56 protein-coding genes and 1 riboswitch (1 of these 57 only partly in view) are annotated in these 52505 nt (G+C 68.4%); of the genes, 30 read left to right on the forward strand and 26 right to left on the reverse strand.

Translation table 11 applies throughout. The features are described 5' to 3' along the window. The 5 genes in view from AU188_RS07910 to nhaA are tightly spaced (at most 15 nt apart) and all read left to right on the forward strand, a layout consistent with a single transcriptional unit that may run on beyond the window. Positions 1 to 365 carry the 3' portion of an SDR family NAD(P)-dependent oxidoreductase gene (locus AU188_RS07910; RefSeq protein ID WP_059163187.1) on the forward strand. Its footprint begins 412 nt before the window's first position, so only the last 365 of its 777 coding nucleotides appear in the window; the start codon falls outside the window, past its left edge; it ends in the stop codon at positions 363 to 365. A 12-nt stretch (positions 366 to 377) separates the two neighbouring features. Beyond that, complete coding sequence (locus AU188_RS07915) at positions 378 to 1277, forward strand: hypothetical protein (RefSeq protein WP_059163188.1); 900 nt, start codon at positions 378 to 380, stop codon at positions 1275 to 1277. Then, positions 1270 to 1944: a TrmH family RNA methyltransferase gene (locus tag AU188_RS07920; protein WP_059163189.1), complete on the forward strand. Its 675-nt coding sequence runs from the start codon at positions 1270 to 1272 to the stop codon at positions 1942 to 1944. Before AU188_RS07915 ends, AU188_RS07920 begins: the two co-directional genes overlap by 8 nt. Before the next feature lie 15 nt (positions 1945 to 1959). Next, complete coding sequence (locus AU188_RS07925; protein ID WP_059163237.1) at positions 1960 to 3063, forward strand: glycoside hydrolase family 76 protein; 1104 nt, start codon at positions 1960 to 1962, stop codon at positions 3061 to 3063. Beyond that, positions 3021 to 4916 carry a Na+/H+ antiporter NhaA gene (nhaA, locus tag AU188_RS07930; protein ID WP_059163190.1) on the forward strand — a complete coding sequence of 632 codons (1896 nt, stop codon included), beginning with the start codon at positions 3021 to 3023 and terminating at the stop codon, positions 4914 to 4916. Before AU188_RS07925 ends, nhaA begins: the two co-directional genes overlap by 43 nt. Here the strand turns inward: nhaA and AU188_RS07935 are convergent. After that, positions 4913 to 5596: a DedA family protein gene (locus AU188_RS07935; protein ID WP_059163238.1), complete on the reverse strand. Its 684-nt coding sequence runs from the start codon at positions 5594 to 5596 to the stop codon at positions 4913 to 4915. The two genes, nhaA and AU188_RS07935, sit on opposite strands and share 4 nt — an antisense overlap. Positions 5597 to 5704: 108 nt before the next feature. On the opposite strand from AU188_RS07935, the gene fbaA reads away from it, so the two are divergent. After that, complete coding sequence (gene fbaA, locus AU188_RS07940; RefSeq protein ID WP_059163191.1) at positions 5705 to 6745, forward strand: class II fructose-bisphosphate aldolase; 1041 nt, start codon at positions 5705 to 5707, stop codon at positions 6743 to 6745. 26 nt (positions 6746 to 6771) lie between these two features. Here the strand turns inward: fbaA and AU188_RS07945 are convergent, their stop codons facing one another. Beyond that, entirely contained in the window at positions 6772 to 7674 is a 903-nt protein-coding gene (locus tag AU188_RS07945; RefSeq protein ID WP_059163192.1) for an Rv0361 family membrane protein, read from the reverse strand. Between the two features lie 115 nt (positions 7675 to 7789). Between AU188_RS07945 and AU188_RS07950 the strand changes: the two genes are divergently transcribed. Further along, complete coding sequence (locus tag AU188_RS07950) at positions 7790 to 8206, forward strand: DUF3151 domain-containing protein (RefSeq protein WP_059163193.1); 417 nt, start codon at positions 7790 to 7792, stop codon at positions 8204 to 8206. Here AU188_RS07950 and AU188_RS07955 read toward each other — a convergent pair whose 3' ends face one another. From AU188_RS07955 to AU188_RS07965, 3 genes are all read right to left on the reverse strand, one after another. Next, positions 8207 to 9097 (reverse strand): cation diffusion facilitator family transporter, encoded by an 891-nt coding sequence (locus AU188_RS07955; RefSeq protein WP_059163194.1) that lies wholly within the window; start codon positions 9095 to 9097, stop codon positions 8207 to 8209. It abuts the gene before it with no gap. Positions 9098 to 9140: 43 nt separating this feature from the next. Next, on the reverse strand, positions 9141 to 9920 hold the full coding sequence (locus AU188_RS07960) for a site-2 protease family protein (protein ID WP_059163195.1): 780 nt from the start codon (positions 9918 to 9920) through the stop codon (positions 9141 to 9143). Between the two features lie 114 nt (positions 9921 to 10034). Beyond that, on the reverse strand, positions 10035 to 10613 hold the full coding sequence (locus tag AU188_RS07965) for a hypothetical protein (RefSeq protein WP_059163239.1): 579 nt from the start codon (positions 10611 to 10613) through the stop codon (positions 10035 to 10037). Positions 10614 to 10709: 96 nt separating this feature from the next. Between AU188_RS07965 and AU188_RS07970 the strand changes: the two genes are divergently transcribed. The 3 genes from AU188_RS07970 (at position 10710) to AU188_RS07980 (ending at position 13400) form a co-directional block, all read left to right on the forward strand. Next, positions 10710 to 12005, forward strand: a complete 1296-nt coding sequence (locus AU188_RS07970; protein ID WP_059163196.1) for an adenylosuccinate synthase — start codon at positions 10710 to 10712, stop codon at positions 12003 to 12005. Then, positions 12002 to 12637 carry a PaaI family thioesterase gene (locus AU188_RS07975; RefSeq protein WP_059163197.1) on the forward strand — a complete coding sequence of 212 codons (636 nt, stop codon included), beginning with the start codon at positions 12002 to 12004 and terminating at the stop codon, positions 12635 to 12637. The genes AU188_RS07970 and AU188_RS07975 overlap by 4 nt, the downstream gene beginning before the upstream one ends. A 91-nt stretch (positions 12638 to 12728) precedes the next feature. Then, complete coding sequence (locus tag AU188_RS07980) at positions 12729 to 13400, forward strand: hypothetical protein (RefSeq protein WP_082686541.1); 672 nt, start codon at positions 12729 to 12731, stop codon at positions 13398 to 13400. Here AU188_RS07980 and AU188_RS07985 read toward each other — a convergent pair. The 3 genes from AU188_RS07985 to AU188_RS07995 form a co-directional block, all read right to left on the reverse strand. Continuing rightward, positions 13397 to 13588, reverse strand: coding sequence for a ferredoxin (locus tag AU188_RS07985; RefSeq protein ID WP_059099305.1), 192 nt, complete (start codon positions 13586 to 13588; stop codon positions 13397 to 13399). The genes AU188_RS07980 and AU188_RS07985 overlap by 4 nt on opposite strands. Before the next feature lie 4 nt (positions 13589 to 13592). Next, complete coding sequence (locus tag AU188_RS07990) at positions 13593 to 14801, reverse strand: cytochrome P450 (protein ID WP_059163198.1); 1209 nt, start codon at positions 14799 to 14801, stop codon at positions 13593 to 13595. Between the two features lie 62 nt (positions 14802 to 14863). Next, positions 14864 to 16873 (reverse strand): MMPL family transporter, encoded by a 2010-nt coding sequence (locus AU188_RS07995; protein ID WP_059163199.1) that lies wholly within the window; start codon positions 16871 to 16873, stop codon positions 14864 to 14866. Positions 16874 to 16928: 55 nt separating this feature from the next. Between AU188_RS07995 and AU188_RS08000 the strand changes: the two genes are divergently transcribed. From AU188_RS08000 to AU188_RS08025, 6 genes are all read left to right on the forward strand, one after another. Continuing rightward, positions 16929 to 17414 carry a MarR family winged helix-turn-helix transcriptional regulator gene (locus tag AU188_RS08000; RefSeq protein WP_286137353.1) on the forward strand — a complete coding sequence of 162 codons (486 nt, stop codon included), beginning with the start codon at positions 16929 to 16931 and terminating at the stop codon, positions 17412 to 17414. A gap of 102 nt (positions 17415 to 17516) precedes the next feature. Further along, the gene (gene purT / locus AU188_RS08005) at positions 17517 to 18701 is read left to right on the forward strand and encodes a formate-dependent phosphoribosylglycinamide formyltransferase (RefSeq protein WP_502687594.1); all 1185 of its coding nucleotides are present in this window, start codon (positions 17517 to 17519) and stop codon (positions 18699 to 18701) included. 3 nt (positions 18702 to 18704) lie between these two features. After that, positions 18705 to 19163: an Rv0361 family membrane protein gene (locus AU188_RS08010; RefSeq protein ID WP_059163202.1), complete on the forward strand. Its 459-nt coding sequence runs from the start codon at positions 18705 to 18707 to the stop codon at positions 19161 to 19163. 20 nt (positions 19164 to 19183) lie between these two features. Next, the gene (locus AU188_RS08015) at positions 19184 to 19597 is read left to right on the forward strand and encodes a rhodanese-like domain-containing protein (protein WP_059163241.1); all 414 of its coding nucleotides are present in this window, start codon (positions 19184 to 19186) and stop codon (positions 19595 to 19597) included. Beyond that, positions 19594 to 20820, forward strand: coding sequence for an O-succinylhomoserine sulfhydrylase (locus AU188_RS08020; RefSeq protein WP_059163203.1), 1227 nt, complete (start codon positions 19594 to 19596; stop codon positions 20818 to 20820). Before AU188_RS08015 ends, AU188_RS08020 begins: the two co-directional genes overlap by 4 nt. Beyond that, entirely contained in the window at positions 20821 to 21240 is a 420-nt protein-coding gene (locus tag AU188_RS08025) for a hypothetical protein (protein ID WP_059163204.1), read from the forward strand. A gap of 85 nt (positions 21241 to 21325) precedes the next feature. Here AU188_RS08025 and AU188_RS08030 read toward each other — a convergent pair whose 3' ends face one another. Together AU188_RS08030 and AU188_RS25710 are read right to left on the reverse strand one after the other, a co-directional pair. Further along, positions 21326 to 22192: an SDR family oxidoreductase gene (locus tag AU188_RS08030; RefSeq protein WP_059163205.1), complete on the reverse strand. Its 867-nt coding sequence runs from the start codon at positions 22190 to 22192 to the stop codon at positions 21326 to 21328. Between the two features lie 20 nt (positions 22193 to 22212). Further along, the gene (locus tag AU188_RS25710; RefSeq protein ID WP_059163206.1) at positions 22213 to 22581 is read right to left on the reverse strand and encodes an SDR family oxidoreductase; all 369 of its coding nucleotides are present in this window, start codon (positions 22579 to 22581) and stop codon (positions 22213 to 22215) included. Between AU188_RS25710 and AU188_RS08040 the strand changes: the two genes are divergently transcribed. Further along, positions 22568 to 23074, forward strand: a complete 507-nt coding sequence (locus tag AU188_RS08040; protein ID WP_059163207.1) for a GNAT family N-acetyltransferase — start codon at positions 22568 to 22570, stop codon at positions 23072 to 23074. The two genes, AU188_RS25710 and AU188_RS08040, sit on opposite strands and share 14 nt — an antisense overlap. Positions 23075 to 23127: 53 nt before the next feature. Continuing rightward, the gene (locus AU188_RS08045; RefSeq protein ID WP_059099330.1) at positions 23128 to 23406 is read left to right on the forward strand and encodes a hypothetical protein; all 279 of its coding nucleotides are present in this window, start codon (positions 23128 to 23130) and stop codon (positions 23404 to 23406) included. On the opposite strand, the gene AU188_RS08050 is transcribed toward AU188_RS08045, so the two are convergent. Beyond that, a complete protein-coding gene (locus AU188_RS08050; protein ID WP_059163208.1) occupies positions 23403 to 24140 on the reverse strand; it encodes an MBL fold metallo-hydrolase in 738 nt (245 codons plus the stop codon). The two genes, AU188_RS08045 and AU188_RS08050, sit on opposite strands and share 4 nt — an antisense overlap. 35 nt (positions 24141 to 24175) lie before the next feature. Between AU188_RS08050 and fgd the strand changes: the two genes are divergently transcribed. From fgd to AU188_RS08070, 4 genes are read left to right on the forward strand one after another with little or no spacing between them, the layout of a single operon-like run. Then, positions 24176 to 25183, forward strand: coding sequence for a glucose-6-phosphate dehydrogenase (coenzyme-F420) (gene fgd, locus AU188_RS08055; RefSeq protein ID WP_059163209.1), 1008 nt, complete (start codon positions 24176 to 24178; stop codon positions 25181 to 25183). A 28-nt stretch (positions 25184 to 25211) separates the two neighbouring features. After that, positions 25212 to 26183, forward strand: coding sequence for an endonuclease/exonuclease/phosphatase family protein (locus tag AU188_RS08060; protein WP_059163210.1), 972 nt, complete (start codon positions 25212 to 25214; stop codon positions 26181 to 26183). Between the two features lie 21 nt (positions 26184 to 26204). Continuing rightward, on the forward strand, positions 26205 to 28307 hold the full coding sequence (gene pta / locus AU188_RS08065) for a phosphate acetyltransferase (RefSeq protein WP_286137354.1): 2103 nt from the start codon (positions 26205 to 26207) through the stop codon (positions 28305 to 28307). After that, positions 28307 to 29449, forward strand: a complete 1143-nt coding sequence (locus AU188_RS08070) for an acetate kinase (RefSeq protein ID WP_059163211.1) — start codon at positions 28307 to 28309, stop codon at positions 29447 to 29449. The genes pta and AU188_RS08070 overlap by 1 nt, the downstream gene beginning before the upstream one ends. On the opposite strand, the gene AU188_RS08075 is transcribed toward AU188_RS08070, so the two are convergent. The 4 genes from AU188_RS08075 to glnX form a co-directional block, all read right to left on the reverse strand. Beyond that, entirely contained in the window at positions 29384 to 29830 is a 447-nt protein-coding gene (locus AU188_RS08075; protein WP_059099289.1) for an STAS domain-containing protein, read from the reverse strand. The genes AU188_RS08070 and AU188_RS08075 overlap by 66 nt on opposite strands. Positions 29831 to 30155: 325 nt before the next feature. Then, positions 30156 to 32426, reverse strand: a complete 2271-nt coding sequence (locus AU188_RS08080) for a serine/threonine-protein kinase PknG (protein WP_059163212.1) — start codon at positions 32424 to 32426, stop codon at positions 30156 to 30158. Beyond that, entirely contained in the window at positions 32426 to 33391 is a 966-nt protein-coding gene (locus AU188_RS08085) for a glutamate ABC transporter substrate-binding protein (RefSeq protein WP_059163213.1), read from the reverse strand. The genes AU188_RS08080 and AU188_RS08085 overlap by 1 nt, the downstream gene beginning before the upstream one ends. Then, positions 33388 to 34707 (reverse strand): protein kinase G-activating protein GlnX, encoded by a 1320-nt coding sequence (gene glnX / locus AU188_RS08090; protein ID WP_059163214.1) that lies wholly within the window; start codon positions 34705 to 34707, stop codon positions 33388 to 33390. Before glnX ends, AU188_RS08085 begins: the two co-directional genes overlap by 4 nt. Before the next feature lie 112 nt (positions 34708 to 34819). Here glnX and AU188_RS08095 point away from each other — a divergent pair, with 112 nt between their 5' ends. Continuing rightward, positions 34820 to 35320: an NUDIX hydrolase gene (locus AU188_RS08095; RefSeq protein WP_059163215.1), complete on the forward strand. Its 501-nt coding sequence runs from the start codon at positions 34820 to 34822 to the stop codon at positions 35318 to 35320. Here AU188_RS08095 and thiE read toward each other — a convergent pair. Beyond that, positions 35304 to 35975 (reverse strand): thiamine phosphate synthase, encoded by a 672-nt coding sequence (gene thiE, locus AU188_RS08100; RefSeq protein WP_059163216.1) that lies wholly within the window; start codon positions 35973 to 35975, stop codon positions 35304 to 35306. The two genes, AU188_RS08095 and thiE, sit on opposite strands and share 17 nt — an antisense overlap. Before the next feature lie 164 nt (positions 35976 to 36139). Between thiE and thiO the strand changes: the two genes are divergently transcribed. Genes thiO through AU188_RS08130 form a run of 6 tightly spaced genes read left to right on the forward strand, consistent with a single transcriptional unit; the run spans position 36140 to position 41878 of the window. Beyond that, complete coding sequence (gene thiO, locus AU188_RS08105; RefSeq protein ID WP_059163217.1) at positions 36140 to 37153, forward strand: glycine oxidase ThiO; 1014 nt, start codon at positions 36140 to 36142, stop codon at positions 37151 to 37153. Positions 37154 to 37175: 22 nt separating this feature from the next. Further along, the gene (thiS, locus tag AU188_RS08110) at positions 37176 to 37373 is read left to right on the forward strand and encodes a sulfur carrier protein ThiS (protein WP_059163218.1); all 198 of its coding nucleotides are present in this window, start codon (positions 37176 to 37178) and stop codon (positions 37371 to 37373) included. After that, the gene (locus AU188_RS08115) at positions 37366 to 38124 is read left to right on the forward strand and encodes a thiazole synthase (protein ID WP_059163219.1); all 759 of its coding nucleotides are present in this window, start codon (positions 37366 to 37368) and stop codon (positions 38122 to 38124) included. Before thiS ends, AU188_RS08115 begins: the two co-directional genes overlap by 8 nt. Beyond that, a complete protein-coding gene (locus tag AU188_RS08120) occupies positions 38121 to 38909 on the forward strand; it encodes an SGNH/GDSL hydrolase family protein (protein ID WP_059163220.1) in 789 nt (262 codons plus the stop codon). The genes AU188_RS08115 and AU188_RS08120 overlap by 4 nt, the downstream gene beginning before the upstream one ends. 6 nt (positions 38910 to 38915) lie before the next feature. Continuing rightward, the gene (locus AU188_RS08125; RefSeq protein ID WP_059163221.1) at positions 38916 to 40430 is read left to right on the forward strand and encodes a M28 family peptidase; all 1515 of its coding nucleotides are present in this window, start codon (positions 38916 to 38918) and stop codon (positions 40428 to 40430) included. Beyond that, the gene (locus tag AU188_RS08130) at positions 40427 to 41878 is read left to right on the forward strand and encodes a M20/M25/M40 family metallo-hydrolase (RefSeq protein ID WP_059163222.1); all 1452 of its coding nucleotides are present in this window, start codon (positions 40427 to 40429) and stop codon (positions 41876 to 41878) included. The genes AU188_RS08125 and AU188_RS08130 overlap by 4 nt, the downstream gene beginning before the upstream one ends. On the opposite strand, the gene AU188_RS08135 is transcribed toward AU188_RS08130, so the two are convergent. The 3 genes from AU188_RS08135 to AU188_RS08145 are packed head-to-tail and all read right to left on the reverse strand — an operon-like array spanning position 41860 to position 43688. Then, positions 41860 to 43080 (reverse strand): APC family permease, encoded by a 1221-nt coding sequence (locus tag AU188_RS08135; RefSeq protein ID WP_059163223.1) that lies wholly within the window; start codon positions 43078 to 43080, stop codon positions 41860 to 41862. The two genes, AU188_RS08130 and AU188_RS08135, sit on opposite strands and share 19 nt — an antisense overlap. Before the next feature lie 22 nt (positions 43081 to 43102). Further along, the gene (locus AU188_RS08140) at positions 43103 to 43450 is read right to left on the reverse strand and encodes a hypothetical protein (RefSeq protein WP_059163224.1); all 348 of its coding nucleotides are present in this window, start codon (positions 43448 to 43450) and stop codon (positions 43103 to 43105) included. A gap of 13 nt (positions 43451 to 43463) precedes the next feature. Then, positions 43464 to 43688, reverse strand: coding sequence for a hypothetical protein (locus tag AU188_RS08145; RefSeq protein WP_059163225.1), 225 nt, complete (start codon positions 43686 to 43688; stop codon positions 43464 to 43466). 103 nt (positions 43689 to 43791) lie between these two features. Between AU188_RS08145 and AU188_RS08150 the strand changes: the two genes are divergently transcribed. Beyond that, positions 43792 to 45033, forward strand: coding sequence for a TetR/AcrR family transcriptional regulator (locus AU188_RS08150; RefSeq protein ID WP_059163226.1), 1242 nt, complete (start codon positions 43792 to 43794; stop codon positions 45031 to 45033). On the opposite strand, the gene AU188_RS08155 is transcribed toward AU188_RS08150, so the two are convergent. From AU188_RS08155 to AU188_RS08185, 7 genes are all read right to left on the reverse strand, one after another. Next, complete coding sequence (locus AU188_RS08155) at positions 45000 to 45278, reverse strand: DoxX-related protein (protein ID WP_059163227.1); 279 nt, start codon at positions 45276 to 45278, stop codon at positions 45000 to 45002. The genes AU188_RS08150 and AU188_RS08155 overlap by 34 nt on opposite strands. Positions 45279 to 45297: 19 nt before the next feature. Continuing rightward, complete coding sequence (locus tag AU188_RS08160; RefSeq protein ID WP_059163228.1) at positions 45298 to 46785, reverse strand: flavin-containing monooxygenase; 1488 nt, start codon at positions 46783 to 46785, stop codon at positions 45298 to 45300. 74 nt (positions 46786 to 46859) lie between these two features. Then, positions 46860 to 47609, reverse strand: coding sequence for a DUF4190 domain-containing protein (locus AU188_RS25495; protein ID WP_059163229.1), 750 nt, complete (start codon positions 47607 to 47609; stop codon positions 46860 to 46862). Further along, entirely contained in the window at positions 47606 to 48223 is a 618-nt protein-coding gene (locus AU188_RS08170) for an alpha/beta hydrolase family protein (protein ID WP_059163230.1), read from the reverse strand. Before AU188_RS08170 ends, AU188_RS25495 begins: the two co-directional genes overlap by 4 nt. Then, positions 48220 to 49056, reverse strand: a complete 837-nt coding sequence (gene thiD, locus AU188_RS08175; RefSeq protein ID WP_059163231.1) for a bifunctional hydroxymethylpyrimidine kinase/phosphomethylpyrimidine kinase — start codon at positions 49054 to 49056, stop codon at positions 48220 to 48222. Before thiD ends, AU188_RS08170 begins: the two co-directional genes overlap by 4 nt. Further along, positions 49053 to 50687 carry a phosphomethylpyrimidine synthase ThiC gene (gene thiC, locus AU188_RS08180; protein ID WP_059163232.1) on the reverse strand — a complete coding sequence of 545 codons (1635 nt, stop codon included), beginning with the start codon at positions 50685 to 50687 and terminating at the stop codon, positions 49053 to 49055. Before thiC ends, thiD begins: the two co-directional genes overlap by 4 nt. Further along, positions 50680 to 50789, reverse strand: a riboswitch (TPP riboswitch). Its footprint overlaps the gene before it by 8 nt. Before the next feature lie 37 nt (positions 50790 to 50826). Then, the gene (locus tag AU188_RS08185; protein WP_059163233.1) at positions 50827 to 52410 is read right to left on the reverse strand and encodes an HNH endonuclease signature motif containing protein; all 1584 of its coding nucleotides are present in this window, start codon (positions 52408 to 52410) and stop codon (positions 50827 to 50829) included. Positions 52411 to 52505 lie beyond the last annotated feature (95 nt).

Genomic DNA, 52505 nt, shown 5'->3' on the forward strand with positions numbered 1-52505 from the left:
TCGCCGGCCTGCTGCCCGGCCGGGGGTCGACGTATTCGGCGTCCAAGGCGTGGGTGATCGCGTTCTCCGAGGGCCTGGCCAACGGCCTGGGCGGCACCGGCGTCGGCGTGCACGCGCTGTGCCCGGGGTTCGTCCGCACCGAGTTCCACCAGCGGGCCGGCATCGACATGGACGGCACGCCGTCGTGGTTCTGGCTCGAAGTCGACGACGTGGTGGGCGAGACGATGGCGGGCGTGGCCAAGGGCAAGGTGGTCATCGTGCCCGGCCTGCAGTACAAGGCATTGACCGTCGGCGGGCGGCTCGTGCCGCGAAACCTGGTGCGAGCGATGACGAAAGTCGTTGGCCGTGGCCGCAGCAGGACGTAGAGCTTGCCTCACGTGCGTGCCCTGACCGCAGCGCTGGCAGCGATCGTCGTCGTCGCGGCCTGTTCGTGTTCCACTGACGATCGGTTGGCGCGACCCTACGCCGCGCAGACTGCGACCATCGGCGAATCGCTTGCGACGCTGGGCTGGAACATGTCGGTGTCGAACCTGCGTTTCGACGGCGACTACGTCCTGTTCGACGTCGACGCGTCACCGTCGGAACCCGGCGGCGCGCACACCAAGCCCGAAGACATCCGGTTCGGCCTCTACGGGGCCCTCGCACACCCGATCGAGGCCAACGCGATCGGAGCGTGCCGCGACGTGACCAACCTTGAGGTGCAACCACTTTCGGCTCCGACGCCGGACCGCCTCACCGGCACGGTGTGCATCGGGCCGGCGCGCGACCAGGCGCAGGTGCGAGGCGTGTACGCCTACTCGCCGAGCGACCGGGTACCGGGCACCACCATCGCGCACCCGGTGGCGTTCCCCGTCGGGTTGCCCGCGGTCAGGGACAATGACACCGGGCTGTCGCTCAAGACCACGAGCCTCGACGCGTTCCGCGCCGACGGCGCCATGCTCGACGCGACGGCGCTGGGCGACCCGAACGCGTTCACCGGCAACGGCTACATGTTGATCGGCCTCGAAATCAGTGGCCTGGCCGAGCAGTACCGCGACGTCTCAGAGCAGCGTGGTGGGCCCGCGATGGTGTTGGTGTCGCCGACGCTGCCCCCGCCCGGACTCGACCACGCGTGCGACGTCTACGGCGGTTCGGTGCTGGTGCTGCCCGACGCCTCCCGTGACGCGGTCCAGGTTCGTGCGTCGCTGTGCACCCAGGGGGAGATCAACAACGCCCTGCTGTATGCGACGGTTTCGCTGGTCGGCACGCATGCCGCGCTGTGGACCGAGGATGCCTGAGCCGCCGGGGCAGGATGTCGCCGCCGCCGCGGCTCCGGGACCAACGGAGTGGGGTGAGGGCCCGGGCGTCGGTCCGTGGCCCGGTCCGCCGCCTACCGACCCGCGCTATGACCCCGTGCTGCTGCGCGACGGCGACACCCGCAATGTCGTTGACGCATACCGGTATTGGACGCGGGAGGCGATCATCGCCGACATCGATACCCGCAGGCACCCGCTGCACATTGCGATCGAGAACTTCGGCAACGACGCCAACATCGGCGCGGTGGTGCGCACCGCCAACGCGTTCGCCGTCCACACCGTGCACATCGTCGGCAGGCGGCGCTGGAACCGTCGCGGCGCGATGGTGACCGATCGCTATCAGCGACTGCGCCACCACGACACCACCGCCGCACTGCTCGCGTTCGCCGCAGATGCCGGGCTCACCGTCGTCGCCGTCGACAACATCCCGGGCGCCGCGCGCCTCGAGACCACCTCGCTGCCGCGGGACTGCCTGCTGATCTTCGGCCAGGAGGGGCCCGGCATCACCGACGAGGCGAGGGCCGGCGCCGCGCTGACCGTGTCCATCGCCCAGTTCGGCTCGACCCGCAGCATCAACGCCGGCGTCGCCGCCGGTATCGCGATGCACACCTGGATCACTCAACACGGGGACCTTTCGGCGGCCTGGTAGGGCAGGATCGACACCATGGATCAGCTCTGGGCCAACCGCGCAGCCAGCGCTGAGGCCGCGATCGCCAAGCGACACCTCAAACGGCTGTGGGGCTTGCCCGGCACACAACTGGGCGTGGTCGCCTGGCCCGCGGCGCGGCAGCACCGACTGTTCGGCACGTGGCACTACTGGTGGCAGGCGCATCTGCTGGACAACCTCGTCGACGCGCAAGTGCGCGACCCGCGACCCGAGCGGCAGAAGATGATCGTCCGTCAGATCCGCACGCACCGGTTGCGCAACAACCTTCGGTGGACCAACGACTACTACGACGACATGGCGTGGCTGGCGCTGGCGCTCGAACGCGCAGCCAGGCTGGCGGGGGTGCAGCGACCGAAGGCGCTCGAGAAACTGGCCGATCAGTTCGTCAACGCCTGGGTGCCCGAGGACGGCGGCGGCATCCCGTGGCGCAAGCAGGACCAGTTCTTCAACGCCCCGGCCAACGGTCCTGCGGCGATCTTCCTGGCCCGCTACGACGACCGGTTGCGCCGCGCCCAGCAGATGTCGGACTGGATCGACGAGACCCTGATCGACCCGGACACCCACCTGGTATTCGACGGGATCAAGGGCGGCTCGCTGGTGCGGGCCCAGTACACGTACTGCCAGGGCGTGGTGCTGGGCCTGGAAACCGAACTGGCCGCGCGCACCGATGACCCCGACCACGCCCGGCGGGTGCACCGGCTGGTCACGGCGGTCGCAGAGAACATGGCGCCCGACGGTGTCATCAAGGGCGCCGGTGGCGGCGACGGCGGCCTGTTCAACGGCATCCTGGCGCGCTATCTCGCCCTGGTTGCGACCATGCTGCCGCAGGGCGGCGACGACGACGGCGCGGCCCGCGACACCGCCCGCTCACTGGTGTTGCGCTCGGCCGAGGCGGCGTGGCAGAACCGACAGACCGTCGACGGGCTGCCCCTGTTCAGCGCGTTCTGGGAGCGCACCGCCGAAATCCCCACGGCCGCAGGCGGTCAGGCGCAGTTCGTCGAGGGTGCGGTCAACGCCTCCGAGGTGCCCGAGCGCGATCTGTCGGTGCAGCTGTCGGGATGGATGCTGATGGAAGCCGCCCACGCAGTGACCGAGGAGTGAGCGCCTCGCGCTCGGTTCCGCGGATCGTCCGCCTGCTGCCGACACGGTTCAGCCGCGACGCCAAGGCGGTAAAAACCGAAGAGAACACCGCGGCCGCCCTGCTGCTGCTCTTCACGATCGCCGCGCTCGTTTGGGCGAATTCCCCGTGGGCGCATGGTTATTGGGCGCTTCTCGACACCCACGTCGGGTTCACCTTCGCCGAGCACCGCTTCGAGCTGACCGTCAAACATCTGGTCAACGACGGGCTGATGGCGTTCTTCTTCTTCATCGTCGGGCTCGAGGTGAAGCACGAATTCGCAATCGGTGAGCTGACCGACCGGGCGAGGGCGGCGGTGCCGGTGGTGGCGGCCATCGCCGGACTGGCGGTGCCCGCCGCGATCTTCCTGATGTTCAATCCGTCCGGCGAGAACGCCGAGGCGTGGGGTGTGGTGATATCCACCGACACCGCGTTTCTGATCGGCGCGCTGGCGGTCATCAAACCGAAGTTCCCGGCACGGTTGCGGATCTTCCTGCTGACCCTGGCCGTCGTCGACGACGTCGGCGCGCTCGGCGTGATCGCGCTGTTCTACTCCGACCGCATCAGCGTTGCGCCGCTTGCGGTCTCGCTCGCAATCATCGTGGCGCTCGCGCTGGTGCAGTTCCTGCCGGCGGCGCGCGGTCCCGCCTACGCCGCGCTCGGCGTCGCGCTGTGGATCGGGCTGTTCATGGCCGGTGTGCACCCGACGCTGGCGGGCGTCGCCGTGGCGCTGCTGATTCCGGTGTTCTCGCCGGAGCGCAGCCAGGTAGAGGAGGCCGTCGCGCGCATCCGTGCGTTCCGGCAGTCGCCGAACTCGCGTTACGCCCGCGAGGTGACCCGCGGTCTGCGGGATTCGATCTCGATCAACGAACGCCTGCAGACCGGCGTGCGGCCGTATGTGTCGTTCGTGGTGCTGCCGCTGTTCGCGTTGGTCAACGCCGGGGTGGTGCTCGATGCGGCCGGCGTGACGGCGGCCCTGCGTTCGCCGCTGACGTGGGGCATCGTCGTCGGTCTGGTGGTCGGCAAGTTCGTCGGCATCACCACCTCGACGTGGGTGATGCGGCGCAGCGGTGTCGGCGAACTGGCGCCGGGACTGACGTTGCGCCGGATCGCCGGTGGCGCCGCGCTGTCGGGAATCGGTTTCACGATCTCGCTATTCATCGTCGACATCGCGATCGACGACCCGGGGCGCCAGGAACAGGCGATCATCGGGGTGCTGATCGCCTCGGTGGTCGCCTTCCTGCTCGGATGGGCGATCTTCCGCATCACCGACTGGCTCAGTCCGCCGGACCCGGTCGGGCTGAATCTGCTGCGCCCGATCGACCCGGACCGTGACCACATCAAGGGCGATCCCGACGCCCCGCTGACGCTCGTGGAGTACGGCGACTTCGAGTGCCCGTTCTGCAGCCGGGCCACCGGCGCGATCGACGAAGTGCGCGACCACTTCGGCGCCGAACTGCGCTATGTATGGCGTCATCTGCCGCTGGAACGTGCACACCCACGCGCGTTCGACGCCGCGCGGGCGAGCGAGGCGGCCGCGGCGCAAGGCAGATTCTGGGAGATGGCCCGGGAGCTGTTCGGCCACCAGGACGACCTGGAGTGGTCGGACATGTACCGCTACGCGGTGGCGGCGGGCTGCGACATCGAGCGGTTCGACCAGGACGTACGCGCGCACCCGTCGAAGGTGCTGCACCACGTCCAGGACGACGCGCAGGACGCGGAACTGATGGACCTGAACTCGACGCCGACGTTCTTCGTCAACGGCAAGCGGCACAGGGGCCCGTTCGACGCCGCCAGCCTGATCCGCGCGCTCGAGAGCGGCCGAGTCGGCCGTTAGCCCGGCTGCTCGCCGGAGTCGATCGGCGGCGCCGCGATCCCGGCCCGCTTGGCGGCCCGGCGCCGCTTGAACCACTCGATGAACATCGGCAGCACGGAGACCACCACGATCGCGATGACGATCGGCTCGAGCAGCTTCTGGATGATCTCGAACCGGCCGAGCCAGTAGCCCAACAGCGTCAGCCCGACCCCCCAGACGACGGCGCCGATCACGTTGAACAGCGTGAAGGCCCCGTAGTTCATCCGGGCAGCGCCGGCGGTCAGCGGTGCGAGCGTGCGCACGATCGGCACGAACCGGGCGATGACGATCGCGAACGGGCCGCGCTGTTCGAAGAACACGTGCGCTTCGTCGAGGTACTTCTGCTTCAGGAACCGCGCATCCGGCTTGAACATCGCGGTGCCGACGTTGCGGCCGATCCAGTAGCCGACCTGGCCGCCCAGGATGGCGGCGATCGGGATGAACACCAGCAGCTGCCACAGCTGGAAGTTGATTACCTCGCCGCCGCCTTCGGCCAACGCGGCCGTGCCGGCGGCCAGCATGCCCGCCACGAACAGCAGCGAGTCGCCGGGCAGGATCGGGAACAGCACCCCCGACTCGACGAAGATGACCACCAGCAGCCCGACCAGCGCCCACGTGCCGAAGTAGCCGAGCAGCGTCATCGGGTCGAGGAAGTCCGGCATCAGCGCCAGCTGGTCGGTCGCCGCGAGGGCCGAGATGGTCACAGTGCCCCAAGATACCGGTCGGCCTCCCCGGTGGGATAATCACCGAAACCGCCGAGAGGACCGCTCATGGCCATCGCAACGCCCGAGGTGTACGCGGAGATGCTCGGCCGGGCCAAGGAGCACGGGTTCGCATTTCCGGCCATCAACTGCACGTCGTCGGAGTCCGTCAACGCCGCGATCAAGGGCTTCGCCGACGCCGGCAGTGACGGCATCATCCAGTTCTCCACCGGCGGAGCCGAATTCGCGTCCGGTCTGGGTGTCAAGGACATGGTCACCGGTGCGGTCGCGCTGGCCGAGTTCGCCCACGTCGTCGCCGCGAAGTATCCGATCACCGTGGCGCTGCACACCGACCACTGTCCGAAGGACAAGCTCGACACCTATGTACGCCCGCTGCTGGCGATCTCACAGCAACGCGTCTCCGAGGGCGGGCAGCCGCTGTTCCAGTCGCATATGTGGGACGGGTCAGCGGTGCCGATCGACGAAAACCTCGAGATCGCCCGCGAACTGCTCAAGGAGGCCGCCGCGGCGAAGATCATCCTGGAGATCGAGATCGGCGTGGTCGGCGGTGAGGAAGACGGCGTGGCGCACGAGATCAACGACAAGCTCTACACCACTGCAGAGGATTTCGAGAAGACCGTCGAGGTGCTCGGTGCGGGCGAACACGGCAGGTACCTGTTGGCGGCGACGTTCGGCAACGTGCACGGCGTGTACAAGCCCGGCAACGTCAAACTGCGGCCCGAGGTGCTGGCAGAGGGACAGCGGGTCGCCGCCGCCAAACTCGGGTTGCCCTCGGACGCAAAGCCTTTCGACTTCGTCTTCCACGGCGGTTCGGGTTCGCTGAAGTCCGAGATCGAGGATTCGCTCCGGTATGGAGTGGTGAAGATGAACGTCGACACCGACACCCAGTACGCGTTCACCCGGCCCGTCGCGGCGCACATGTTCACCAACTACGACGGCGTGCTGAAGATCGACGGGGAAGTCGGCGACAAGAAGGCTTACGACCCGCGCAGCTATCTGAAGAAGGCGGAGGCGTCGATGACCGAACGCGTCATCGAGGCGTGCCGTGATCTGCACAGCGCCGGCCGTTCGGTCACCGCAAACCAGTGATCGGCGATCGGTAGCGCCGAAGCCGCCTATTGGGGCGCCTGGCAGATCTTCCACTGGTCGTCGCGGAACTCCAGGTCGAAGCTGCGGGTGGACCGGGTCTGCGGAGCGTAGGCCATGAACGCGGTGACATTCGCCTCGGCGTGATCGCCGTTGATCACCACCTGGTCGATGCTGGCGACCACCGGATACTGCTTGGCCGCGGCCACCCGCTCGTGGATCTCCGCCCAGGTCTTGTCGTCGTACTTGACGTAGCTGTCGCGCTTGCTTCCGCAGGTGATACCGCGCAGCGTCGCCAGGTCGCCGTTCTGGATCGCCGTGTCGAACTCCTCGATGGCGGCGCGGACCATCTCCTCCTGCGACACCTTGGGTTGCGAGTCCCGGGTCAGCAGCACGGTGCCGAGCACCGCGATCGCGACCAGCGCGGCGATGACCAGCACCACGGCCACCACCCAACCCCAGCTGCGGCGCTGCGCCGGTGGCTTGGGCGCTTCGCCGCGCGGGGGAATGACTTGCGGCGCAACGGGTTTCTGCTGTCCGGCAGTTTCGGAAGGGGAGGCGAAAACTTCGGTGGCCGGATCGGCCGGCGTGTCGATCCGCTGCGTGGTGCCCGCGTCGAAACCCGACGGCGCGGTGAATCGGCGCTCACCCTCCTGGATGTGCGGCGCCTCCGCTGTCTGCGGTCCGGCGGCCGCCATGACCTCGGTCGCGGGTTCGTGATCACCGTGCTGCTCGATCGCCTCGGTCGCCGGTTCCGGATCGTGTGGGGCCTCTGCCTCCGATGCTGGCTCCGGGGCGTCGCCGACGGTTCCCTCGTCGCCCGGCGAATCCGCGGGCTCGGGCGCTTCGGGGTTCTCGGAGGCGTCAACGTCCGAGGCGTCCGGCTCGGCCGAGACGTCTTCCGGCTGGTCAGGCCCTGGTGGGTTCGACATGCCTGCTGCGGTCCTCCCTTACGACGCTACGGCGGGAAGCTTAGTCACTGGTCCGGCCCGTCGCTGGGACCCGTGCGCCCATCGGGACCGTTCACGTGCACGGCACAATGGGGCCATGACACGGATGGGTGATCTCCTGGGGCCGGATCCGGTGCTGCTGCCGGGCGACAGCGACGCCGAGGCCGAACTCGCCGCGGGCGAGAAGCCGGCGATCGTGGCGGCCGCACATCCGTCGGCCTCGGTCGCGTGGGCGACGCTGGCCGAGGAGGCGCTGGCCGACGACAGGGCCGTCACCGCGTATGCCTACGCACGCACCGGCTACCACCGCGGGCTGGATCAGTTGCGGCGCAACGGGTGGAAGGGTTTTGGTCCCGTGCCCTTCCGTCACGAGCCCAACCGCGGCTTCCTGCGCTGTGTGGCCGCGCTGGCGCGCGCGGCCGACGCGATCGGTGAGACCGACGAGAACCAGCGCTGCCTCGATCTGCTCGACGACTGCGACCCGTCGGCGCGGGCCGAACTCGGGCTTGCCTGACTACTCCGCTTCACACCGGCAGTCGGTGCCGCCGTCGGGCGGTTCCACCTGAACCGTCGAATGGTCCAGCCCACGCGCGGTGAGCACCGCGCGCGCGTCGTCGAGCACCGACGCCGAGTCCCGGTCGCTGGTCAGGTGCGCGGTGACCATGTCCTTACCCGGCACCAACGTCCACACGTGCAGGTCGTGCACTTCGGTCACGCCCTCGACGGCGCACAACGCGGTGCGTAGCTCCTCGACGTCGATGTGGGTGGGCGACGACTCCGACAGGATGCGCACCGCCGCGCGCGCCAGCGAGATCGCCCGCGGCAGCACCCACAGCGCCACGAACACGGCGACCACGACGTCGGCGTACGGCCAGCCCGTCGTGACCGTCACGATGCCGGCGATCAGCACGCCGACGCTGCCGACGGTGTCGGCGACGACCTCCATGTAGGCGCCGCGGACGGCCAGGCTGTTCTCCGAATGCGCCCGCAAGAGCAGTACGACGACCGCGTTGGCCACCAGACCCGCCAACGCGACGACGATCATCGGCACGCCGGGCACCTCCGGCGCGTCGCCGAGCCGCTCGAATGCCTCGGAGAGGATGAACACGGCCATCCCCAGCAACAGCACCGCGTTGGCCACGGCCGTGAAGACCTCGGCGCGATGCCAGCCGTACGTGCGGGCGGGCGAGGCGCTGCCGTGGCGGGCGAGCAGCACCGCGGTCAGGCCCATGAACATCGCCACCAGGTCCGTGAGCATGTGGCCCGCGTCGGCCAGCAGCGCGATGGAATTGATCAGCAGCGCGGTGACCAGCTCGAGCGCGAAGAACCCGGTCAGGATCGCCGCGGCGATGACCATCCGGCTGACGCGGGTGTCACGCTGACTGTGATCGTGGCCGGCACCCATGCCAGCAATCTATGCAAAACTTCGCATATGTCGCAAGTGGCGATCAGAACCAGGCTGACCAGAACCTTGTCAACGAATTGCCTGCCCCGACCAGTTGGCGCGGCACGTCGGAGATGTCGAAGAACCACAGCACGATGTCCCAGAACCATTGGTTGAGCCCCGGCGCCAGCAGCAGGAGCAGCAGGATGAAGAACCCCCACTGCTTTGCGGGTTGCAGCGCCCGCTGCGTGTCGGGGCTCAGGTGAGGCTCCAGCGCGCCGTAGCCGTCCAGGCCGGGGATCGGCAGCATGTTGAGCACGAAGGCCGTCACCTGAAGGAACCCGAGGAAGGCCACACCGGCCCAGAACACCGAACGCTCTGAGTCGCGCAGCAGCGCGGTCAGGGTCAACAGCAGCACCGCGAACACCAGGTTGGTGCCGGGGCCTGCGAGGCTCACCAGAGACTTCTGGCGCTTGGTCATGAACGACGTGCGCACCCAAACCGCCCCGCCGGGCAGCCCGATTCCGCCGATCGCGATGATCAGCACCGGAAGCCCGATCGACAGCAGCGGATTCGAGTACTTCAGCGGGTTCAACGTCAGATAGCCCCGGACCGGGACGTCGTGGTCACCGAACTTCCAGGCGGTGTATGCGTGCGCGAACTCGTGCAGGCACAGCGTCACCACCCAGCCGGCGATGACGAAGACGAACACGCCGACGTAGGCGAGCGGTTCGACAGTGTCCGCTGCCAGCCACGCCAGCACGCCGCCGACCACCGTTGTCGCGACGATCGCCAGGAAGATCGGGCTCGGCCGCACCGACTGATGCAGCGGATGGACGGTCACCTCACGAAACCTACCGTTTCGCCGAAACCGACGTAATGGCGGAAAAATGCGGGTGGATTCCGCCATTACGTCGGTCTCGCGAGTCGTTGAGCAACCCGCAGCCTCGGTGACTGGCTATCGGACCCGCAGCCACCCTTCGGTGTGCCGGTAGAACGTCGAACGCTTGACCGGACGGGCCGCAGGCGCACCGTCCCGGACGACGCGGGCGCCGCTGGTGCCGAGCTGGGCGGCGCGGCCGGCGACCCAGCGCCGCGGGCCGGCGCCGACGACGGTCGCGCGCAGGCCGGGCATGGTCGCCGTCGGCTCGATGCGCACCGCGGGCACCGTGCCGTCGAACAGCACGGTGTCGTCGACGACGGCCTCGCCGTGCAGTGGGTGTCCGGCGGGTTCGCCCCGCCACTCGGCGGCGCCGACGATCACCGCGCCGGCGTCGTCGCGGATGAGCGGAATCCGGGTCGCGCTGCCGCGCAGGGCCCGTCGCGCATGCCACGGGCGCCGCACGTGCGCCACCTCGACACCGAGCCGGTCGGTGCGCAGCAGCCGGGTCAGCACCGCCGCCAGGTCGGCGTCGGCGCCGACCACGATCAGGCGTCGGCAGGGCGCGTCGGGGTCCTCGGCGACGGGCAGAGCCCGCAGCGCGCGAGGTGGTCGCCGGCCGCCGAACAGCAACACCACGACGTCAGTGGCGTTCAACGCGGCTCCTCGCATACGGCTGGGATAAGGTAGCTCACCGGCTGCACAGTGTCCATGCAACTGAGCGTGGATGCAGATTAAGCGGGAGACCAAGCCATGCCGGCAATCGTGCTCATCGGCGCGCAATGGGGCGACGAGGGCAAAGGAAAAGCCACCGATCTACTCGGTGGGCGCGTCCAGTGGGTCGTGCGGTACCAGGGCGGCAACAACGCCGGCCACACCGTCGTCCTGCCGACGGGGGAGAACTTCGCGTTGCACCTGATCCCGTCGGGGATCCTCACGCCCGGCGTCACCAACGTCATCGGCAACGGTGTGGTGGTCGATCCCGGTGTGTTGCTCACCGAGCTGCAGGGGCTGGTCGATCGCGGCGTCGACACCGAGCGGCTACTGATCTCGGCGGACGCGCACCTGCTGATGCCGTATCACGTCGCGATCGACAAGGTCGTGGAGCGCTACGCCGGCAGCAAGAAGATCGGCACCACCGGCCGCGGTATCGGCCCCTGCTACCAGGACAAGATCGCCCGGATCGGGATCCGGATGGCCGACGTGCTCGACCCCGTCCTGCTGGCCGAAAAGATCGACGCCGCATTGGAATTCAAGAACCAGGTGCTGGTCAAGATCTACAACCGCAAGGCGCTCGACGCCGCGGAGGTGGTCGACAACCTGCTCGACCAGGCCGAGGGCTTCAAACACCGCATCGCCGACACCCGCTACCTGCTCAACACGGCGCTGGAAAAGGGCGAGACGGTGCTGCTGGAGGGCTCCCAGGGCACCTTGCTCGACGTCGACCACGGCACGTATCCCTTTGTGACGTCGTCGAATCCGACGGCGGGTGGCGCCGCGGTGGGGTCCGGTATCGGACCGACGCGGATCACCACGGTGCTCGGCATCCTCAAGGCCTACACGACGCGGGTCGGCTCGGGCCCGTTCCCGACCGAACTGTTCGACGCCAACGGTGAGTACCTGTCCAAGACCGGCGGCGAATTCGGCGTGACCACCGGCAGGCGGCGCCGCTGCGGATGGTTCGACGCGGTGATCGCCCGGTATGCCACCCGGGTCAACGGCATCACCGACTACTTCCTCACCAAGCTCGACGTGCTCTCCAGCCTCGAGACCGTGCCCGTCTGCGTCGGATATCGCGTGCGCGGCCAGCGTCTCGACGACATGCCCATGACCCAGTCGGACATCGCCCACGCCGAACCGATCTACGAGGAACTGCCCGGCTGGTGGGAGGACATCTCCGGCGCCCGCGAATTCGAGGACCTGCCCGCCAAGGCGCGCGACTACGTGCTTCGGGTGGAAGAGCTTGCCGGAGCGCATGTCTCGTGCATCGGCGTCGGGCCCGGCCGGGACCAGACCATCGTGCGCCGCGACATCCTGGCGCGCCCGTGACCGACGATCCCCACCTCGTCGACCCCGACTACGACAAACACGGCGGCTTCCCGAACTTTCAACGCGCCCAACCCGGTCCGGGCTTCGGCCGGTTCCTCGCGGCGATGCGCCGGGCGCAGGACCTCGCCGTGTCCGCCGATCCCGACAGCGACACCTGGGACGAGGCCGCCGATCAGGCCGAGGCGCTGGTCTCGCTGCTCAACCCGTTCGAAGCGGCCGAGGGCGTCGGCCCGGCCAACCGCGTGCCGTCGCTTCCGGGTGCGGGCAGCCTGCTGATGCCGCCGTACCGGGATGTGAAGCTCGAGCCGGACGGGGTGCAGCTGAAGGTCGAGTTCAGCCGGTACCACGTCGGCGGCAACAACGCCGTGCACGGTGGAGTGCTGCCGTTGCTGTTCGATTCGGTGTTCGGCATGGTGATCCACGCCGTCGGGCGCCCGATCAGCCGCACCGGTTTCCTGCATGTCGATTACCGCAAGGTGACGCCGATCGACACGGAGCTGTCGGCGCGCGGCTGGCTGCGTGAGGCCGACGGTCGCAAGGCCTTCGTCAACGCCGAGTTGCGGGATCCCGAAGACAACCTGCTCGCCGAGGCGAACGGGTTGATGATCCAGCTGCTCGCCGGCCAGCCGTAGACCCTTGCGCCGAGACTGCGCACAGATCTCGATCCGGCGCACATTCGCGATCTGTCCGAAGTTTCGATCGCAGAGGTGACAGCATGACGGCGTGGCGACCCATCCTGCCGATCGGCATCTGCGACGGCTGACGACCCCGCGGGCGGCGGCGCTGGCCGGCGTGTTGTTCGCGCTGCTGTTCGGCACCGCGCTGGTGTTGGTCCGCACCGCGGTGCCCGCAGGCGCCGAGCCGGGGTCGCAGTGGATTGCCGGGGCCAGCGGCCAGCTACGGCTGTCGGCGATTTTGACGCCGTTCGCGGGCATCGCGTTCCTGTGGTTCATCGGCGTGATCCGCGACGGGTTCGGGCGCTACGAGGACAAGTTCTTCTCGACGGTGTTCATCGGCAGCGGCCTGTTGTTTCTGGCGATGACGTTCGCGACGTCGGCGGTGGGCGCCGGGCTGGTCGCCAGCAGGGCCGACCAGGCCGACGTCACGTCTCGCGATCAGGTGGCGGACTTCGGTATCGCGACGCTCGAAGTTCTCAGCACCACATACGGATTGCGGATGGCGGCGGTGTTCATGATCTCGCTGGCCACGATCTGGCTGCGGACCAACCTGATGCCGCACTGGCTGGTCGCCGTCACGTATGTGACGGCGCTGGTGCTCCTCGTCGCGGCGGACGTCAGCATGTGGCTGGTGCTGGCCTTCCCCGTCTGGGTGCTGGTGGTCAGCGTGCTGCTGCTGGTACGCGCCGGCGTGCTCGGCCTCGACCACGACGATTAGTCGATCAACCGCAAAGCCTGTGAGGGGCAGAGCTTCACGGCCTCGCGGGCGTGGTCGAGTTCGTCGTCGGGCACCTCATCCACCAGCACCACCACGATTCCGTCGTCGTCCTGGTCGAACACGGCGTCGGCCGACATCACGCAGTTGCCCGCCTGGATACACACGTCACGGTCGGCCTGCACCCTCATGCCGTCACCTCCAGTCGACTGACAACGACTTCAAACCGTAGATGAAATGGAATGACCGGAACTGCACATCGGCGAAATCCTCGGCCAGCCGCAGCGCCGGGAAGCGTTGCAGCACAGCGGGAAACGCCACCCGCATCTCCATCCGGGCCAGCGGCGCGCCAAGGCAGTGGTGGACGCCGTGGCCGAACGCCAGATGCCCGGCGGCGCCGCGGCCGATGTCCAGAACGTCGGGGGCGTCGATGAAGTCGGGATCACGGTTACCGGACGGCAGCGATACGAACACCAGTTGTCCAGCCGGGATCCGGACTCCCGCGATCTCGACGTCGGTGGTGGTCATCCGCGGGATTGCGGTGTGCACGATGGACGGCCAGCGCAGCAGCTCCTCGACCGCGGGGCCGACCGCGTCGGGATTGTCGCGCACCTCGGCGAGCTGTTCGGGATGTCGCAGCAGCGCGAGGGTGCCGAGGCCCAGCATGTTCGACGTGGTCTCATGGCCCGCCAGCAGCAACAGCCCGGCGATGCCGACGAGCTCGTCGTCGGTGAGCTCGGTTCCGTGTTCGCGCACCAGCATGCCGAGGATGTCGTCGCCCGGCTCCCGGCGCGCGCGCTCGACCAGGGACCGCATGTACGCGCGGCCGGCCCGCTGCAACTCGAACCGCTCGGCGACCGGCAGAGACAGATCGAGCTGGCGGGCGCTGCGGTGCTGGAAGTCGTCGCGGTCCTCGTACGGCACCCCGAGCAGCTCGCAGATCACCAGCGACGGGACCGGCAGCGCGAAGTGCTCGACCAGATCGGCGGGCGCACCGGCACTTTCCATCAGGTCCAGCTGCGCGTCCACGATCTCGACGATGCGCGGCTCCAGCCGCTTCATCCGCCGGATCGTGAACTCGGGGGTGAGCATGCGCCGCAGCCGCTGGTGTTCGGGCGGGTCCAGCGCGAGCAGGTTGCCCGCCCGGGAGCGGGCGAGCTCGTCGTCGGAAAGCGTTGGTGCGCCGGGAAGGACGAAGCCCGGCGGGCGGCCGTTGGAGAACCGCTCGTGATCCGAGAGCACCTCTTTGACATCGTCGTGCCGCGTGATCAGGTAGATCGTCATGCCGAAGGCATTGGACACGGTGCGCACGCCGGTGGTCTCGCGGATCTCGCCCAACTCCGGCGTCGGGGCGAAGGCGTCACGACGCATGTGCAGAGGCGGCCGTTCGGGCGCTTGCGTCATGACACGACGTTACAGGCGCGCGGCCGTCGCCGAGACCGACGTTATGGTCGCTTTCACTCGCACTAATCGACCGAAACGTCGGTTTCGGCGAACCGGCCCTGCAGCGCGGGCCACCAGATGCGCGGCCCGATGAGCGTGAACAGCGCCGGGATGATCACCGTGCGCACCACGAACGTGTCGAGCAGGATGCCAAGGCCGACGATGATGCCGACCTGTGTCAGCACGATCAGCGGCAGCACGCCGAGCACGCAGAACACCGCGGCCAGCACGATGCCCGCGCTGGTGATCACCGCGCCGGTGGCCGACACCGCGCGGACGATCCCGTCGCGCGTGCCGTGTTCGGGAGTCTCCTCGCGGGCCCGGGTCACCAAGAAGATCGTGTAGTCCACGCCGAGCGCCACCAGGAACAGGAACGCGAACAGCGGCGCGGTGTTGTCCAGCGCGGGGAAGCCGAACAGGTGAACGCTGGCCCAGCCGCCCAGGCCCAGCGCGGCCAGCGCGCTCAACACGGTCACCGCCACCAGGATCAGCGGCGCCAGCGCTGTGCGGAGCAACACGTACAGCACCGCCAGCACCACGACCAGGATGGCCGGTATCACCACCAGCCGGTCGCGGGAGGCGGCGGCGCTGGCGTCGCGCGCGGTGGCATCGGAGCCGCCGACCAGGGCTTCAGGATCGACGCCGCGCACTGAATTGCGCAGTGCGTCAATGGTTTCGAAGGCACGGTCCGAAGCCGGCTCGGCGTCGAGCACCACCGACCACTGGGTGAGTCCGCCGGGACTCTGTCCGGCCGGGTGCGCCGAGACCACGCCGGCGGTTTCGGTGATCGCGCGCTGCACCGCGGCGGCGCGGTCCGCCGCCGCGATGACGCGCGTCGGGTCGGTGAGGCCGCTGGGGAAGTGGTCGGCCAGCGTCTCGTATGCGCTGACCGATTCGGCCTGCACCCGGAACTGCTCGGTCTGCGACAGCCCGACCGGGGTGGTCGAGATCCCGAGGGACAGCACCGCCAGGGCGGCCACCGTCACCGCGGCGACGCGTCCGGGCCTGCGAGCCACCGCCTCGGCGATGCGGTGCCAGACGCCGCTGTCGGTGAGGGGTTCGGCGCCGACAGCGGGGACGAACGGCCAGAACAACCGCTTGCCGAACACGCTCAGCAGTGGCGGCAAGACCAGCATCACGAACACCGCGGCAACGATCAGGCCGGCAGCGGCCTGCACGCCGAGGCTGCGCACACTCGGCGAGGACGCGAACACCAGCGTGAGCAGGGCCAGCACCACGGTGGCATTGCTGGCGACGATCGCCGGACCGGCCCGGCGCACCGCGGTGCCCAGCGCGTCGCGGTGGTTCGTCGTGCGGCCCAGTTCCTCGCGATACCGCGAGATGAGCAGCAGCGCGTAGTTGGTGCCCGCGCCGAAGACCAGCACGCTGGTGATGCCCGACGTCGAACCGTCCGGGGTCATGCCGAAGGCCTGAGCGACCGCGCTGCCCAGCACCGCTGCCACCCGGTCGGCGAAGCCGATCACCGCCAGCGGCACCAGCCACAGCACGGGGGAGCGGTAGGTGATGATCAGCAGCAGCGCCACTACGGCCGCGGTGACGGCCAACAGTGTGAAGTTGGCTCCGGAGAACGAGTCCGCGATGTCGGCGCCGAACGCCGGGCCACCGGTGATTTCGCTGCGCAGGTCTGCGGGCAGGCCGTCGGCGGCCGTCGCACGCAGCTTCTCGACCTCGTCGGTGAGGGCGAATCCCGTCAGGTCGGCGTCCAACGGCACGACCGCGAGCGCGGCCACGCCGTCGGCCGACACCTGGGCTGCGGGCCACCTCTGCTTGACGGCGGCGACGTCGTCCGGGCGCAGCGGCGCGCCGTCGCCGCGGGTGATCACGACTATCGCCGGGACGCGGTCGCCGCCCGGGAACTGCGCCCGCAGCGCGTCGACGCGCGCCGACTCGGCTGACTCGGGTACGGGTACCGGCGACCGCGCGCTCGAGTCGTCGCTGCCGACGAGCGCCATCAGGGCGCCGGAGACCAGCACGACGAGAACCGCGAGTACCCAGGAGATGCGCCGGGACATGACGACGAATATTTCAGATACTTAACGATCAGGCAAACGGCCTATGCTTTCGGTCGTGCCGGAGGACCGCGACGCGCTCGAGGCGACGATCGCCGCCGATGTGCGGGCGATCAACGCCGAATCCGACGGCATCGGCAGGCTGTTCGCGAGCCGACACGACGTCGCCGCCAACGATTTTCGCGCTCTGCTGTATGTGATGGTCGCAGAGACGCAGGGGTCGCCGTTGACGGCCGGGGACCTGCGCAAGCGGATGGGCATGTCGGCCGCGGCGATCACCTACCTCGTCGAGCGGATGATCGCGTCCGGACACTTCCGGCGGGAGTCCGACCCCCTCGACCGCCGCAAGGTGATCCTTCGGGTGGCTGATCACGGAATGGACGTCGCACGAGGGTTTTTCACGCCGCTGGCCGAACGCACGCACGACGCGCTGGCCGGGCTGTCCGATGCCGAGCTGGCCGCGGCGCACCGCACGTTCACCGCCCTCATCGACGCCATGCGCCAATTCCGCGGGCAGCTCGAGGAGTCTGCTCTCTCGAACTGAGTCGACGTCTGGCAGGCTGGACGCGCGATGAGTGACACCCCTGACAACCAGACGCCGCTCGACGCCGGCGAGGCGGTGACCGGACCGGAACCTGCCGCCGGGATGTCCGGTCCGTCCTCGGTGATGCTGCTCGGCTCGGGCGAACTGAGCCGGGAGTTGGCGCTGGCATTCCAGCGGCTCGGCGCCGAGGTCATCGCGGTCGACCGCTACGCCGACGCCCCCGCGCACGGGGTGGCCGACCGCCCGATCGTCGCCAAGATGAACGACGCCGAGGTGCTGTCCGCGCTGATCGAGAAGGAGAACCCGCGTTACCTCGTGGCCGAGGCGGGCCTGATCGCGGCCGATGCGCTGATCACGGTCGCCGAACGCGGCGAGGTCGAGGTGTTCCCCACCCCCCGCAGCACCCGGCTGTCGCTGGATCGGGAGGGACTGCGCAGGTTGGCCGCCGACGAGCTCGGGTTGCCCACCGCGCCGTTCTGGTTCGCGGGGTCGACCGAGGAACTGACCGCGATCGCGCAGCACGCCGGTTTTCCGTTGGTCGTCAAGCCGATCGCCTCGGCGCCCGGCGAAGGCGAGTCGGTGCTGGTCCGTCCCGAGGATGTCGAACCCGCCTGGCAGCGCGCCGTCGCCGCCGGCCGGATGCCGCACAACCGGGTGATGGTCGAGTCCGTGGTGGAGGTCGACTTCGAGGTCACGCTGTTGACGATCCGCACCGTCGGGCCGACGGGTCCCGCGGTGCACTTCTGCGAGCCGATCGGGCACCGCCAGGCGGACGGCGATCTGCTCGAGTCGTGGCAGCCGCAGCGGCTGGCGCCGGCCGCGCTGGACGCCGCGAAGTCCATCGGCGCGCGCATCGTGAACTCGCTCGGCGGCCGCGGCGTGTTCGGCGTCGAGCTGCTGGTCAGCGGTGACGAAGTCTATTTCGACAACGTGCGCCCGCGACCGCACGACAGCGGCCTGGTCACGCTGCGCTCGCAGCGACTCTCGGAGTTCGAGTTGCATGCCCGCGCGATCCTGGGGCTGCCCGTCGACACCATCATGATCTCGCCGGCCGCCGCGGAGGTCAGCTACGCCGGGGCGGAGGCGAACCCGGCGATCGTGGGCGACCCCCAGGCGGTGCTCGCCGACGCGCTCACCGTCGCCGAGAGCGACGCTCGGCTGTTCAACCGTCCGGACGAGACCGAGGCCAGGCGGCGACTCGCGGTGGCGCTGGCCACCGCGCCCGATCCGATCGTCGCCCGCGACCGCGCCCGGCGCGTCACCGCCGCACTGCGCCGGCTCTGGTAGCTCGTGACAGACGCCACGCCAGACCCCGAGCCGGAGCCCGGTGACCGATCGACCGCGGCACCGTTCCTGATCGCGCTCACGATCTTTGTGCTCGTGGTGATCGCAATCGGCCTGCTGAATCTGTTCAAGGACGACGAGCCGCCCGCCGATCAGCAGGTCGCCCGGGCCGCGGTCGGACAGAACGACGCGCTGCAGCGGCAGAACTACTCCGACTTCCGCGGCTACACGTGTCCGGCCCACGCCGGTACTGAAACGGAAGTGCTCGCAGCGCAACGCAATTCGGTTGACCAGCGCGGTGAGCGGTTCGTCGACGACGTCACCGATGTGAAGATCGACGGGGACAGCGCGACCGCCACCGTGACGTATCACTTCGACAAGGCCCCGGACGACAAGAAGGCGGTCGAGATGACCTTCGTGCGCGACGGCGACGCCTGGAAGGTCTGTTCCCCCGGACCCGAGTAGCTGTGGGACACTCAACGATCGTGAGTTATGCCGGAGACATCACGCCCGAGGAGGCATGGTCGCTGCTGGCCGGCACCCCCGACGCCGTGCTGGTGGACTGCCGCACCGACGCCGAGTGGCGCTTCGTCGGCGTGCCCGACCTGTCCTCGCTGCAGCGCGATGTCGTGTTCATCGAATGGAATCGCGTCGACGGCACGCACAACGAGTCGTTCGTCGAAGAGCTGAAGTCGGCAGGAATCACCCCCGGGGAAAGGCCGGTGGTGTTCCTGTGTCGGTCCGGTAACCGGTCGATCGGCGCCGCCGAGGCCGCCACCGAGGCGGGCATCGCGCCGTCGTACAACGTGCTCGACGGCTTCGAGGGCAACCTCGACGAGAATCGCCATCGCGGCCGCACCGGGTGGAAGGCCGTCGGCCTGCCCTGGAAGCAGTCATGACTTCTGGCCCGGAGAACCCCGTGCCGTCCGTCCGAACACCCGCGGAACTGCCCGAGGGCGTCAGCCAGGCCACCGTCGGCGTGCGCGGCGGGCTCTTGCGGTCGGAGTTCGAAGAGACCGCCGAGGGATTGTTCCTCACCTCGGGGTACGTCTACGCATCCGCTGCCGAGGCCGAGAGGGCGTTCACCGGGGAAAGCGACCGCTATGTGTACTCCCGCTACGGCAACCCGACGATCTCGATGTTCGAGGAGCGCTTGCGGCTGATCGAAGGCGCGCCTGCCTGTTTCGCGACCGCGTCGGGGATGGCCGCCGTGTTCACGTCGCTGGGGGCGCTGCTCGCGGCCGGTGACCGGCTGGTCGCCGCGCGCAGCCTGTTCGGGTCATGCTTCGTCGTCTGCAACGAGATCCTGCCGCGCTGGGGTGTGGAGACGGTGTTCGTCGACGGCGACGACCTGTCGCAGTGGGAAGAGGCGCTCTCGGTGCCGACGGCGGCGGTGTTCTTCGAGACGCCGTCCAACCCGATGCAGCAACTGGTGGACATCGCCGCGGTATGCGACCTCGCCCATGCCGCGGACGCAAAAGTCGTGCTGGACAACGTGTTCGCGACGCCGATCCTGCAGCAGGGTTTCCCGCTGGGGGCCGACGTCGTCGTGTACTCCGGCACCAAGCACATCGACGGGCAGGGGCGTGTGCTCGGCGGCGCGATCCTGGGCGACAAGGAATACATCGACGAGCCGGTGCAGAAGCTGATGCGCCACACCGGGCCCGCGCTGAGCCCGTTCAACGCGTGGACGCTGCTCAAAGGCCTTGAGACGATGGCGGTTCGGGTGGACTACCAGAATGCGTCGGCGCAGCGGATCGCCGAGTTCCTGGAGAAGCACCCGTCGGTCAGCTGGGTGCGTTATCCGTTCCTGGAATCCCATCCGCAGTACGACCTGGCCAAGCGCCAGATGACCGGGGGCGGAACGGTGGTCACGTTCGAGCTCAAGGGTGGCAGCAAGGAGCGGGCGTTCGAGGTGCTCGACAAACTGCGCATCATCGACATCTCGAACAATCTGGGCGACGCCAAGTCCTTGATCACCCACCCCGCGACCACCACACACCGCGCGATGGGTCCGGAGGGCCGCGCGGCCATCGGGCTCGGCGACGGTGTGGTGCGAATCTCGGTGGGGCTGGAGGGAACTGAAGATCTGCTCAACGATCTGGATCAGGCGCTCGCGTAGGTGTCCAGGCGCAGCGATGCGAAGAAGGCGCGCCGGCGCAAGCGGCAGGCCGCCCGCAACGAGCGGTGGGTTCCCGACGGCGTGATGGACGCGCTGACCGAGCAGACCGCGACGGCGGCGGTGCTGGAGGCCTTCGACGCGCGAATCACAGAGCGGGGCTGGGTGTTCGACGACGAGCTTTCCGATGAGGAGTCGGCGTTGTGGTTCTATCCGCCGTCGCACGCCGACGTGCCCGATGAGGATCTCGTCAACGTGACGACGATCGTGCTGACCGCTGAGGACGCCGCGGACGTCGCACATGTGGTGTTCGTGGGAACTGCGGACGACTACCAGTTCGACCTCGAGGAACTGTTCGACTGTGTGGAGGTCATCGAGGGCTATCGGCTGGGAGATCCGCCGCCGCGGTTTCCAGACGCTTAGCGGCGGGTCCTACGCGCGAGATTGCACTCAGGGCTGTTCGTCCCGAATCACGACCGTGTATGCAATCTCGAGCGTAGGCGGCCGGTTAGGACTTGTCGGCCTGTCCCTCGACGACGCCGTGCGCGGTGCGGGCGCGGTCCTCGTAGTTCTTGCGGGCGGTGGTGTCGAACTCGAGGAACACGTTGTCCAGCCCGAGCTTGCGGTTCATCCACCGCCGCCCGCGGGGGCCGAGCATCTGCGCGGCCTGGGCGGTGAAGCGCAGGAACGGCGGGACCGCGACATGCGTCTTCGGCTTGTCGAGGGTCTTCACGATCGCTGCGGCGATCTCCTCCGGCTCGACCGGCTTGGTGCCGATCGTCTCCTTGGTGCCCGAGATCAGCTCGGTGCGGGTGAACGGCGGCATGACCACCGACACGTCGACGCCGTGCGGTGCGACCTCGTCGGCCAGCGCAGCGGTCAACCCGACCACGCCGAACTTGGCGCCCACATAGACCACCTGACCCGGCACCGGGATCAGCCCGGACAGCGAGGCGATGTTGATGACGTGGCCGCTGCGCCGCGCGATCATCTCCGGCAGCACCAGCTGGCAGCCGGTGATCACGCCGTACAGGTTCACCTCGAGCGTCGACCGGATCGACTGCTCGGACTCCTCGAGGAACGGGCCGATCGGCATCACGCCGGCATTGTTGATCAACACGTCGATGCGACCGCCGCCGTCGACGCGGGCCTTGTCGAGGAACGTCTCGAACGACTGCCGGTCCGTGACGTCGAGCGGGTAGCCGGAGACCGAGCCGAGCTTGGTCAGCGCAGCGACGGCCGACTCCTGCAATGCCACGTCGCGATCGCCGATGACCACGCGCGCCCCGCGAGCCAGCAGCGCCTTCGCGGTGGCGTAACCGATGCCGCGGGCGGCGCCGGTGACCGCAATGGTCCTACCCCTGATGTTGTCCATGCGGCCGAACTTTACACCTGTCAAGTTTTCGTTGGAAGTGCGGTCATCTCGCGTACACGCTTGAGCTGCAGCCTCGCGAAGCGCAATGACAATGCAGGTGAGAGCCGTTCCAGATACCACCACGCCTTCCACCACCCCGGCACGATGATGACCGCGTCGTTGCGCAGCACGCGGCGAAGGGCACGTTCGGCGAACACCTCCGGCGCCATCGGCCGCGCCTGCTCCCAAGATTTCAGGATGTCGTCGTCGCTGACACCGGGCAGGTTGTTACGGCCATACACGCCGCCGGTGAGGATCGGGGTTCGGATCCGCTCCTGGACACAGCACCGAGGCCCGACACGCTCGGCTCCGTCCTCATTGCGGAAGGATAAGCGCGTGACCGAGTTCACCGCAGTCCGTCAACTCCGCTTCGTGTCGGTCGGTCAGGACGATCCGCTGGCCGAGCCGCTTCTCGCCGAACTCGCGGTCGAGTACGCCCGTCGCTACGGCGGCACCGAACAACGGGTGATGACGTGGTTGCGGAGCCATCCCGCCGACGAGTTCGAAGCCCCGCACGGCGGTCTGCTCATCGGCCTGCGCGCCGGACGACCCGTCACCGGCGGCGCGTTCCGCCGATTCGACGATGCCACCGCCGAACTCAAGCGGATCTGGACCGACAGGGACCATCGGCAGCGTGGCTTCGCCAAGGCGCTGCTGGGTGAACTGGAGCGCGAGATAGTCGCCCGCGGCTATGCCCGCGTCTACCTGACGACCGGCGACCGCCAGCCGGAAGCCGAGGCGCTGTATCTGTCCGCGGGCTACACGCGCCTCGCCGAGCCGCTCCCCGCCGACGGCGAGGTGTATCCGATCGCGTTCGCCAAGGACCTGCGCCCCGGCCGATAAGCTGAATCGAGGTGTCGCAGACACCGGGGGTGATTGTGGCGTTATCGCAGACGATGGTCGGCTGGCTGCTGGTTGCGGCCGGTCTGCTGACGTTTCTGATCGGGGTGGCGTCGCGGGTGTTCATCGGCCGGAGACGCGAGAGCAAAGCCGTCCGCACCATGGTGCACACCTTCCGCCGAACCGGGGTGGCGCGGGTCCTGTTCGGCCGCTTCGAAAGCGACGTGCTCGATGACGACGAGCTCGACGCCATGATCCTGATGCCGACGATCGTGGTCGCGTGCGGGCTGTGCCTGACCGCCGTCTTCCTGCTCGGCTACCAGAAAATCGTCTAAGGCCTGGCCGCGGCGGTCTCGGCCGCTTCTCGGATCGACCCCCGCCACACCGGGCCGTGCCCCGGCAGCAGCACCTCGGTGTCCAGCAGGCCGAGCGCGGCCAGGCTGCGCACGCAGCCGTCCTGGTCGTGATTGAACAGGCCCGGCAGCAGTTGCGGCCCGTCGTGCGACAGCAGCGGGTGACCGGTGACCAACGCGTCGCCGCTCACCAGCACACCGTCGACGAGAAACGAGCAGTGCCCGCCGGTGTGGCCCGGCGTCGGAATCGCCATCGGCTTGCCCGGCAGGCCCGCCGCGACCTCCTCGGTGACGGCCTGCGCGGTGGGTATGCCGTCGCGCACCATTCCGCCCTTGCGGGTGATCGCCACCGACCACGTGAGGTAGCGCGGCTGCCAGATGTGCTTGGCGATGTCGACCGGCGACGCCTGCTCGAGATACTCCCGCTTGGCGTGTCCGACCTCGGCGGCGTGGCAGTACACCGGCGTGCCGTGCGTCTTCGCGAACCAGATCGCCGAGCCGAAGTGGTCGATGTGCGCGTGCGTCAACAGAATTGCGCGCAGGTCGTCGACGTCGAAGCCGAGCTGCCGCACCGACCGCAGCACGTCGTCGCGGTTGCCCGGGAAGCCGGTGTCGATCAACACCACCCCGGTGTCGTCGGTGACCAGCGTCCAGTTGACCAGGTCGGTGTAGGCGAAATGGACGCTGTCGGTGATGGCGCTCAGCTCTGCTGCCATGCCGCGAGTTTAGGAGGGTGGAGTAGAAACGACGTGTGGACTTGAAACTCGGATACAAGGCGTCGGCGGAGCAGTTCGCGCCACGGGAACTGGTCGAGCTGGCCGTGGCCGCCGAAGAGCACGGCATGGACAGCGCGACCGTCAGCGACCACTTCCAGCCGTGGCGCCACGAGGGCGGGCACGCACCGTTCTCCCTGGCGTGGATGACCGCGGTCGGCGAGCGCACCAAGAACCTGATCCTCGGCACCTCGGTGCTGACCCCGACGTTCCGGTACAACCCCGCGGTGATCGCGCAGGCCTTCGCGACGATGGGCTGTCTGTATCCGAACCGGATCTTCCTCGGCGTGGGCACCGGCGAGGCGCTCAACGAGATCGCCACCGGCTACGAGGGCGACTGGCCGGAGTTCAAGGAGCGCTTCGCGCGGCTGCGGGAGTCGGTCAAGCTGATGCGCGAGTTGTGGCTGGGGGACCGCGTCGATTTCGATGGCGAGTACTACCGCACGAAGGGCGCCTCGATCTACGACGTGCCCGAGGGCGGCATCCCGGTGTACATCGCGGCGGGCGGACCGGTGGTCGCCAAGTACGCGGGCCGCGCGGGCGACGGGTTCATCTGCACCAGCGGCAAGGGCGAGGAGCTCTACAAGGACAAGCTCATCCCCGCCGTGTCCGAAGGGGCAGCGGCCGCGGGCAGGAACGTCGACGACATCGACCGGATGATCGAGATCAAGATCTCTTACGACACCGACCCCGAGCTTGCGTTGGAGAACACCCGGTTCTGGGCGCCGCTGTCGTTGACCGCGGAGCAGAAGCACTCCATCGACGACCCGATCGAGATGGAGAAGGCCGCCGACGAACTGCCAATCGAGCAGGTGGCCAAACGGTGGATCGTCGCGTCGGATCCGGACGAGGCCGTCGAGAAGGTCGGCCAGTACGTCGAGTGGGGGCTGAACCACCTGGTGTTCCACGCCCCCGGCCACGATCAGCGCCGGTTCCTCGAGCTGTTCGGCCGCGACCTCGAGCCGCGGCTGCGCCGCCTCGGCTGATTCACGTCGAGAACCCCTCCCGCACAATATGATTCGAGTACCGGCAACGGTCCTCGGCGCGCTCGCATTCGCGATGGCGCTCGCAGGGCTGCTGTCCCGCTACCTGCCGATCGATCACGAGGTCGTGCTGATCCTCGCGGCCGCGGCGCCGTACCTGACGGCGGCGGGCATCGCGGCCATGGCGCTGTTCGCCGTCGCGCGCCGGTGGGTACCGACGATCCTGGCCGCGGTGCTGTGCCTGGCGATGCTTGCCGTGCTCGCCCCGCGGTACTTCGGGCCGGAGAAGATCCCGGTGCCCTCGGTTGCGCTGCGGGTGGTGACCGCCAACCTCGGGATGGGGCGGGCTGACGCACGCGCGGTCGTCGAACTGGCGACCGGATCGGCGGATGTGCTCGTCGTACAGGAGATGACGCCGGAAGTCGCGACCGCGATGTCGGCCGCCGGACTCGACGCCGCGTTCGGCCACCGGGTGCTCGACCCGCGCCCGATGGCGGCCGGCATCGGCGTGTGGAGCCGGCATCCGATCGTGGCCTCCGCCTCCGTCGCGGGCTACCAGATGCCGATGCTGCGCGCCCGCGTCCGCGTGCCCGGGGTGCAGACCGACCTGACCGTGCTCGCCGTGCATCTGGCCGCGCCGTGGGTGCAGCCGCTGCGCTGGTTCAGCGGCGACATCGCGCGGTTGCCCGAGACGCTGCGGGCCGTCGCCCGTGACGCCGGTTCCGGCGCGGTCGTCGTCGCCGGCGACCTGAACGCCACCTACGACATGCGCCCGTTCCGGGCGCTGCTGGCCGAGGGATATCGCGATGCCGCCGAACAGGCCGGCGCGGGCATGACCCGCAGCTATCCCAGCAAGCGGTTCCGGTTGCCGGTGATCGGCATCGACCACGTGCTGACGCGTAACTGTGCGGCGACGGTGGCCTACACCGTGGCGCTTCCGGGTTCCGACCACCGCGGACTCGCGACCACCGTCGACGTGCCGATGGACCCGACCGCCAGCTGAGATTGCCCTAGGCTGGGTCGCGTGCCCGCCGACCCCGTCTCGGAGCCGTTGTCTTCGCGCGAGCGTTCATCCGCCATCTACGTGGCATCGCCAGAAGGGGACACCGGCAAGTCGACGGTGGCGCTGGGCATCCTGCACAGGCTGACGGCCACGGTGGCCAAAGTCGGTGTCTTCCGGCCGATCACCCGGCTCGGCGAAGACCGCGACTACATCCTCGAACTGCTGCTCGAACACAGCACCGCCGGGCTGTCCTACGACGACTGCGTGGGCGTCGGCTACGAGCGGCTGCACGACGACCCCGACGGCGCGCTGGCCGACATCGTCGACCGGTACCACCGGGTGGCCGACCGCTGCGATGCGGTGTTGATCGTCGGTAGCGACTACACCGACGTCGCCGCGCCCAGCGAGCTGTCGACCAACGCGCGGATCGCGGCCAACCTCGGCGCCCCGGTGGTGCTGGCGGTGAAAGCCAAGGATCGCACTCCCGAGCAGGTCGCCCACATCGTCGACATCTGCCTCGGCGAGATCGCCGCCCAGCACGCGCACACCGCGGCCGTCGTCGCCAACCGCTGCGATCCCGCTCAACTGTCCGCGGTGACCGACGCGCTGAAACGCTTCGAGCCCAAGTGCTACGCGCTGCCGGAGGAGCCGCTGCTGGTCGCGCCCTCGGTCGCCGAACTGCAGCAGGCCGTGGAAGGCACGCTGCTCAGCGGTGATCCGGCGCTGCTGTCGCGTGAGGCGATGGATCTGATGGTCGCAGGCATGACCGCCGAACGCGTACTCGAGCGACTCACCGAGGGCGTCGCCGTGATTGCGGCGGGTGACCGGTCCGACGTCGTGCTCGCCTTGGCGAGTGCCCATGCCGCCGAGGGCTTTCCGTCACTGTCCTGCATCATTCTCAACGGTGGCCTGGAACTGCATCCGGCGATCGCCGCGCTGGTGTCGGGGCTGGGGTTGCGGTTACCGATCATCGCCACCAGGTTTCGAACATTCGAGACGGCGAGCCGGGTGGCGTCGGCGCGCGGCCGGGTGACGGCGACCTCGGTGCGCAAGATCGACACGGCACTGGCGCTGATGGAGTCCCACGTCGACATCGCGGAACTGCTTGCCCAGCTGGCGATCCCGATCCCGGCGGTCGTCACTCCGCAGATGTTCACCTACCAGTTGCTGGACTGGGCCCGGTCCGACCGTAAACACATCGTGCTGCCGGAGGGGGACGACGACCGCATCCTGACCGCGGCGGGCCGACTACTGCACCGCGGCGTCGCCGAGCTGACGATCCTCGGCGACGAATCACAGATCCGGCCCCGCGCCGCCGAACTGGGCGTCGACATCTCCGGTGCCACGGTGCTCAACCCGCAGACCAGCGACTTGTGTGACAAGTTCGCCGAACAGTACGCCGAACTGCGAAAGCACAAGGGCGTCACCGTCGAACAGGCCCGCGAGACCATCCACGACGTCTCGTATTTCGGCACCATGCTGGTGTACAACGACATGGTCGACGGCATGGTCTCCGGAGCGCGGCACACCACCGCGCACACGGTGCGGCCGGCGTTCGAGATCATCAAGACGCTGCCCGACGTCGAGACCGTGTCGAGCATCTTCCTGATGTGCCTGGCCGACCGGGTACTGGCCTACGGTGACTGCGCGATCGTCCCTGACCCGACCTCGGAGCAACTGGCCGACATCGCGATCTCCTCGGCACGCACCGCGGCCAGCTTCGGAATCGAACCGCGGGTCGCGATGCTGTCCTACTCGACGGGCACCAGCGGAGCGGGCGCGGAGGTCGAGAAGGTCAGGGCGGCAACCGAACTGGTCATCGCACGCGAGCCGGATCTGCTCGTCGACGGGCCGATTCAGTACGACGCCGCGGTGGAACCCTCGGTGGCGAAGTCCAAGATGCCGGACTCGAAGGTGGCCGGCCGCGCGACGGTGCTGATCTTCCCCGACCTCAACACCGGCAACAACACCTACAAGGCGGTGCAGCGCAGCGCGGGCGCGATCGCGATCGGACCGGTGCTGCAGGGGCTGAAGAAGCCCGTCAACGACCTATCCCGCGGGGCGTTGGTGGAGGACATCGTCAACACCGTGGCGATCACGGCCATCCAGGCGCAGAAACTCTGATGCCCCGCAGCGTGCTGGTGCTCAACTCGGGTTCGTCGTCGCTCAAATATGCTGTCGTCGAACCCGATTCGGAGAGCATGGTGGTGGACGGCATCGTCGAGCGGATCGGTGAGGGACAGGTCCGTGACCATGCCGAGGCGCTGCAGACGGCGTTCCACCAGATGGCGCAGTCGGGGCAGCGGCTCGACACGCTCGGGCTCGTCGCCGTCGGCCACCGGGTCGTGCACGGTGGTCCGGACATCTATCAGCCGACGCTCATCGACGACGCGCTGGTCGCCAAGATCGACGAATTGTCCGCCCTTGCGCCCCTGCACAATCCGCCCGCGCTGTTGGGTATCGAGGAGGCGCGCAAGGCGCTGCCCGACCTGCCCCACGTCGCGGTCTTCGACACCGCGTTCTTCCACGATCTACCGCCTGCGGCCGCGACATACGCGATCGACCGTGACGTCGCCGCGCAGTGGCACGTCCGTCGATACGGCTTTCACGGCACGTCGCACCAGTACGTCAGCGAACAGGCCGCCGCGTATCTGGGGAAGCCGCTGGACTCACTGCGCCAGATCGTGTTGCACCTGGGCAACGGCGCATCGGCATCGGCCATCGTCGGTGGACGCCCGGTGGACACCTCCATGGGATTGACTCCGATGGAGGGGCTGGTGATGGGCACCCGGTCCGGAGACATCGATCCCGGGGTGCTGGTGTATCTGTGGCGCACCGCGAACATGGGCGTCGAGGACATCGAGGAGATGCTCAACCGCCGCTCCGGCGTACGTGGGCTCGGCGGCGAAATCGACTTCCGGGTCCTTCACCAGCGCATCGAATCCGGGGATGCCGCAGCACAATTGGCTTACGACGTGTATATCCACCGGCTGCGCAAGTACATCGGCGCGTATCTGGCGTTGCTGGGCTCCGCCGACGTCATCACGCTCACGGCGGGAGTCGGCGAAAACGATGCGGCGGTACGCCGCGACGCGCTGAGCGGGCTGGCGCCGTTGGGAATCGAACTCGACGAACGGCTCAACGCGAGCCCCGAAAAGACGGCCCGGCGCATCTCGGCCGACAGTTCTCCGACGACGGTGCTAGTGGTTCCCACTGATGAGGAGCTGGCGATCGCCCGCGCCTGCGCCCACCTCGTCGAGCAGTGAGCGCGGCTTGTCGAGCGGCAGCTCGCCCGCGGGATCGCAGATGGCCAGCAGCCGGCGCACCTGCCTGCCGCAGCGCACCTCCCAGTCGATCCCGGACCGCGAACAGATCACGTTGATGTAGTGCAAGGCGGCGAATCCCGCCGTGCCGAAGAAGTCAACGAGCCGAAGGTCGATCACCAGGCGTCTGGTGCCCGCGATCTGTCCTTCCACGTATCCGGCGAGGGCGCGGCTGTTGGTCGCATCGAGCTCTCCATCGACCGTCACGAGGACCGTCGAACCTTTCCGGTGAGACGCCGAGAAGCTGGCGCGGTGGTGGTGTTCGCACCGATCGAACGACCGGGGATCCGGCCGGAACACCCTGCAGGTTCCTACAGCGGACACGGTGCACTCCTGTTGTCGAGACGCATATGAAACCGCGGATGCCGTCAGGGCGCCTTACTGTTTCTCCAAGCCGCACGTCAGGAGTTCAAACCCCGATGACCTCTGCAGTTGGCTGTGACCTCAACCTGTGATGCAGATTACTACGGATTCCGCGAGTAGACCATCGAGTGTTACTACATGCGCGAACCCTGTAAGGAAGCGCAGCGCGGGAGCCGGTTTGCTGACGCCGCCTACGGATTCCGTAGGCGCCCATCGTGTCGGGCTGCCGGCGATGACGATGACTTTTGCCAAGCCCGCGAGCGGCAGGACGGCCGCGGCCCGACCGCTAGAACGTGCTCGTCGGGCGGACGCTGTTGGCGAGGTCGACCAACGCATAGCGGTGCGCCTGGGTGGGCGCCACGCGGGCGAGGGCGCGAAGCGACGCCTCCACGCCGAGCTGCAGCCCGTGCTCGGTGAACGGGAAGCCGAGGATGTGGTTGGTGCTCGCGGTGTTGTCGGCCAGCCAGTCCATCGCGGTGCCCAGCACCAGCGCCCGGATCTGCAACACCCGCGGTTCGGTGTCGGGCAGCGCCTCCACGCGGCGGGCCGCGTCGCGGATCTGCTGCTCGGTGATCTCGCTCGACGACCGACCGGAAAGCAGCGTGACCGCACTGGTCAGCCGGGCGGTGGTGAAGTGCCGGGACATCGCCGGAACCTTGTCCAGCGTCTTGACGGCGGCGTCTCGCTCACCGGCCGCAGATTGCGCGCGGGCCAGTCCGAAGCCCGCCGAGATCACCCCGTTGTCGGTGGACCACACCGTGTTGTAGAACTTGCCCGCGGGGGTCTGCTGAAGGGCGCCGCCGGCCAGTTCAGCCGTGGCCGCCAGGGCCAACTTGGGCGCCAGCTCACCGGGCATGGTGTCCAGCACCTCGGTGAAATGCTTTGTGGCCGAGACGTAGTCGGCGGTCAGCAGCTCGGACACCGCCTTGAACCAGACCAGTCGCCAGGACCAGCCCACTCGCCCGGCCAGGTCGTCGAGCTTTCGGGTGGCCTTTGTGACGTCGCCGAGATCCAGCAGCGCGCGCGCCTCCATCAGCGGCAGCTCGACCGAGTCGGACAGGTCGATGCCCTCGGACTCCAGCGCCCCGTGCCGAGCCGCCCGCAGCTGGTCGAGCGTCTGCACGGGTTGGCTCAACACGCTGGCCGACAACACCGCCGCACCGACATCGGTCGGGTCCACCAGCGGGACGGGCAGCGCCTTGACGATCTCCTGGGCCGTCAACCGTTCGGAGTGCACCTGCCCGTCCAGGTACACGTCGGTGTGCGCGACCAGCAGATCGATGCCGAACGTCGACCGGGCCGGCGAAAAGACCGTCGACAGACCGGGTCTCGGTGAGCCGGTGTCCTTGGCCACGACTTCGCGCAGCACGCCGAGCAGCTGGCCCGACATCTCGTCCGCGCTACCGAACCGGCGCCGGGGATCGGGGTCGATCGCCCGGCGCAGCGCCCGGCCGAACGAGTCGTACTCGGCGAGCACCGGATCGTCCTCGGGCAGCCCGTCGACGTAACGCCCCTTGCGGGTGCGCAGGTTGAGGGTCAGCGCTGCGAGGGTGCGCCCGACGGTGTAGATGTCGGTGGCCACCGTCGGCCCGGTGCGCACGATCTCGGGCGCCTGGTACCCCGGGGTGCCGTAGAGGTAGCCGAACGAGTTGATCGTCGACACCGCACCGAGGTCGATCAGCTTGAGCTGCTCCTCGGTGATCATGATGTTCTCGGGCTTGAGGTCGTTGTAGGTCAGCCCGATCGAGTGCAGATAGCCCAGCGCCGGCAGGATCTCGAGCATGTAGCCGATGGCCTGGGCGACGGGCAGCTTCTCGCCCTTGGCCTGTTTGAGCGAGGTGCCGCCGACGTACTCCATCACGATGTAGCCGACGGGGTTGCCGTGCTTGTCCTCGTGCTCGACGAAGTTGTAGATCTTCACGATGCCGGGATGGGTCACCTCGGCGAGGAACTGCCGTTCGGCCATCGCGATCTTCTGCGCCTCGGCGTCGCCGGAGTGCACCAGGCCCTTGAGCACGACGGGCCGCTCGTTGACGTTGTGGTCGAACGCCAGGTACACCCAACCCAGCCCGCCGTGCGCGATGCAGCCCTTGATCTCGTACTGGTCGGCGACCATGTCACCCGGATTCAGCTGGGGCAGAAAGGAGTACGGGCTACCGCAGTGCGGGCACCAGCCTTCCGACTGGGCGCGTTTGCCGCCGCCGGAGCGGCCGACGGGACGTCCGCAGTTCCAGCAGAACCGTTTGGACTCGGCGACCACCGGGTTGGACATCAGCGCTTCGAGCGGGTCCTTGGTGGGCACCCGTGGGATCTCCACCAGCCCGCCACCGAGGCGCCGCGTCCGCGACAACGCCCTCGTCGTGGTGGTGTGGTCCTGCGGCTCGGTGTCGCCGGTGCCCACCGAGGCGCCCTCGGATTCGTCGTCGAACTGCGGCCGGAACACCGCCTGCGTTGCCATCGGGCGGATGGTCGACGCCGAGTCCATGCCCATGTCGTCGAAGCTCGCCGGTTGTGTGCCCGGCCCCTCGTCGAACTCTTCGCGCTGCGTCTCGGACATCAGTCGGAGTACCTCGCAACCGGGGGCGCGGGCGCGGGGCCGAGCACCGTGAGCCACTTGCGGTACAACGTGTTCCACGTGCCGTCGCGGCGGATACGTTCGAGCGTGCCGTTGACGAAGCGGATCAAACCCGTGTTCTCCCGGTTGATCCCGATGCCGTACGGCTCCTCGTTGAGGCTCGGCCCGACGATGTGCAGGTACGGATCCTGTGACACCAGGCCGGCCAGGATCGAGTCGTCGGTGCTGACCGCGTCGACCTGCCGCTGCTGCAGCGCCACCAGACAGTCCGCCCACGTCACCACCCCGACGATGATCGGTGACGGCGTGATCTGCTGGATCCGCTGCAGCGACGTCGTGCCCTTGGCGACGCACACCCGCCGGCCCGACAGGTCCGACGCCTGCCGGATCGTCGAGTCGCGGGGCGCGAGGATGCGCTGATTGGCAGTCAGGTAGACGGTGGAGAAGCCGACCACCTTCTTTCGCTCGCAGGTGATCGTCATGGTCTTGACGACGACGTCGACCTGGTTGTTCTGCAGGGCGGCGATCCGGTCGGCCGACGACAGGATGCGGAACTCCACCTGGGACGGGGTGCCGAAGATGTCGCGCGCGATCTCACCGGCGATGTCGACGTCGAATCCGGTGACCTGACCGGTGATCGGGTCACGGAACGAGAACAGGTTGCTGCCGATGTCCAGCCCGACGACCAGCCGGCCGCGCGCGCGGATGTCAGCGACCGCCGCATCGGCCTCGGCTCGGGTGTTGAACGGTCGCAGGCTCGCCGTGCGGTTGCACTCATCCTCGGATTCGTCCGGCGGGCGCACCGGCCGGGGCGGCAGCTCCTCCATGCCGGCCGGGGTGGGCGGCGGCAGCGTGACATTGGGAGTCGAGGTCACCGATGCCGCCTGTCCGCAACCGGTGAGCACCAGCGCGGCACACAGGAGGATCCCGAAAAGCTTGGCGGTCACCGATACTCACTCAGCCTCGGCCAGAGCCCCAGCGCCACCGCGACGGCCGCGGCGACGCTGAGCACCGCGGCGCCGACGGTCGCGCCGGACAACACCCGGTGAGCATTGATGATGTCGTTGCGCAACTGGTTCCGGCTCTCTTCGATGCCCTTGCTCAGCGCCTCGTCGAGCTTGTTGAACGCCGGCGTCGAGTCGTCCTCGCCCGTGCCCAACGCCACCTGCGTCGCGGCCTGGTAGTTGCCGACGCCGATGTAGGCGTTGATCCGGTCGTCTGCTGCGCGCCACTTCTTCAACAGTTGCTCGGCCTCGGCGAGATCGGTCTTGTCGATCGCGTCGTCACGAGCCAGGTACTCCGAAAGCTGTTGCTGCATCATGTCGATGCGTTGGTAGTAGGACTGCTTGCGCACTTCCTCGTCGCCGCGCCGGATCAGCGAGAGCGTCTCATCGGCGCGGGCCTGCTGGGCGGTGATGGCGAGGTTCGTGATGGTCTTCAGGGACTCCGCGGCGGTGTCCTTGGCGCTGCGGCTGTCGGCGGTCGAGATGATCAGCGCCGTCCCCACCCAGATCAACATGATCAGCACCGCAAGGCCGCCCGCGACGAAGCCGATGTTGATCCGCCTGCGGGTGCGCCGGGCCAGCCAACGGTTGGCGAACACGCCGAACAACAGCGTCGCCAGGACCACGAGAATGACCGGGCCCGGGATCCGGGTGGACGCGCTGGTCTCGGCGTCCACCCGTGCCGAGGTCTCCTCGTAGAGCCGTTGCGCGCTGGGCAGGATCTGGGTCTGCATCAACGCCGACGCCTCGGACAGGTAGGAGGAGCCGACCGGGTTGCCCGACCGGTTGTTGGTGCGCGCGGTCTCGACCAGACCGGTGTACATCGACAGCTCGGCGTTGACCCGGCCGAGCAACTGCACCAGCTCCTCGTCGGTGAGCCCGCTCGATGCCCGGGTCACCGCGACCGACGCGTCGGTGATCGCCTGTTCGTAGCGGTGCCGGACGTCGCGGGGCTCCGCGCCGGCGATGAACGCCGTGGCCGCGGCGGCGTCGGCCACCGAGAGTGTCGTATATAGCTGTCCGGCGGCGAACGACAGTGGTTCGGTGTGGTTGAGCACCGTGGTGAGCGCCTGCTGGCGGTCGTTGATCGTCGTCGAGGTGGCGAACGCGCTGGCGATCACGAGCGCGGAGAGCACCACCCCGATGGTCAGGATGCGGCCGGGTGTGGTCCACAGGAACCACCACCGTTGGTGCGCCGGTGTTCCCGGTGACCGCGAGGCGAGCGGCTCCGTCGACGGGTGCGCCAACTCCACAGTCACGTTCGCGCGGACCTCATCAGCATCGCTTTCCGGCTCGTCGTTCCGACCGCTCTCAACTGTATAAAAGAAGTCTAAGAGTTTCCGGCAACGCGGGCGCCCCTATTGTTGAGGCGTGCGTGGCGACGGTGACGGCTGGGTGGTTTCCGAGGGCCAGGCCTACTGGGGTAGGTACGGTGCGGCCGGCCTACTGCTGCGGGCTCCCGGCCACAACGGCGCTGCGGTGGTGCTGCTCCAGCACCGGGCGCCGTGGAGTCACCAGGGCGGCACCTGGGGTCTGCCCGGCGGTGCGCGTGACAGCCACGAGACGGCCGAGCAGGCCGCCATCCGGGAGGCGCACGAAGAAGCGGGCCTGCCGCAGGATCAGCTGACGGTGCGAAAGGTGGTCCAGACGAAGACCGTCGCGGCCGACGGAGTCAGCTGGACGTACAGCACGGTCATCGCCGATGCGCCCGCGATGCTGCACACCGTTCCGAACCAGGAGAGCGCCGAGTTGCGCTGGGTCGCCGTCGACGAGGTCGCCGAGCTGCCGCTGCACCCCGGCTTCGCCGCGAGTTGGGCGCGGCTGCGCGACGAGTTCGCCTCGATTCCGCTGGTCGTCAACCCGCAGCTCTGAGCTCGGCCTTCAACTGTGCGGCGGCCGCCCCAGGGTCCTCGGCGGCCGTGATCGCCCGCACCACGACGATGCGCCGCGCGCCGGCCGCCAGCACTTCGGGCAGCCGCGCCGCGTCGATGCCGCCGATCGCGAACCACGGCTTGGCCGTATCCCGCCGGGCCGCGTGCCGGATCAGGTCCAGGCCGGGGGCGGGTCGGCCCGGTTTGGTCGGGGTGGGCCAGCAGGGGCCGACGCAGAAGTAGTCGACGGCTTCGGCGATCGCGGCGCCGACCTGATCGACGTCGTGGGTGGAACGGCCGATCACCGTCCGGTCGCCGACGATGTCGCGGGCGACCGCAAGCGGCAGATCGTCCTGGCCCAGGTGCAGCACGTCCGCGCCGGCGGCCACGGCGATGTCCGCGCGGTCGTTGACGGCCAGCAGTGCGTTGTGGCGGCGGGCGGCGTCGCCGAGCACCTCGAGCGCCTCGAGTTCCTGACGCGCCTCCAGCGGGCCGAACCGCTTTTCGCCCGCCGACCCCTTGTCCCGCAACTGGATGAGGTCGACGCCGCCGGCCAATGCCGCGTCGGCGAACTCCGCGAGATCGCCCAGTTCACGGCGGGCGTCGGTGCACAGGTACAGCGACGCGGTGGCCAGGCGCTTCCGAGGTTCGTGCACACCGCGACGCTAGCCGATCGGCGCCGCACGCCCGATCGCCGCTGACGCCGGCGGGTAGGGTGGGTTGACGAACGCGGGAGTCCCGGGACCGGGGGCTGAGAGTGGGCATGCGCACCTGCCCTTACCGTCGCACCTGATCCGGGTCATGCCGGCGAAGGGAGGGGATGTTGACCAACGCAAGTCTCGCCGTGATCGGCGGCGGCGTCATCGGGCTGGCCGTGGCGCGTCGCGCGCTGATGGGCGGCTGGAACGTGCGCGTGCACCGCACCGACGAACGGGGGGCGTCGTGGGTCGCCGGTGGCATGCTGGCCCCGCACAGCGAGGGTTGGCCCGGCGAGGAGAGGCTGCTGCAGCTGGGGCTGGAGTCGCTGCACCTGTGGCACGGCGGCTTCCTCGACGGCCTGCCCGACGACGTCGTCACCGCACGCGAGTCCCTGGTGGTCGCCGTCGACCGCGCCGACGCCGCCGACCTCAGGACCGTGGGCGAGTGGCTGGCGGCCCAGGGGCATCCGGTGACGGTGACCTCGAGCGCCCGGGACATCGAACCACTGCTGGCCCAAGGTATCCGGCACGGTTTCCGCGCCGAAACCGAACTGGCCGTCGACAATCGCGCGGTGGTGCGGGAGCTGGCGGCGCTGTGTGAGCGGCTCGGGGTGCAGTGGGCGCCGCCCGTGTCCGATCTCGCCCAGGTACAGGCCGACGCCGTGGTCATCGCGAACGGCGTTGACGCGCCGACGCTTTGGCCCGATCTGCCGATCCGCCCGGTCAAGGGCGAGGTGTTGCGACTGCGGTGGCGCCGCGGCTGCATGCCCGTACCCACGCGGGTCGTTCGCGCCCGGGTTCACGGCAGGCAGGTGTACCTGGTGCCCCGCGCCGACGGAGTCGTGGTCGGCGCGACCCAGTACGAACACGGCCGCGACACCGCACCGGCGGTGACGGGAGTACGCGAACTGCTCGACGACGCCTGTGCGGTGATGCCCGCCCTGGGCGAGTACGAATTCGCCGAATGCGCTGCGGGCCTGCGGCCGATGACCGTCGACGGACTGCCGCTCGTCGAACGCCTCGATGAGCGCACACTGGTCGCTGCAGGCCACGGGCGCAACGGATTTCTTCTCGCGCCGTGGACCGCCGAACGGATCGCGGCCGAACTCGATGTCATGGTTGGAGCAATGCGATGACGCGCACGCGAGGAGCAAACCGATGAAGGTACTTGTCAACGACGAAGCGGTTGAAGTGGATGCGCAGACGACGGTCGCCGCGCTGATGGAACGACTTGGCTTTCCGGAGAAGGGCATCGCGGTCGCGGTGGACTGGTCGGTGTTGCCCAAGTCGGAGTGGCACACCGCGCTGTCCGAGGGCGCCCGCGTCGAGGTGGTGACGGCGGTGCAGGGTGGCTGATTCGAAACTGACCATCGCCGGTCGCGAGTTCGGTTCGCGGCTCATCCTCGGCACCGGCGGCGCGGCGAACCTCGCTGTGCTGGAAGAGGCGCTCGTCGCCTCCGGTACCGAACTGACCACCGTGGCGATGCGGCGTGTCGACGCCGAGGGCGGCACCGGAGTGCTCGAGCTGCTCAACCGCCTGGGCATCACGCCGTTGCCCAACACCGCGGGTTGCCGCGGCGCGGCCGAGGCGGTGCTGACCGCGCAACTCGCCCGCGAGGCGCTGCACTCCGACTGGGTGAAGCTCGAGGTCATCGCCGACGAACGCACGCTGCTACCCGATGCCGTCGAACTGGTCAGGGCGGCAGAGCAATTGGTCGACGACGGCTTCATCGTGCTGCCGTACACCAACGATGATCCGGTGCTCGCGCGGCGGCTCGAAGACATCGGATGCGCGGCGGTGATGCCGCTGGGTTCGCCGATCGGCACCGGTCTGGGCATAGCCAACCCGCACAACATCGAAATGATCGTCGAGGCCGCTTCGGTTCCCGTGGTGCTGGACGCGGGCATCGGCACCGCCAGCGACGCCGCGTTGGCGATGGAACTCGGTTGTGACGCCGTGCTCCTGGCCTCTGCGGTCACCCGCGCCGCCGATCCGCCCGCCATGGCCGCGGCGATGGCCGCCGCCGTCACCGCGGGTCATCTGGCGCGGGGGGCGGGCCGCATTCCGAAGCGGTTCTGGGCACGGGCTTCCAGTCCGGCCCCATGAGTCGTTATGTCGCACTGGGAAGTTCGATGGCGGCGGGCCCGGGGATCGTGCCCCGTGCCGACGGTGCGCCACGGCGCGCGGGCCGGTCGGCGCGCAACTACCCGCACCTGGTCGCCGAGAAGTTGGGACTCGACCTCGTCGACGTGACGTATTCCGGTGCGACCACGGCCAATGTGCTGCGCGAGACGCAATACGGTGCGCCGCCGCAGATTTCGGCGCTGGACGGCAGCGAGGACCTGGTCACCGTGACCATCGGTGGCAACGACGTCGGCTACGTACCGATGCTGTTCGCCGCCGGCCTGCCGCGGGCCCTGCGAAAGTTGCCGCTGCTGGGCGGGATTCTGCGCGCACAACTGGACCCGCGGGCCCGCGAGGCGGCGCTGTCCGAGGTCGCCGCGTCGCTCGAGGAGGTCGGCCGGACGCTGCGCACCCGCTCGCCCCGCGCGACGGTGCTGTTCGTCGACTACCTCACCCTGCTGCCGCCTGCGGGTATCGCGGCGCCGCCGCTGTCCGATACCGATGTCGCGGCAGGCCGTCACGTCGCCGAAACGCTGGAGCGGCTGACTGCCGAGGCCGCGGCCGCCACCGGTTGCGGACTGGTACGGGTCGCCGAGCCCAGCCGCGCGCATCACGCCTGGTCGGCCGATCCCTGGACCACGAAATTCGGGCTGCTCACTTTTTTCCACCCTGGTACCCTGGCCCCCTTGCATCCCAACGCGGCGGGCATGCGCGCCGTGGCGGAGTTTGTTGTCGCTCAGGTGACGGGTCCGGCGACGCTAACGTAGTGGGCAATGAGCCACACAAGGGTTTCGAAAGCAATCGCGCTGATGTCGGCCGCCGTCGTGGTGCTCGGCGGATGCGGCCGCGACAAAGAGCAACCGACGGTACAGCCGCCCACCACTCAGGCCGGCGTCGCACCCGAGGCCGTGGAGTTCGCCAGGACGCTCGCGCAGCGAACCTCTGCCGACGCCATGTACGCGCACCTGGTCCGGTTGCAGGAGATCGCCGATGCCAGCGACGGTAACCGGGCGCTGGGCACCGCGGGTTACGACGCCAGCGTCGAGTACGTCGCTGACATACTGCGCGACAACGGTTTCGACGTGCAGACCCCCGAGTTCGAGGTGCGGCTACCGTACGCCGACGAACCTGCGCTGACCGTCGGCGGTACCGCGATCACCGCGAAGCCGTTGAACTTCACGATCGGCACGCCGCCCGATGGCGTGTCGGGTCCACTGGTGCCCGCCCGCGTCGAGGACACGCCGGGATGCACGGCCTCCGACTACGACGGCCTGCCCGTCAAGGGCGCCGTCGTGCTCGTCGACCGTGGCGTGTGCCCGTTCTCGGACAAGGAGCAGGCGGCGGCCGAACGCGGCGCGGTGGCGTTGATCGTCGCCAACAACGAGGAGAACGACGAGATGGGGGGGACCCTCGGGGAAGACACCGACGTGGAGATCCCCGTCGTCAGCATCTCCAAGGCAGAGGGCGAGCGGCTGCGGGCGTCTCCGGGCGACACCACGCTCAAACTCAATGCGGGCGTGCGCACAGAACACACCCGCAATGTCATCGCCCAGACCAAGACCGGCGACACGCACAACATCGTGATGGCCGGAGCCCACCTCGACAGCGTTCCGGAGGGACCCGGTATCAACGACAACGGCTCCGGCGTGGCAGCTGTCCTCGAGGCCGCGGTGCAGTTGGGCGGTTCCCCCGACGTGCGCAACGCGGTACGGTTCGGTTTCTGGGGTGCTGAGGAGGTCGGGCTGTTCGGGTCGAACAACTATCTGCAGTCGCTGGATGTCGAGGCGCTCAAAGACATTTCGATGTACCTGAACTATGACATGGTCGGATCGCCGAATCCGGGCTACTTCACCTACGACGGAAACCTGTCCCTGCCGCCCGACGCGGACGGCGCCCCGAGCCGGATACCCGAAGGCTCGGCGGGCATCGAACGCACCCTGGTCGCATACCTCGACGCGGCCGGAAAACCGGCCGAGGACACGACTTTCGACGGCCGCTCCGACTATGACGGATTCGCCCTGGCCGGCATTCCGTCGGGCGGCACCTTCTCGGGCGCCGAGAAGGACATGACACGCGAGCAGGCCGAGAGCTGGAGCGGCGAGGCCGGCAAGCCGTTCGACCCCAACTACCACAAGGCATCCGACACCCTGGACCACATCGACCGCACCGCGCTCGGCATCCACGGCGCAGGTGTGTCCTACGCGATCGGCATCTACGCACAAGATCAAGGTGGCCCCAACGGCTTGCCCACCCGCGATCTGCGGATCCGCCACACGCTCGCCTCATGAGACGGTGGGCGGCCAGTGTGGGGGCCGTTGTCGGCCTCGTCGCGGCACTGACGTCGTGCTCGTCGCAGGAGCCGCCGCCGACTCCGCAGGACCTGGCGGCCAAGGTCGGCGTCGACGCAATGTTCGCCCACCTGCGCAAGCTGCAGGAGATCGCCGACGCCAACGGCGGTAACCGCGCCGAGGGCACCGCCGGCTACGACGCCACCGTCGACTATGTCGCGAATTTCCTGCGCGACAAGGGTTTCGACGTCACGGCTCCGGAGTTCGAACTGCTCGAGCGTATCGAGGGCGGCAACCCCGCGATGCGGGTGGGCGGGCGCGAGTTCCCCGTCGACCAGGCGTCTTTGCTGATCACCACGCCGCCCGGCGGTCTGAACGCCGTCACGCTGCGGCCTCGCGAAGCCGAGGGCTGCCGTGCCTCCGACTACGACGGTACATCGGTGCGGGGCGCGATCGCGGTCGTCGACGACACCGGCTGCTCGGTCGTCGACAAACAGAACGCCGCGGTCTCCGAGGGCGCCGTCGGCCTTCTCGTGGTGAGCACCCCTGGACCGGGTGGCAGCCCCGCCGGCCTGTTCACGCCGGGCTACTACCAGGATCTCACCGTTCCGGTCGGGGTGATCGACCGGAACGCCGACGCCGCCCTGCGGCGCACCACGGCCCCGGTGCGGCTGACCCTCGACGGTGAGCCGGTCATGAAGAAGACCCGAAATATAGTGGCGCAGACCAGGACCGGAGACCCCCGCAATGTCGTGCTGGCGGGGGCACATCTCGACAGCTCGGCTGCCAGCCCTGGCGCGAACGACGACGCGACGGGAATCGCGGCGCTGCTGGAGACCGCGGCGGCGTTGGGCTCGCAGCCATCGGTCGCCAACGCCGTGCGCTTCGTGTTCTGGGCGTCGGAGGAGAACGGATCGGCCGGGCCGACGAAATACCTGCAGGGACTGTCGCCGGACGAACAGCGCGACATCGCGTTGTATCTGAACTTCGACATGCTCGGCTCGCCCAACGCCGGTTACTTCACCTACGACGGTGACCAGTCGGCCCAGCCCAATCCGGACATCCCCACCCGATCGGTGCCCACCGGTTCGGCCGGTATCGAACGCACGCTGGCCGCCTACCTCAACACCGCGGGCGTGCGGCCCGCCGACATGCCGCTGAGCCAGTTCACCGACTACTACCCCTTTCTCGCCGCGGGGGTGCCGATCGGCGGCCTGACGGCCGGCGCCTCACAACGCAAAACTGAAGCGCAGGCCCGTCTTTGGGGTGGCCGGGCCGGAGTACCGTTCGATCCGAACTACCGCACCAAACGGGACACCGTCGACAGCATCAACCGGGACGCGCTCTCGGTGCTCGGGCCGGCGGTCGCCTACGCCGTCGGCACCTATGCGCGGTCGCTCGACGGGGTCAACGGCGTTCCGCCAAGGGATCAGCGGCGCAGCCGGTAGGCGACGGCGCCCACGAGCACGACGACCCCGCCGACGAGCACGGACGAGAGCGGCAACAGCACGGCCAGCAGCAGGCAACCCGCCAGCCCGATCGTCGGAATTGTTCTGCGGCCCAGTGTCCAGGCCGACGCGTTGGCGATCGCGTAGTAGAGCAGCACCGCGAACGACGAGAACCCGATCGCGTCGCGGACGTCGACGGCGACGGCCAGCGCGGCGACGGCCACCCCGACGGCCACCTCGGCGCGGTGCGGGCTGCCGAACCGCGGGTGCACGGCCGACAATGCGTGCGGCAGGCGGCGGTCACGCGCCATCGCCAGCGTGGTTCGGGACACCCCGAGGATGAGCGTCAGCAGTGCGCCGAGCGCTGCCACGGCCGCGCCGGCCCGCACTACCGCGTCGAGGCCGGGGAAGCCGGCCTGGGACACCGCATCGGCCAGTGGCGCGGTCGCGGAAGCCAGTGCGTCGCTGCCCAATTCGCCCAGCACCGCGATCGCCACGAGGGTGTAGACGGCGAGCGTGATGGCCAGCGCCAGCGGTATCGCGCGAGGGATCGTCCGGGCGGGCTCGCGGACCTCCTCACCGAGAGTGGCGATCCGCGCGTAGCCCGCGAACGCGAAGAACAGCAAGCCGGCGGACTGCAACACGCCGGTGAGCGAGGCGTCGGCGCCGAGTGACAATTGGGAGGTATCCACTTCGCCGAAGCCGAGGACCGTCACCACCACGGCGCTGAGCACCGCGAGCACCAGACCGACGATGACGCGGGTCAGCACCGCCGACTTCTGAATCCCGGCATAGTTCACGGCGGTCAACGCGACGACCGCGCCGACCGCTACCCCGCGCGCCGACTCGGGCCACACGTAGTAGCCGACCGTGAGTGCCATCGCCGCGCACGACGCGGTCTTGCCGACGATGAAGCTCCACCCCGCGGTGAAACCCCAGAATTCGCCGAGGCGTTCGCGTCCGTAGACGTAGGTACCGCCCGACTGCGGATAGCGGGCCGCGAGCCGCGCCGACGACGTCGCGTTGCAGTACGCCACCACGGCGGCGATCGCGAGACCGATGAGCAGCGCCGACCCGGCAGCGGCCGCGGCGGGTCCGAGGGCGACGAAGATGCCCGCGCCGATCATCGAGCCCAGCCCGATGGTCACCGCGTCGAAGGTGCCGAGCCGCCGGTGCAGCGCTGGACCGTCCGGCGTGCTCACCGCCGGAATGCTAGTTCAGGCCTTAATGAGGTGCGGCGTCGTGGTGCGGCTGCAACGACTCGCGCGCGGAGGTCGTCGCGGCCGCGACCAGGGTCGTCAGAAGCACCGCGCCGGCGAGCACCACCATCGAAATCGTCCACATCCGGCGGCCGAGCAGCGCGTTCTCGCACTGCTCGACGTAGTTGTCCTCACCCACGGTCGCGGCCGCCTGGGTGAGATTGGTGACGTAACCCGTTCCGCACTTGATCTGCCAGCCGTACTGGTCGTAGCTGTCCAGAAACACCGGGAAGTTCATCGCCAGCAAGCCGATGATCAACACGACGGCGGCGACGATGCCGGTGTAGGCGAGACGATGATGACGTTGAGACAACGCGTTCCCCCGTTCAGGTCATACAGACGTCTGCGAACAGCAGCACCGGCCAGGATACGATCGACCCGAGATACGAGACGACCAGGTCGGCTCCCGCCATCTGCCGCAGATGTTCGGTGTGCATGGTTGACCAGAAAACGCCGACGAGCAGATACGGCGTGCCGATGACCAGCGCCACCGTGATCAGCTCGCCGACGGAGACCTGAAAGCCCAGAATCCTCCGCAACACGCCGAACACGCCCTTATGTTAATGGCCATTCTGCTTGAACGGGCAAGTTCGGCCATTATTGGCAACCGAAGTGGGCCGATATGTAGGCGTCTGGTCCGTTATCGTGTTTGCCATGTCGCGCACTCGGCCGGCGAGCGGTGACGCGGTCCGGCGCCGGCCGAAGGACCGCAAGGCGCAGATCGCCCGGGCATCCGCCGAGGCGTTCAGCACGCTGGGCTTCTACGGCGTCAGCATGGAGGCCATCGCTTCCCGGGTGGGGATCTCGGCGGCCGCGCTGTACCGGCACTACGCGAGCAAGTACGACCTGTTCCGCGATGCCGTGCTGAGCCTGGGACAACAGCTGGTAGACGCCACGGCGTTCGCCGACGAGTCCGCGACCGAGGATCCGCAAGTGCAACTGCGCCGGCTGGTCGCGGCGCTCACCGACACCGCGATGGCGAACCGGGAATCGGGTGGCCTCTACCGCTGGGAGGGCCGCTATCTGCGGGGTGACGATCAGGCGTCGCTCATCGCTCAGATGCGCACCGTCCACCACCGCATCCAACGCCCCCTTGGTGTCCTGCGGCCGGAGCTGACGTCACGGCAACGCTGGACGCTGTCCATCGCCGTGTTGTCGGTCATCGGCAGCATCGTCGACCATCGGGCGAAGCTGCCCGCCGTCCAGGTGCGGACGCTGTTGGCGGACCTCGCGGACGCGGTCATGGCGATGGAACTGCCCGACGTCGACCCTGTCACCGAGCAGCCGCCCGCACCGCTTCCCGCGAGCACCGAGCCGTCGAAATACGAAGCGCTGCTCAACGAGTCGATGCGGTTGTTCAACATCAAGGGGTACCGCGACACGAGCATGGAGGACATCGCCGCGGCGGTCGGCATGCCCGCGTCGGGCATCTACCGGTACTTCGCCGGCAAGAGCGACATTCTGGCCGCGGCGTTCCGGCGCGCGGCCGACCGGCTCTCGGAGGAGATGTCGGCCATCACGGGTTCCATCGCGGATCCCGAAGACGCGCTGAGCGCGGTCATCGACGCGTACGTGGCCAGGTCGTTCGCGCAGCCGGAACTGGACTACGTCTACTACACCGAGCGGCTCAACATGTCGCCGACCGACCAGAAGATCCTGCGCAACATGCAGCGCTCCACCGTCGAGTCCTGGATGGAGTTGGTGGTTGCCGTGCGGCCGGAGTGGACACCGGGTCAGGCCCGGTTCGCCGTGCACGCGGCCATGTCCCTGGTGATCGACATGGGCCGGTTGATGCAGTACGCGAACACCCCACAGAACCGGGCGGTCCTGCAGCGGCTGCTGGACGTGACGCTGGTGGGCAGCTACCGGTTACGCGCCACGTTGCCCGCCAAGTAGGCGAGATAGCCGACGGTCCCGACGAGCGCCAGTTTGCGGGTCTTGCGGACGGCCAGCCCGAGTCCGAGTGCGGTCTCGATGGCGCCGTTGAGGTAGATGTACTCGCGGGTGTTGCGGGGAAACGCCTGTACGGTCACCGACTCGAACAACTCCGGCTTGGCGAAGTGCGCGAGACCCGTGGCGGCGACGCCCAGGCCCGCCAACGTGGCCGCGCGCGAACCGCTGCTCGATTCCTGAACTGACACAGCTGCTCTTCCTCTCTGCTCACGCAATTCGGTAGTCGCTCAACGGATACCGCGATGCATCTCTGATGGCTTTGCGGGTGGACACCGGCTGCAGCAGCGTGGCCTCGCCGCTCGGGTTGAAGTAGTAGGACCTCGACGTCGCGCAATTACCGACCGCAAACACCGAGTCGCCGATGAGTTCCGTCATGCGGTCCAGGTAGCGGGTGTTGGCTTCCTCGGTGACCTCGAATGTCGTCGCACCCCGCCGCTTCACCTCGCCGAACAGCCGATCCATGTGGCGCATCTGGTATTCCATCGAATTGAAGAAGTTCAAGCCGAGGAACGCGTACGGGCTGGCAAGGCTCAGGTAGTTCGGGAAGTACGGCACAGAGACGCCCTGATAGGCCTGGAACCGCGTGTCGCGCCACCACTTTCCGAGGTTGCGTCCCTCCCGTCCGATGATCTCGATGGCCGGGAAGTTGGCCTCCCACAGGTCGAAGCCGGTGGCCAGCACCAGCGTGTCGATCTCGGTTCGGGTGCCGTCGTTGGCGACGATGGCGCCGGGCTCGATGCGTTCGATACCCGAACTCTGCAGGTGCACATGCGGTTTGGTGAAGACCCGGTAATAGTCGTTGGAGAACGTCGGGCGCTTGCAGCCGAAGTCGTAGTCCGGGGTCAACTGCCTGCGCAGTTCCGGATCGCGGATCGAGAAGAACCGGTGCATCTTGGCCACGTCGGATGCTGCGATGTTGAGCCGGCGGAACAGCAGCCGTCGGTGGCGCAGCCCCACGTAGATGAAGAACTCATACACCGCATCGGTGACCGCCCGGATCGCTCGCTGCGTCAACGGAACCCGGGCGAACAGCCGTTTGGCGCGTTCGGAGAAGCGGAAGTCGAGCTTGGGCACCACCCACACCGGCGTCCGTTGGTAGACGGTCAGGTCTGCCGTCCTCTTCGCCAGTTCCGGAATCAACTGAACCGCGGTCGCGCCGGTGCCGATGATCGCCACGCGGCGGCCGTCGAGGTGATAGCTGTCGTCCCAATCTGTGGTGTGGATGACCTTGCCGGCGAAGCTCGTGATGCCCGGGATGTCTGGCGTGTGCGGCTGCGACAGGAAACCGGTCGCCGTGATGAGATACCGCGTCGTCAGCGTCTCACCGCCGGCCAACCCGACCCGCCACATGCTGGCCTCGTCGTCCCAGCGGGCGCCCTCGACGGTGGTGTTGAAGCGGATGTGGCGGCGCACGTCGTATTTGTCGGCGACGTCGTCGGCGTACTGCTTGATTTCGGCGCCGGTGGAGAACAGCCGCGACCAGTTCGGATTGGGCTCGAAGAAGTAGGAGTACGTGGTGGTCGGCACGTCGACCGCGAGGCCGGGGTAGCGGTTGACGTGCCAGGTGCCCCCGAGATCGTCCTCGCGGTCCAGGATCACGAAGTTCTCGTAACCCAACCGCTTGAGCTGGATGGCCGCGCCGATACCCCCGAAACCGGCGCCCACGATGACGGCGTCGAACCGTTCCGAAGTCATGCCGAAAACGGTACCTCAGGTACTGGATAGATCCGGGATAGGTACTGGTGTGGTCGCGCCATTGACGCTGTGCGTCAGCCCTTGATGGAGCCCGCCCGCGGTGGATCCAGCGTCGCAACGCAGGTGACGGCGCGATCACCTTCCGCCCACGTCTCGGCTGTGGGATAGAGCACGTACAGCTGGACCGAGTCGTCGGTCATCGCGGCGGGTGAGTAGGCCGCCAGTTCGGGGGCGCACTTCTCGGCGTAGGCGTCGATCGCGGTTTGGCCGGGGAAATCGCCGTCGGGCATCTGCAGCACCGCGAACACCTCACCGGCGTGGGTCTCGTCGCATCCGACGGTCTGCACGGTGCGCACCCGCGTGTCGCCCGGGATCTCGGCGAGGCAGTCGCCCTGCCGGACTTCGGTCGCGGTCACGGTGTCCTCGCTGATCACGAAGTAGAACAGCAGGCCTGCGACGATCGCCAGCACCCACAGCGCCGACAGCACCAGCCCCGCGATCGCCATGCCCCGGCCGCCCTGGCCCTCCTTGGCCTTCTTCAGGCCGACGATGCCACAGACGACGCTGATCACCACGCCGCCGAGCAGCCCGAAGACCAGCGCGACGATGGCCCACCAGTTCGTCGGCCGCTGCTGGGGCGGTGGGTAGTAGCCCGGCCCCTGGTCCGAATACGGCGGCGGAGGCGGCGGCGGGTACGGCGGCGGGTACGGAGCCGCCGGAGGCGGTGGGTACGGGGATCCGGGCGGCGGGTACGGGTTGGGCTGCTCGCCGTAGGGCGACGGCGGCGGTCCGTACGGCGGGGGCGGGCCCGGCGGCGTGGTCACGCGAGCAACCGTATCGCGGCGTCGACCGCGAGCGCGGGCACATCGAGGGCCTTGGAGCCCAGGTCGTGCCGGGCGCCGGTGATCTCCACGACCTCGGTGCGCGCGTCGATCAACGCGGCGGCCGGCCGCAGTTCGTCGATCGAACCGAACGGGTCGGCGGTGCCGTGGGTGAACACCGTCGGTGTCGCGATGCGCGGGAGGTGTTCGGTGCGGGCACGTTCCGGCTTGCCGGGCGGATGCAGCGGATAGGAGAACAGCGTCAGCACGTCGATGTCGGCCAGCGCGTCGGCGATCGCCATCGACGTCATCCTGCCGCCGTACGAGTGCCCGCCGGCGATGACGGGACCGTCGGCCAGTTCGCGAGCGACACCGATGGCCTCGACCACCCCGGCCTGGTCGGCCTTGGCGGATCCCGACGGCGGCCCTTTCGGTCGGCGCCGTCGGTACGGCAGGTTGTACCGCACGGCCAGCCAACCGCGGCGCGCCCACTCATCGCAGATCTTCTTGAGCAGCGGCGCCTCTCGGCTGCCGCCCGCACCATGGGTGAGGACGACGACGCCGGCGGGAGCACCATCGGGCGCGTGGGCGACCCCCGCGATCTGCTCGAGGTTCATTCCGTCAGCCTGAAGAGTGCCGACACCGGACCGTGGCCGTGGCCCAACGGGTAAGCGGCGCGCAGACATTCGGTGACCCAGCGCTTGCCGAACGCCACGGCATCGGGCATCGGATATCCGTGGGCCAGTGCGCCGGCGACGGCGGCTGCCAACGTGTCGCCGGCGCCGTGGTCGTGTCCGGTGTCGATGCGTGTGGCCTCGAACTCGTGGAACTCGGCCCCGTCGAACAGCAGGTCCGGACTCCGCGCCGACGTGCGCAGGTGTCCGCCCTTGACCAACGCCCACTGCGGTCCGAGGGCGTGCAGCGCACGGGCGGCCTCGCGCTGCGTGGCCTCGTCGACGACATCGATCCCGACCAGCAGGCGCACCTCGTCGAGGTTCGGGGTGACCAGCGTCGCGAGCGGAAACAGTTGTGTCCGCAGAGATTCCAGGGCACTGGGATGCAACAGCGGATCGCCGTGCATCGAGGCGCACACCGGGTCCACCACCAACGGCACCGCGCCCGCGAGGCCCTGCCGGCGCCACACGTCGGCGATGGTGTCGATGATGTCCGAGGATGCCAGCATCCCCGTCTTGGCGGCTTGCACACCGATGTCGGACGCCACCGCCTCGATCTGACCGGCGATGACGTCGAGCGGGATCTCGTGGAAACCCTTGACGCCCATCGAGTTCTGCACCGTCACCGCGGTGACGGCGACGAGACTGTGCACGCCCAGTAGCGCAAACGTGCGCATGTCGGCCTGGATGCCTGCGCCGCCGCCCGAATCGGATCCGGCGATCGTCATCACTCGCACCGGTGTGGTGCCCGGTTCGGGCAACGGCAGATAGGTCATGCCAGCGGGAGGTACACGCGGTTGCCGTGTTCGGCGAACTCGCGTGACTTCTCGGCCATGCCCTTCGAAAGTGCGGCCTCGATGTCTTCTTCGGTCTCGAGGCCGTGCTTGGCGGCGTAGTCGCGGACGTCTTGCGTGATCCGCATGGAGCAGAACTTCGGCCCGCACATCGAGCAGAAGTGGGCGGTCTTCGCCGGTTCGGCGGGCAGCGTCTCGTCGTGGAACGCGCGCGCGGTGTCGGGATCCAGTGACAAGGCGAACTGGTCGTTCCACCGGAACTCGAAGCGTGCGCGGGACAGGGCGTCGTCACGTTCCTGCGCGCGTGGGTGGCCCTTGGCGAGATCGGCGGCGTGCGCGGCGATCTTGTAGGCGATCACTCCGTCCTTGACGTCCTTGCGATCGGGCAGGCCGAGGTGTTCCTTCGGCGTGACGTAACACAGCATCGCGGTGCCCGCCTGGGCGATGATCGCCGCGCCGATGGCGCTGGTGATGTGGTCGTAGGCGGGAGCGATGTCGGTGGCCAGCGGGCCCAGCGTGTAGAACGGCGCCTCCTCGCACCATTCCTCTTCCAGGCGCACGTTCTCGACGATCTTGTGCATCGGCACGTGACCCGGACCTTCGATCATCACCTGCACGCCATGCGATTTCGCGACCTTGGTGAGCTCGCCGAGGGTGCGCAGTTCGGCGAACTGGGCCGCGTCGTTGGCGTCGGCGATCGAGCCGGGTCGCAGGCCGTCGCCGAGCGAGAACGTCACGTCGTAGCGCTGCAGAATCTCGCACAGCTCGTCGAAATGGGTGTAGAGGAACGATTCCCGATGATGCGCCAGGCACCAGGCAGCCATGATGGAACCGCCGCGACTGACGATGCCGGTGACGCGCTTGGCCGTCAGCGGCACATAGCGCAGAAGCACACCGGCGTGCACGGTCATGTAGTCGACACCCTGTTCGCACTGCTCGATCACGGTGTCGCGGTACAGTTCCCAGGTCAATTCGGCGGGATCGCCGTTCACTTTCTCCAGCGCCTGGTAGATCGGCACGGTTCCGACCGGCACCGGGGAGTTGCGCAGGATCCACTCGCGAGTGGTGTGGATGTCGCGGCCGGTGGACAGGTCCATGATCGTGTCGGCACCCCATCGCGTCGCCCACACCATCTTGTCGACCTCTTCGGCGATCGAACTTGTCACGGCCGAATTACCGATATTGGCATTGACTTTCACTCCGAAGGCCTTGCCGATGATCATCGGCTCGCTCTCGGGATGGTGATGGTTGGCGGGGATCACGGCACGACCACGAGCCACCTCGTCACGCACCAACTCGGCGGCCACGCCCTCGCGTTCGGCGATGAACGCCATCTCGGCGGTGATCTCGCCGGCACGGGCCCGCTGCAGTTGGGTGCCGCGTTCGCGCGTCACGCCGGGTCTCGGCGGTAGGCCGGCGTGGAGGTCGAGGCTCGCAGCGGGGTCGGTGTACGGGCCGGAGGTGTCGTACAGGTCCAGGTGCTCGCCGTTGGACAGGTTCACCCGGCGGAACGGCACCTTCGCGCCCGGCACACCGTCGACATCGCGGTAGATCTTTGTGCTGCCCTCGATGGGGCCGGTGGTCACGGACGGATTGACGGTGACATGCGTCATCTTGAATATCTCCCTACGCCGGCATTACCCGGTCAGGTTCGTACGGTCGACGGGCCCACCCGTCCTCTCAGCGCACTGGTGTGCGCTCCCGTGTGTGGACGCCAGCCACGTTAGCGCAGCCGGTCGGGAGTAGGAAGCGTCAGAACGGCGGTTCGTCCGGACCGGGCGGCGGTGGAGGTGGTGGTTCCCAGTCGGGTGGCAGGTCTTCGGGCTCGAACGGATCGTCGATCCAGCGGCACCACGGGCTGGTGCTCGGGGCCGTGCCTTTGAAGACGATTTTCAGGAAGCGTGATCGATTGCGCCATTGACGTCCCTCGATCTCACGTCGTCGCTCCCGGAGCCTGCGGCGCTGTTCGGCGTTGATCGGCCGCTGAGTTGCCAACTGGGCCCGCAGCCGCTTGATTCGGGTGGCCCTCTCCCGCTTGTGGTTTCGCTTGCGAGGCGTCGGCTCTGCGCACGCGGGTCGCATCTGCGGGAAGAGGTCGAACCCGCCAGGGGAGGTCCGATAGGTCCTGCCCGTCGGTGACGTCCAGACGATCGTCCCGTCGGACAGTTGTTCGTCACGCCACCCGTCGGGACCGCCGTGGAATGTCTTCATGCGGTGATGTTCTCGGCAGTAGTCGGCCAAACCCCACGGAACGGTCAACCCGCCGGCGGCCGGGTCGGCGTGATTGAACGGTGTCGTGTGGTCGAGGTCGCAGATGGCGGCCTGTCGGTCGCATCCGGGAAACCGGCACGTCAGGTCGCGGAACCGGACCCAGCGGTTGACCTCGGCCGAGGGTTGGTACCGCACCGACTGCTCGGGAGTGACGATGGGCGGCTCGAGCGGGCGCATCGTCGCTGTCTCGGCGATCTCGCGCACCAGATCGGCGTCGATGACGCCGAAGCCCTCCAGGTATCCGGGTCGGTCGCTCTCGCCGGTGAGGGTTTCCTCGCTGGCGATCACGTTGATCACGGTGTGCACCTGGCCCTCTTCTTCGGCTGACCCCCGGGCCCGGCAATCGGGTTTACCGCAGTCACAGCTCAGACCGCGCCCCTCGGTGAGTGCGTCCAGCGCATCGGCGCGCCGCTGAGCGACGGTGCGGGAGTCGTTCGCGCACACCGACATAGCGAGCTGTGAAAGACGTCGGTCGAAGGCCGCCCCGGCCCTCGCGCTGATGCGTCCGCGCAGCTGAGCCGTCCCGTCGATTTGAGGCGAAACGCTGATGTAACGGTCGCGCTCAGACGATGCGCGCCGTTCCTTTGCGGCCTCTGGGTCGATCTCGCACACCAACCTGTCCACCACGTCCTTGACCCGCCGGCGCGACCACGTCTGCCACCGCGCGAGCCGTTCCGCCATTGCCTCGTCGATCCGGCCGATCAGTGAGTCGCAGACCAACTCGGTACGCGTGATGATCAGCTGTGTGGTTGTCCAGTCGACGGCGCCCTGTTCGAGCAGCCTCGCGAGTTTCGGTAGGCGGGTGTCGAGAGACTCCGCTTGCGACACCAGACGACTCGCGACCGACGGAGCCATGTTCATCGCGGCTCCAATCTCAGCCGACGTCCGAGCGAACCCTGTCACCATCGACCAGCCGGGATCAGGGTCGATGCCTTCCGCCTCGGCCGTGCGGTGAGCCAACAGGGCGGCGATGGCGGCCATCCGACGGGCCATCAGCGTCGACTCCTGGCGCAGGCTCGCCTCTATCGCGGCGACTGCCGTCTCGGGACCGACGTTCTCGAACATGTGTTCGACAATGCCAGAATCCACTGACTCAAACTTTTTGACAGGCCCGCGTTATCCACAACGCGGCGTTGTTGAGGAGGTTGAGTGAGGCATGG

It is taken from the genome of Mycobacterium sp. IS-3022 (assembly GCF_001500065.1).
Lineage (GTDB): Bacteria > Actinomycetota > Actinomycetes > Mycobacteriales > Mycobacteriaceae > Mycobacterium.

What these genes read in the sequence shown, in the direction of transcription:
- AU188_RS07990 (WP_059163198.1), bottom strand. Translation starts at nt 14,801, where the DNA reads ATGACGCAAGCGCCCGAACGGCCGCCTCTGCACATGCGTCGTGACGCC.
- AU188_RS07920 (WP_059163189.1), top strand. Translation starts at nt 1,270, where the DNA reads ATGCCTGAGCCGCCGGGGCAGGATGTCGCCGCCGCCGCGGCTCCGGGA.
- thiO (WP_059163217.1), top strand. Translation starts at nt 36,140, where the DNA reads ATGTTGACCAACGCAAGTCTCGCCGTGATCGGCGGCGGCGTCATCGGG.
- purT (WP_502687594.1), top strand. Translation starts at nt 17,517, where the DNA reads ATGTCCGGTCCGTCCTCGGTGATGCTGCTCGGCTCGGGCGAACTGAGC.
- AU188_RS08060 (WP_059163210.1), top strand. Translation starts at nt 25,212, where the DNA reads ATGATTCGAGTACCGGCAACGGTCCTCGGCGCGCTCGCATTCGCGATG.
- AU188_RS07945 (WP_059163192.1), bottom strand. Translation starts at nt 7,674, where the DNA reads ATGTCGAACCCACCAGGGCCTGACCAGCCGGAAGACGTCTCGGCCGAG.
- AU188_RS07925 (WP_059163237.1), top strand. Translation starts at nt 1,960, where the DNA reads ATGGATCAGCTCTGGGCCAACCGCGCAGCCAGCGCTGAGGCCGCGATC.
- AU188_RS07955 (WP_059163194.1), bottom strand. Translation starts at nt 9,097, where the DNA reads ATGGGTGCCGGCCACGATCACAGTCAGCGTGACACCCGCGTCAGCCGG.
- AU188_RS08170 (WP_059163230.1), bottom strand. Translation starts at nt 48,223, where the DNA reads ATGAACCTCGAGCAGATCGCGGGGGTCGCCCACGCGCCCGATGGTGCT.
- AU188_RS07995 (WP_059163199.1), bottom strand. Translation starts at nt 16,873, where the DNA reads ATGTCCCGGCGCATCTCCTGGGTACTCGCGGTTCTCGTCGTGCTGGTC.
- AU188_RS08125 (WP_059163221.1), top strand. Translation starts at nt 38,916, where the DNA reads ATGAGCCACACAAGGGTTTCGAAAGCAATCGCGCTGATGTCGGCCGCC.
- AU188_RS08130 (WP_059163222.1), top strand. Translation starts at nt 40,427, where the DNA reads ATGAGACGGTGGGCGGCCAGTGTGGGGGCCGTTGTCGGCCTCGTCGCG.
- AU188_RS08020 (WP_059163203.1), top strand. Translation starts at nt 19,594, where the DNA reads ATGACTTCTGGCCCGGAGAACCCCGTGCCGTCCGTCCGAACACCCGCG.
- AU188_RS08080 (WP_059163212.1), bottom strand. Translation starts at nt 32,426, where the DNA reads ATGTCCGAGACGCAGCGCGAAGAGTTCGACGAGGGGCCGGGCACACAA.
- AU188_RS08070 (WP_059163211.1), top strand. Translation starts at nt 28,307, where the DNA reads ATGCCCCGCAGCGTGCTGGTGCTCAACTCGGGTTCGTCGTCGCTCAAA.
- AU188_RS08120 (WP_059163220.1), top strand. Translation starts at nt 38,121, where the DNA reads ATGAGTCGTTATGTCGCACTGGGAAGTTCGATGGCGGCGGGCCCGGGG.
- AU188_RS07970 (WP_059163196.1), top strand. Translation starts at nt 10,710, where the DNA reads ATGCCGGCAATCGTGCTCATCGGCGCGCAATGGGGCGACGAGGGCAAA.
- AU188_RS07985 (WP_059099305.1), bottom strand. Translation starts at nt 13,588, where the DNA reads ATGAGGGTGCAGGCCGACCGTGACGTGTGTATCCAGGCGGGCAACTGC.
- AU188_RS07935 (WP_059163238.1), bottom strand. Translation starts at nt 5,596, where the DNA reads ATGCCGGACTTCCTCGACCCGATGACGCTGCTCGGCTACTTCGGCACG.
- AU188_RS08160 (WP_059163228.1), bottom strand. Translation starts at nt 46,785, where the DNA reads ATGACTTCGGAACGGTTCGACGCCGTCATCGTGGGCGCCGGTTTCGGG.
- fbaA (WP_059163191.1), top strand. Translation starts at nt 5,705, where the DNA reads ATGGCCATCGCAACGCCCGAGGTGTACGCGGAGATGCTCGGCCGGGCC.
- AU188_RS08045 (WP_059099330.1), top strand. Translation starts at nt 23,128, where the DNA reads ATGGTCGGCTGGCTGCTGGTTGCGGCCGGTCTGCTGACGTTTCTGATC.
- thiD (WP_059163231.1), bottom strand. Translation starts at nt 49,056, where the DNA reads ATGACCTATCTGCCGTTGCCCGAACCGGGCACCACACCGGTGCGAGTG.
- thiS (WP_059163218.1), top strand. Translation starts at nt 37,176, where the DNA reads ATGAAGGTACTTGTCAACGACGAAGCGGTTGAAGTGGATGCGCAGACG.
- AU188_RS08050 (WP_059163208.1), bottom strand. Translation starts at nt 24,140, where the DNA reads ATGGCAGCAGAGCTGAGCGCCATCACCGACAGCGTCCATTTCGCCTAC.
- AU188_RS08030 (WP_059163205.1), bottom strand. Translation starts at nt 22,192, where the DNA reads ATGGACAACATCAGGGGTAGGACCATTGCGGTCACCGGCGCCGCCCGC.
- AU188_RS08150 (WP_059163226.1), top strand. Translation starts at nt 43,792, where the DNA reads ATGTCGCGCACTCGGCCGGCGAGCGGTGACGCGGTCCGGCGCCGGCCG.
- nhaA (WP_059163190.1), top strand. Translation starts at nt 3,021, where the DNA reads ATGGATGCTGATGGAAGCCGCCCACGCAGTGACCGAGGAGTGAGCGCC.
- thiC (WP_059163232.1), bottom strand. Translation starts at nt 50,687, where the DNA reads ATGACGCATGTCACCGTCAATCCGTCCGTGACCACCGGCCCCATCGAG.
- AU188_RS08185 (WP_059163233.1), bottom strand. Translation starts at nt 52,410, where the DNA reads ATGTTCGAGAACGTCGGTCCCGAGACGGCAGTCGCCGCGATAGAGGCG.
- AU188_RS07950 (WP_059163193.1), top strand. Translation starts at nt 7,790, where the DNA reads ATGACACGGATGGGTGATCTCCTGGGGCCGGATCCGGTGCTGCTGCCG.